Origin of the sequence: Chitinimonas sp. BJB300 (assembly GCF_002735695.1) — a bacterium.
In the GTDB taxonomy this organism is placed as follows: Bacteria; Pseudomonadota; Gammaproteobacteria; order Burkholderiales; family Chitinimonadaceae; genus Chitinimonas.
In genome coordinates this window covers 57,266-99,105 of record NZ_PDZH01000001.1, presented here as the reverse complement: position 1 = coordinate 99,105, position 41,840 = coordinate 57,266, and the positions used below count along the sequence as shown (strand labels likewise).

Genomic DNA, 41,840 nt, shown 5'->3' with positions numbered 1-41,840 from the left:
GCCTGGGTTAAGGCGCTCTTGGCGAGGTCGGGGATCACCTCGTCAGGCAGCGCCAGATCCAGATGCGCTACCACCTGGGGGATAGATTCATGCCGGTACATTGCCAGTGCGATGACCAGCCAGACGACCTGTTCGGCGGGCAGCTTACGCCGCCGTACGCTAGCTTTACCAGTCACCGCCAAGGCGTGGGTGATCCATTGCGGGTCAATGTGTTGAGAAAGGGCACCGAAATCGGGGTGTTTGTGAGCCTTGCCGAGCATCCAGATATCCACTTGAAACGTTCGTGGACAACATGACAGCAGGACTCACGACTGGCAAGAGAAATGCCGTTCACTGGCTAAAGTGAACGGCATTACCGACTTCCGGGGCCTTTTGGATTTGGTGGTACAGATTCGGTTGAGCGCTATTTCTTTATCGCCACGAAGACCTCAGCAGACGGCAGTTGTGCGATCAGTTCAGGTGCCTGCGTACAGTCGTTGACCTCACCACCGGCAATGTCGAAAGCCACCGGCAAACCATGTGCATCGACAGCCAGATGAATCTTGCTTGTATTGCCAGCCCGACTTTTGCCGATGGCTTCAGCCTGATCGCTGACAGCACCGGCACTGTGCTGATGGGCCTTCACATAAGTGCCGTCGATGAATACCCATTCGAAGTCGGGTTCCTCTACTAGGACTTTGAAAGCTTTGAGCCACTTGCCAGCAAGCGACCAAGCATTGAAGCGTTTGTAGATGGTGTTCCAGCCGCCAAAAGCACTGGGCAGATCTCGCCATGGGCAGCCCACGCGCATCCGGTAGAGCATTCCCTCAACGGTCATTCGCAGGTCTGGCTTGTGGTAAATGGTTTGCTGAAGCAGAATTTTCTCCAGCTTCGACCAAAGCTCGTCACTGAGCATCAATCGGGGCATAGCAAACCCGCAGGGTGATTGGTAAAGGAACCGTAATTCTGCGGGTTTGCTGCTCTTCTTCAATGCACCGAAGTCAAAACGTCAACAGAGCCTAGGCGCTGGCTTACCTCGCAGCTGCGGTGCCATTGCTTGATCTGAACTTCAAGTTCCCCCACTTGCTGATCTAATTCAACCAAATATACGTATAAGCGCCGCAACAAGCTCTGGAACACACTGGGCAGCTTATCGCCAGCATTTTCGATGAGTCCATGTAGTTGATTTCGCAATGTGCAGATTCCCTTTGGAAGAATCATCCCAAATTCAGCAAGTAGTCCCCGGATCTGGTTCGCCTGCGCCGTGCGGGCCGCGACAAAGTCCTGCCGAGCACGATGCAACGATAATACGGCTTGCTGCTCAACACTTTTGATTGGCACGAATCTCATATTCGGCCGCGTAACTGCTTCGCAGATGGCCTCGGCATCTGCCGCATCATTTTTGTTGGTCTTTACGTACGGTTTGACGAATTGCGGCGGCATGAGCCTGACGGTATGCCCAAAACTTTGCAGCACGCGCGCCCAGCGATGCGCACCACCGCAAGCCTCCATGCCAACCAAGCATGCGGGCAAGTTGGCCATAAAAGCGACAAGCTGATCGCGCCTTATCTGCTTTCGAAGGATGGCTTTAGCGTGTTCGTCGACAAAGTGCACCTGGAACACGCTCTTGGCCAGATCGATTCCAATTGTCGTAATCTTCATGGTGGACGCCCCTTTGTGTTGAGTGGTTGATCAGCGCTTCCACTCTGGCACATTGATGCCTATTTAGGAGGGGGGCGTCCATCCCATTGGTTCAGTATTAGCTATGGCAGTGGAATGGGTGATGGGGACGTAACCATAGTGGACCACGCGAGGGGGTGGGAGCGATACAGAGTAAGCCTAGGTGCACGACACACCCGAGGTAATCAATAAAACGGGTTAGGAATCAAGGTTTCTTCGTCGTGCCTGCTTGGTAGGTGAATACCCACTCGGCCAGGGTCTGCTTCTCGTTGAAGTTTGCATCTGCCTCGCTGAAATCGGCGAGTTTGTGAGGTTTACGGGTTGAGATGGAATGTACACCCATTATGCCTCCTCCTGGTGCCCCTACCACAGCCCAATCGCGTTGGCCGGTTTCCGGGTCTGGATATATTTGGCGCAGATGGCGTACTGGCTGGAGAAAGCGTGGGTCCATCAGCAAATCCTCTAATCGAGAGGGATATTGACCATTGGCACCAGGCATCTCCACATAATGTCGAATGGCTTGCCGATAGACATTGCCGACGTAGAGAAGATCGGCTTCACGTTGGCGTTCGGCTTGGGTAGCGCTGATTTCGACTGCTCGGCCCGTCATCACGCTCATGACAACCAAGATGCCCATTAGCCAGAAGTAAGCCAACCCAGCCTGATGCCGTGAGGCTTTACCAGTCCGCATAGCTGGTACCGTCGGCGGCTTTACCGGGCGCACCACTTTTGACATCGGCCACATTACCTTTGGATTCGGCACCGGGCGCGACTATTCGCCAGCTATCACGTCGTTCGGTAATCGGATCGATTGGAATTTCACGAAGATAGCGGAGTTCGACGAGTTCTTGCAGGCTCTGCGGATAGCGTCCTCGGTCCCCCTGGAACTGGTCGATAACTCGCCGCATGCTGGCCAAGTCATCGCGTAGTACAGTTTCACGGGCACGGTCGACACTACCGTAGTAACGTGGCGTAACCAGCGTGAGCAGCGTAGCGATAATAGCCATCGCCACAAGCAGTTCAATGAGCGTAAAGCCAGCCTGTTTCTGCCGAAGATTATCCGTCACGTTGGTCACCACTCGCGGTAAGGTCGGCCGTTCAGGCCTGATTCGGGGCTAAGTGGGTAAACATCGTAAACATCCTCTCCTTCACGTGGAGCGTCGGGCGGGCTTTGGTAGCTGCGATATCCCCATGTAGCCGAGGCAGCTGCGGTCTCATCCGGGAAAAATGGGTCACGCGGAATACGGCGCAGAAAATACAAACGCCGTTTTTCGGCTGATTTGCGGTCTTCTATACCGTCCACCAACATTTGCAGATCTCGAGGGTAACCGCTGCCATTGGCAGGCTTATCGATCCGACCGTCTTCTGTTGCCCGCTTGTAGTCGTCGATGGCCGTACGTATTTCGCGCAATGCCAGTTTCAGTTCCTGCTCTTTGGCGCGCCGTGCGTTCAGTTGGGTTAATGGCATGGCTGCGGTAGCCATGATAGCCAGCAGCGTTAAGGTGACCAACAGCTCAATCAGGGTAAAGCCTTTAGAGCGGGGTGGTGCAATGGACTTGTTCACAGCTTGCTGCGCGTGGCCCTTATCAGGACAACATGCAGCGCAGAAATCCTTATGTACCGGGGTACATAAGGATTTCGAGTTGCACATAGTCTCTGATAAAGGCCGCACAGCTAGTGCATGAAAAAGCCCAGGGTGCCTCATGGGCGTGTGCCACCATTGCTGGGCACGTTAGCCGGCGGTGGAGGAGGGGGGGGCGGTGGTGCAGGTGGTGGTAGCCCACTCGATGTCGGTGCACCTGTCGAAGAGCCGGTTGGTACGGTGATTTTGGATTTGCGGCTGGGTAAATGAAGCGGGTCAGCGCCTATGCTATTTTCGGTGCCGCTTGCAAACTGGGTCTGGTCGGCATCGGGCGCTTCCAGATTGCGGATGATATGTGGCGTGATCAGCAAAACGAGTTCAGAGCGGTTATTTTTATCTGTTTCCGAAGCAAATAGCCGGCCTAATATAGGTAGTTGGGCCAGACCCGGTATGCGATTCGCTGCTTCACTTTCATCACGCTTGATTAATCCTGCCAGTACCTGAGTCTCACCATCTTTGAGTCGAAGCACGGTAGTCGCTTTGCGGCTACCAATTTGGTAAACCGTTCCCCCTGTGCTGGTTTTAACTTCTTTAGCGATATTGCTGGATTCCAGATTCAATTTGATACCTACTTCGTCGTTGGGATAGACCTGGGGTTCAACCTCAAGTGTCAAGCCAACATCCATATAATTAACTGACTCTGATACTGAGCCAGAGTTTGGAGTGGACGTTGTAGTAACGACCGGCACCCGATCCCCAATGACAATCTTGGCTTTTTCGCGATTTTTGACACGGATGCGTGGGTTAGCAAGTGTATTGGTAGCACCGTCGGTGTTCTTGAGATTAAGGGTCAGTAGAGGATCTGGGATTTTAACTAGCAGGTCTTCTCCATTGATGCCCCGTAACTGTTTAAAGTTAAGGTTGCTGGCGACTCCCCCCACAGCGTTGGTGGGCACTGATACGGATAGGGAGTCTGCTGCCTGAAGGCCAAGATTATTTTCCTTGAATTTAGCAATCTCTAGCACCTCGACTTCAAGTAAGACTTCGGGATCAATGAGGTCCTGTGAAGCCAATAGCTTTTCTGCTACCGCAATGGCTTCCGGCGTATCCCGCATCACCAGGGTATTCAGCTTTTCATCGATATAGATATCGCGTGTCTTGATGATGGTCTTGAGCAAGGAGAGCGCTGATTTGGCTTCCATATTGCCCAGGTAGAAGGTTTTGACATGTAAAGGGTCGATGTCCTTTTGCCGATTGGCATTGGCGGGGTAAATCATCACAGTCTGATCGTTCAACAACCGCTTTGCCAGTTGGTTGCCGGCCAGCAATACATTGAGTGCATCGTTGAGTGGGGTATCGCGGACGATGATGGTAGTGCGGCCGTCTACTAAAGCCTGCGCCTCTTTGTCGAATACAAAGTTGATGCCGGTGCTTTGGCTCAATACATCGAAGATGGACGAGAGTGGGGCATTGCGGAACTCCAGCGTGACGGGCGTATTTAGCGGTGAGCTGGCACTTGAGGGCGAATTTTCGCTACGCAGGCGGTTGGCTTCCAGTTCGGACCATAACTTCTTGGCTTGCTGCTGGCGTGGGTTGTCGGCCAGCACCTGCTTTAGGATGTCACCAGCGCGATTGGTATCTTTGTCGGCAATGGCTTGCACCGCTTCCTTGACTCGACCTGCCTGTTGTTCTTCCTTCGCTAAGCGATTTAAACCATCACGGGCACGTGGGTAGTTGGGAAGTACGCGCAATGCAGCTTGGTAGCGTGTTTGCGCCTCCTCAAATTTTTGACCTAGTCGTAATGCATCGGCTTCTCGGGTTAGCCGATCTGCCTGCTGCTCATGGGTACGAGCCCATGTTGTGCGGATAGCGTGGTTCTCCGGGTATTTTTGCGTCAGTCTATCAAGCTCGGCGATACCTTCTTCGTTGCGACCCTCGTTTAACAGTTGTTTGGCACGGCCCAGGGCGGCTTGCTCTGTGGCGCAACCGCTAAGCAAAGCCAGCATGATGAGCAGTGAGCCGGAAGTTAGATGTTTCATGGAATGGCTCCAAGGGGCAACACTTGGGTGCGTTGCGTGGCCAAGTGGGTGAAATTGAGGCCGGCGTTATCAAGCCGTTCAAGGCGCCAGCCGTCGGGCAGGGTATCGCCAAGGTGGGCAACCAGCGGGTTTCCATTCAGGTCGAGATAGATATCAAGCTTGCCATCTCGCTCCATTTTGCCCAGGTATTGAAAAGGCAGATTTGCTTCAATGGGTGGAGTGATAGTAGGCGGTGCTATTGTAGGGGGAGGCGGTGGTGGTGGCGCAGGGGGCGTGCTGCTGGCGGGTTTGGCGGAACGGAATGGATCGCTAGCGGGCTCTGTTGCCGTATCGCGTATAAGCGAATCAAACCACTCTGTTTGTTCGGTATGGTTGGGCGTGGCTACCTTGGTTGCCGGCGTGCTATTTGACGTGTTAGCTGGTGTACTTTGTTCTGCCGTGGGCTGTTTCAACTCGATTGCGGTATCAGACTGTCCAAGCTGGTTCGACCACCAGGCTAGGCCTCCTATGCCAAGCAAAGCTGCCCACCAGATTGGCTTGATACCTTTACTCATGGCTTGGCTCCGGCTGACGTAGCTGGGGAACGGTCATCACGGTAGTAAAAGCTGAAGCGAAGACGTGCGGTGACAACGTCACTGGCTTCGTCTCGGTCAAAGCGTACTTCATCAAGTATCGCATTGGAGGAACGGTCCAAAACCGCCTTCAAGAACGTACGCAGCGATGGGTAGTCGCCATCAATAGGTAGATTCACCTGATATCGCAATAGTGGTAGACCGGTAACTGATTGAAGGCGATATTCCGATTCGCGTACCACCATATCTGCTGCGGTGGCGGCGGTATCGATAGCGGCCAGTTGATCGGGGAGGGTAGAGAATGCCGGGAAATGACTATAGAAAATACTGAGTGCGTCTTTCTTTACCGGCTGTGTACTCTGGGCTTGTTGAGCCGCCTGCATCTCGTTGGTCAGTTCCTGCAGCTTGGCATCACGTGGACGTAGTTGAATAAGCCACACTGCGATTGCACCGAGTAATAACCAGAAGCCCAGCCGGCCCGCGGTGCCAAGTTGCTGCCAAAACCAACGAAGCCATACGGGTAGGTTGGTGTTCATTGGGCGCCCCCGGCCGGCACTTGAGGATCAGTCCATTGCGCTGCAATTTGAAAACGGACTACGTTGCCTTGTTCGTCCCAGCGTTGCTGCAAAAGATGCACTTGTTGTAATTCAGACTGGTCGCGCAGGCGGCGCAGGTATTCATATAGCGGGGCGGTGTCTTCGGCTTCGCCACCCAATAACACCCTGCGCTGCCCGGACTCTGTACTCTCAACGGCTTGGGGTAGCACCTGTGAGAGCTGAACACCCTTTACATCGGTCTTTTCCAATTGTGAAAAAAGGGCTTCCCAAGGCCGACGGAATTGTGTGGACAGCTCGCGGGCGCGTGTCTCAGCTTGTGGGTCGACGCGGGCGGGCCCGACCTGGGCATTGTTTTGCCGCAAACGCTGGCCATCAATGCGGGCAAGTTTGGCTTCCAGATCGGTTTGTCGCCAGCTGGCTGTCAGAATCGCGATCAAACCCAACGCCGCTACCACACCACCTAAAATGGGGTGTCCGCTGGGTTTACGGGCAAAATCTAGTTCAACCTTACGCATTTCAGCACCCGAGGCAGAATGCCCACTCTTTATCGTCGCGTGGATGGAAGCCGGCTCGTGCAGGTAGTCGTAGCCAAGTCGCGGATAGACGGCCCAGGTCTGGGCGTTCGCGGCTTGGGGCGACAATGAATACGGGGGTGTCGAGCGCATTAAGGCTGGCGCTGGCCTGGGCTACAAGGCCGGGCAACCGGCGCTCCCAGGGTTCGCTCAGCATGCGGTTATAAAGATTTATCCAATCCCCCCCACCTACTTGCAGCAGACAAAGTCGTTGTGGTTCCACTACCGCAAGCAATGCCTCATTGGGTAGCTTGCTCTCTAGTTGGTTATATACGCTTGCCAGCAGAGGCCGCACGCTGCTGAGCTTCAAGCGATGTGCACTGGCCAGTTCTGTCAAGGCTGCAAGCAAGCGCGCATCGATAGCGCTGACTATTCGGTTTCGGTTTGGTATGAGTGGTGAGATGGTTAATGACCAGCCGTTTGATGCTTCGCCGTATTGTTCGGTCATCAGGGTACGTGCGTAGTCCTGGCATAAAGTGTCATCTGCCAAGCTGGCCTGCCAGTGCAGTACTGCGTAGCGCACCCAGGTGTTGGAGATGACGACCTCTAGCTTACGCGCACCTGCACCATCCACTTGAAGCCAGCTACCAACTTCTTCGAGTTGCAATGCACCTTCGCTCAAACGAATGTTGAGCCGACGACTGGCCAATACACTATGGCCGGACAACCTTACTAATTGCAAACTATCGGCCATGATGGCCAGCACGACTCGTTCAGCGGACAAAGGAAACACGGTTGATTTCCTGTAGAGTGGTTTCACCCCGCGCAACAGCAGCCAAGGCTACTTCGCGTAATGGGCGGGTGCCATATTGACGTGCTGCTTGCTTGAGTTCGCTCATCGGTGCACGCCGTAAAATCAGTTCACGTAGTTGGTCGTTCAACCGTAGCACTTCTGCAATGGCAATGCGCCCCAGATAGCCACTATTGCGACAACGCGCACAGCCGGTGCCTGCTTGGAAGTTAAAGTGTTTCAGCATGTCTGGCCGGATATGGGACGCTGCCAATAGTTCGGCACTGGGTTGGCTGGGTGCTGTGCAATGCGGGCAATTACGCCGAACCAGTCGCTGCCCTAGCACGCCATTTAAGGCGGATACGAGACTGTAAGGGTCAACTTCCATGTGCAAGAAGCGGCTGATGACATCGAATACCGAGTTGGCATGGACGGTGGATAACACCAAGTGGCCCGTCAGAGCAGCCTGTACGGCAATCTGAGCCGTATCGGGGTCACGGATTTCGCCCACCATGATCTTGTCCGGGTCGTGGCGTAGTACCGAACGTAAACCACGCGAGAAAGTCAGCCCTTTTTTCTCGTTGACCGGTATCTGCAGAATACCCTGCAACTGGTATTCGACCGGGTCTTCAATCGTTATGATTTTGTCGGTGCCATCATTGATTTCGCTGAGGGCGGCGTAAAGCGTCGTGGTCTTGCCCGAGCCAGTCGGCCCTGTTACCAGCAACATGCCATAGGGTTCTGCTGCCAACTCTCTGACTATCGCCCGGGTTGCCGGGTCCAGCCCCAAACTTTCCAGGCTCAGGCCCGCCATTTGGCTGGTGATGGCTTGCTTGTCTAACACCCGTAAGACAGCATCTTCACCATGTATGCTGGGCATGATAGAGACGCGGAAGTCGACTTCCCGATCCAATATCAGTGCTTTGAAGCGACCATCTTGTGGTACCCGTCGTTCGGCGATATCGAGTTCACTCATCACCTTGAGGCGGGAAATCGTCTGTTCGGCCAGCTCTACACCGTTTACCCGGTTACCAGGGCCGAGAATACCGTCGATACGGTATTTGATAACAAGGCCTTCGTTGTCGCTTTCGATATGGATATCACTGGCGCCACTCTTCAGTGCGTCATATAACGTGGAGTTGACCAGTTTGACAGCCTGGCTGTTCTCCTCGGCAATTTTAGCCAGTGTGATGATTTCTACAGGTTCACCACGCCGACTGCCTTGCGCCTGAGGCACCAACCCATCTATGGCGCGGCGGCCCTCCTCAAGCTCACTGAACCGGGCTGTCAGCTCACGGTCGTCACAGAGTGCGAGTTGATAAGCGCCATCCAACTTATGTTCAAGCCAATGCAGCAGACCAGGTTGCAGTGGATCAGCCACGATAGCAACCATGCGATCCTTATGTTTGATGGGCAAGCATAACCGGGCTTGGCATTCTGCAAACGGTATACGGCTGAAGTCTGCATTCAGGTCCGCTAGCTTGGCAGAGGGGACCAAAGGTATCCGTAGTGTTGAAGACAGGGCGGACAGCATCGCTTCGCGAGTAGTCCTTGACTCAGTCGCCAATGCTTCAAGCAAGGGAATGCCATCGGTTTCGGAAGTTTCGCGCGCCCGGGCAAGCGTGGTTTGGCTTAGCCGGGGGTGCGACTCCGATGAATGGACGCGTGCGTTCATTTCAGGCCTCCCGCTAGGTCAAAGATGGGCAGATACATCAATACTACGATCAGGCCGATAAAACCACCCATCAATAGCATCAACAGTGGTTCGATTAGTTTGGTGGCGGCATCAACAAATCGGCTCAGTTCATCATCATGGAAGCTGGCGATTCTCTCCATCATCTCCCCGAGTTTCCCGCTCTTTTCTCCAACGCGCAGCAGGCGCAACGCAACGGGGGTTGTCAGCCCGGCCCGGTGCATTGTTTCGGCTAATGGTTGCCCTTGCCGCAAAGCACCAACTACCTGTAAGAGCGGGCCTCGCAGCACAGGGTGCAAAAGCCCTGCGACACGTTCATAAGCCGTCACCACCGGGATGCCACTACATTGCAACATGCCGGCAGCCCGATAAAAGCGGGCAAGTTGAAACAAGCGTAAGCGCTCACCCAACCACGGGCTACGCCAGGCACGCGCCATCATGGCGGCACGCACGGCAGGCATGGAACTGAGCCACCCTATAGCGACCAGACTGACCAGTAGTAACAATATGGCTGCCAGTCGATGTTGTTCAATCGCGCCGCCAAAAGCCAGCAGCAGGCGTGACATCAACGGCAGCTCGGTGTGCATACCTTCATAGATACGGCTGAACTTGGGTACCAGATAGCCTAATAGAAACAGACACACGCCCCCCCCAACCATCAGCAACATGGCGGGATAAATTGCCGCACCAATCAAACGCTTCTTTAGTGCGTCGATTTGTTGCTGGTAGGCGATAAAACGACCCAAGGCACGATCCATATCACCTGTGGTTTCACTGGCGCGAACATTGGCAACCAGTAGTTCTGGAAAGATGGCCGGCCTCGCTGTCATCGCTTCTGATAACGGCTTGCCCTGGCGCAGCGCCAACATCAACTCGTCAAGCACTATTCTGATTCCTGGGCGTAACTCCTTCTCTGCCAGCGTTTCAATGCATTCTGTTAGTGACAGCCCCGCTTCGAGTAACGCCACCAACTCCTGTGTAAACAAGAGCAGGTCGAATTTCGGTTTACGCTGCATGGACATGCTTGCGCCAACAGCAGTCACGCCGACGACTTTCAATCCTCGGGCCTGCACCTGGGCACGGGCTTGCTCCGGAGACTCAGCACTGATACTCAGGCTGACTAGTCGGCGCTCAGGGTCAATAGCGTTAACGCGAAACGATTGGGACATATTGGCTTAGTTGGTAATAGCTGCGTTTTCACCGCTACCGCCAGGTTTACCAGTGGGACCATTGGACGATAAGTCGAAATCACGACCACCACTGCCTGGGCTACGGTACAGATAAGGTTGTCCCCAAGGATCGGGTGGGACTGCTTTTTTCAGATAGGGTCCACGCCAACGTGGCTCGTCAGCGGGTTGCTGTGCTAGTGCGACCAAGCCTTGTTCCGTACGAGGGAAATGCCCTGTATCAAGCCTGTATTGCTCAAGCGCCTTCGACAAGGCGTCGATTTGTTGTTGCGCTGTCGTTATCTCGGACTTACCAAGATTTTTGAATAGATTAGGGCCGACTACCCCTACTAACAGGCCAATGATGACCAGTGCAATCAGCAGTTCCAATAAGGTAAAACCGGTTTGGCGTAAGCGCAAAGAGGACATGATAGGCTCGTTGATAGCAAGGGGGGCGGGAGTATGCCATCCGTATAATACCTCAGCATAGCTTGATGTAATTTATAGGCCGTAAATCAGCAGCTTAGAAATAATTACGTCTCTATTGAACGGGCCAAGCCAAGTTCAGGTCTAGCGTTAGCGGTGTATTGATCGTGGTTTCGCGTCGGCAGACGCCCTGCATATCGTCGGTACGGCAGGTTGCATCGTTCGAATTGCCGTCGGACTGTAAACGGTGCCGCTTTACCAGCAGTTGAGCGTGTAGTCGGCCGGCAGGTGAAGGTAGGAAATGTAGCTGGGCTTCGGCTTTGGCATCAGGAGCAGCATGAATCGCCAATACCCGGCCATCAGACTGGGGCATGTAGATATCTGCATATTTGAAGTGTTGATTGAGCTTGGCTGGTTCGCGATCGTTTGCTGATAAGTTACCGGAAAACGAGAGAAAGACTTCTGCACCGCCCGACTGCCATATCAAAGCGCGGTAGTCTGGGTTGTTATCGCAGGCTTGCCCTGCGGGACAACGAACTTGGGGTGTCGCCTCCAGTGTGAGCTGAGCCGAAGCTGGCATGGCTGTTGGTGAGGAGGAATTAGATTGCGAAGGCGCTTGTATTGGACTCTGTGCCATTCCCTGGCAACCAAGCAAGAGGCTGGACAAAGACAGCGGCAACAGGCGGTAATAGATCATGGCGGGCTCGCTATGTGAAACCCCGACCCGCAAAGTCATTTCCTGACGAGCGGGTCGGTAGTTGCGCCTAAACGCGGCTATTGGAGTTTAGTTTGGCAATTTCTTTTGAGGCGCCTGATTAGGATCCGCTGCTGGTGCTTGTTTGATTACCCAAACTTCAGCTTGTTGCAACGTTTCTTGTATGACCGCGCTGCCATCAATGTTGCCAGTTGTATTGGTACCAATGCCCAGGCCACTATGCCGAGCAGCTATTTGGTGGCCTCCATAAGCCGGTTGTGGGCACCACTGCTGGTTTTCACCGCCGGTGGCTTGCCACATGATGGTTTCACCGCCGACAGTTTTGACCGAGTTTGCTAGATCGAGGACCAAACCGGTTTGCTTGCTGGCAATTTGATAATAGCCATCGGCATTGCGTTGCAGGCGCCAACGGGTGGCACCTCCGTCTTGCCACAGTATCACCGGTGAGGCCACGGCGTCGCCTGCAGGGGTCAAAGACTTATTGCTACCCGCCTGTATTATCTGATAGTCGCGGGTAACATCAAGCACCGTGGCGCACTTCTGGCCTGTTGTAGGCGGAACTGGTGGCACCGGTTTGCTGCCACTATCTGCTGCCCAGTAAGTGTGTAGCCAGCCACCGTAGGTAAAGGGCTTATCCTTAACGCAGCTGGTTGGATCACAGTACGCGCCCCATATCCAGTAGGTACCGCCTGGTTGGTTGTTCACCAACAGTGTCAGTGTATAGCGTATGCCATTTACTTCGACAACGTCGCCATGCTTGTATTTGCCACTGCGGTCATACTTGGTTGCAGTGCCAGTGCCAGTGCCAGTGCCAGTGCCAGTGCCAGTGCCAGTGCCAGTGCCAGTGCCAGTGCCAGTGCCAGTGCCAGTGCCAGTGCCAGTGCCAGTGCCAGTGCCAGTGCCAGTGCCGCCACCGTTTTTAACTTCCAATACCGTCAGCTTGAAGGAGGCTGTTGCTTCTTTGCCGTTGGTAGCAATCACGCGTAGTGAAACATTCGCCGTACCATAGGCATCTTTGACCGGTTTGATTTGAACTGCACGTTGATTAGTGCCTTGACCAGCTTGGACGCTAACGCCAGTGGAGGCGATGACGCGTTCGTTATCTGAGCGAGCCTCAAAACGCAGGCCATTTAGGTCGGAGCCAGCTAAATCTAAGACCAGGCGACCGTTACCATTTTCATCGATCGTCAACTGTTGGGCGTTCAACGTGGCTTTCAATGCCACTTGACCTGTATCGCCTGGGTAGAATTTTTTCACTGAAGCCACATCGCCAGGGCTTAGATCAACTCGTTGCCCCATCCGCTTTGGATCAATGTTTTTTTCTCTCTTAGGGACGATCGTATCCTGGCCATTCTTGGTGAAGGCTCTACTTGGGTAGTGCATGATTGAATCGAAATCATAGTCCCCGACGGGGTCAGCCGCACTGGGGCGCAGCTTTGTGAAGTTCCCCAAGGCCCATTCTTGGACATTTTCATCATGGACATCAACATACGAATCACGATCCGGTCGCATCTGCTCGTGCATCCAACCCAGAGCATGCAGCATTTCATGTGCAGCGATACCTGGATACTCACAGCCTGAACCAATCGAAATGTCCTGGCCATTCGGCTTCATGCCTACATCTGAGAAACAACCGTCATCAGCGTAGAAACGCACAAAATTAGTTTGGTTAGTCCGCGGCACAAAGCGTATGGCTGTCTTGTCCGAAATCAGCTTCATACCAGCTTGAATAGCATTGCGCGCAACCTGAGATAATTTGGCGTCGTAGGTGTAATAAACCGTGTTATTGGGCCAACGGCTTGCGCTGGCGTAGTGGTTGTCAGCCGCAATCTGACTGGATTGAATGAGGCTTGGCTTGCTCCACTCATCAACTTCGCCAAGTGGTTTGCAGCCATTACGCTGAATGTCCTTATGAAGTCCCAGGACCATATCGGCAACAATAGCTTTCCCATTCACGACGGTGTAGGTAATTGTCTCATCAGTACCTTGGACCTTGCATGTGGCCACTTGAGGCTTACGGGAGATATTCAGTTCCGGATTGCCCACTGTATTGGTTTCGGCCATAGCGCTTAAGGCAGTTACCACCAACAGTGTGAGAGCAGAAAATTTAAGTTTCATGATGTGTTCTCAATATTTAACGATAAGTGATCAGCGCGTAACCGCGAGCAGTGACAAGCCCTGGACTGCCGTATAGGCATGTACCAGTACGTAGTAACGGCCTGCTTGGGGTTGTTTGATCAGTACGACTTCACTGTTGGCTTCTTTGCCCGAATAGACCGTGCCAGCATCAGAGGTGGTGGGTTGTGGGGCGTTACCATATTTCACATATAGATCGGCATCTCCACTGCCACCGCCAGTACGAACGCTTAGGAACTGGGCGCCGGCAGGTACATCGATGGTGTAACGCAACATGCCATTGGTTTGACCGGTCAGGTTCAGTTTCGCAACACCATTTGGCAAGGCGCTGTCGGTATTACCGCCACCGGTACCGCCGCCGCCAGTACCACCACCACCTGGTGCAGGCGGTACATTGGCGCAACGTACGCCAACTTGGTTGAATACATCGATCACATCTGCGCGTGGCATGCTGCGGTCATCTGCTGCACGTATCACACCACAGGCACCTTCATTGAAGTCTGATTGCGGTTTCCAATACAACATATTGGCTGTTGCAAAGGTGGTGAACGCCTTCCTCACATCCCAGCCCGGCTTGTTGGCAAGCAAAGCAAAAGCCTTGTTATAAACACCGCTGGAGAGGTGGACATCCATGCCGCTTCGATATTTGCTGGCATGGCCGATTGACATGCCATCGCGTTCAGGATCAAGCATGTAGCGCATCGCTGTATTGCTATCCCCACGTGTGATGTCATCGCCGATCATGAAGTTGGTCTTACCGCGTGCATATACTTCAGCAGCGGCAGAGGCCATGTCAGAGAAGGCTTCGTTCATACCACCCGATTGGCCTTCGTAAACCAAACCAGCATTTTGTTGGGTAAAGCCATGGCTGACTTCATGGGCAATCACACCTAGCGAAACCAAGGGGAACAGGCGTCGGTCACCATCACCGAAGTTCATTGCACGACCATCCCAGGTAGCGTTGTTCCAGTTCTGACCGGTATGAACGCGCAGTGTCAGTTTTTGTTGGATAGGCCGTTTACTCAGCCAATCGTTGTACATCTTGAATACGGTGTTACCGAAAGCTTGTGCATCATTCAGCGGTGAAAAAGCGCCGTTGACTGCGCGACTGGAATTGCGTGCGCTGCCGCTGCTTGAGCAGCCGGGCATGGTATAGGCTACATCGCTACCATTCCATTGATTGCGCATATCAACAGTGAGGACATTGGCGCTGTCAAAACGGCAATCTTGGCTTACCTCGAAAGCGGGATAATTACGGCCGTATTCGTACTGACCAATCTTTTCATTACCACCAGGGCCTGTCATATCGCGATGAGTAAGACCCTCCCACTGCTTGATAATGCGGCCGCTTTGCGCGTCAATAATGAAGTGTGGCCGGGTGGCATTCGGACCAGGTTTGTAAAAAGAAGTCAGATAGACCAATTGAGCAATATTCTGTTCGGTCATACGAATTACTAGTTCGACTTCTTGATTTTGTAGCTTGTCAGCCCCTGCGTCTTGGCTTTGCAGAGAGGTACTGTCTTGGCTTTGGCCGCCTAATTTAGCTACCCGCTTGGCGATGTTGAGCGCATCGGTTTCGCTTAGGCGAGGTTTGATATTGGGGAGGTCAGCACTAATACCACTTACTAAGGTACCGCTTGAAAAGCTGGGTGCATCCGAAAGCATGCCCGCGGCGTCGCGCGAGCGACCGGCAACCGGTGCAGCTTCACCCCAAACACGAATACCTTGATGGTATTGGTTGTATTTGGTTTTTTCGCTGCCGTCGGCGGTGGTTACCTTCGTGCTGGGACGTAGGTCAACGCCCTGGCCGACTGCATCTGAGGCCAGCATGCTTTGGCCCAGATCAATACGTCCGGCTGCAAATGCGGATGTAGCGCTGGCAATTGCAACTGTCAGTAGGGTCATCCGCCAAATTGAAACTTGTTTAGTCCTCATGATCGTCCTCAGGTAATGATTCGTATGACAGCTGCGAATTAGACGGTAGAATTGGGCTATTGTAAATATGCATAAATCATATTTATCTATCCCCACTCTTTTGGGGCAGCGGCGAATGTCTCGCAAAGCTCATGTAAGTACTACATAAGTAATATGCGTATGGAATATTTCCCATGTGGCCAGCCTAGTTATTAATTGGGTTTGCCGGGGTGGAATTGTGGGGTTTTTGGTCTTTTTTGGTGCAATACAACGTCATTTCTTCCTAAATTGGGGATGTGGCGATTTACCTGAAAATTAATACGTCAGGTGGCCAAAAAATTGCCTAGATTGTGTTGTGGTAATCATACGGTTTAGCTTCTTTGTCAGTAGCTTGCCAGCATTGCCACTCGTCTACCCACAGTATTCACTATGGAAAAATAAAGAATGGACTATCGCCTCAATGCCCGTAGTTTGCTGGTTACAGCGCTTGCGCTGGCTTTTGGGGGCGCGCAGGCCGCCCTTCCGCCCAGCGCATCAGTATTAGATCAGGTCTACCCAGAAAAACGTCATTCAGTAGTAGGGACGGTAACGAAGCCACTCCCATCCCCTATCTCGGCCGAAGTGGCAAACCCTGAAATGGCGCGGAAGCGCGTGATACATCAAGCAATAGACGAGACCTGCCGCATAGAGGACTTCGCCGCTGCGCGAGGTGATGCGCTGGTCACATTGGTCAAATCAAAATCGGTAGCGTGTGTCAATCAACTGTATACGGCTACAGGCCGTACGGCGCATGATGCGTTGGCCGAGACTCAGATGGTGAATATTGCCGCGGAGCTTAAAAAGCAGGCACAGAGTTACGATGGCACCAATAGCAGTCAAATTCAGCAAATCGTTGCCTTCATGCGCGCGGGTTACTACGTCCAGTGGTACAACCGTGATGATGTGGGGGAATATGGTCCAGCATTGAAGGCTGCTACTCGCGCCGCGCTAGATACTTTGTTTGCTAACCCTGCAACGCGCCAGGTAACGGAAGAAAATGGGGGGTTGCTTAGCGAGGCGATTACGCTGATTGACAGTGCTGCTGAAAATGCCCGCTACCTGCCGATTGCGTTGGATTTACTCAAGCGGTCGGACGACAGTTATTACAAGCTATGGTCGATGCGCAATGCAGTAAATAATGTGTTTACTGTGCTTTTTCGCGGCCACCAGAACGATGATTTTGTCGAAGCGGTGCGAAACGACCCGACGATTATCGAAGCGCTGAGTAATTTTTACCGCCAACGTTTTTACCTGCGCGGTACAGATTCCCAATTCATGCTGGTCAATGCGGTCAATGAAGCTGGCCGCTTTATGAAGTACACCGAGCGTAAATCGCAAGCCCAGACTTTTTTACGGACGGTACTGTCGGAAAACGAGATGGTGGGCCTTGGCGCACCGATGTGGCTAGGCGCGGCGACAATGGTTGATGCCTATGACTCAGCAAACTGTAGCTATTATGGCACTTGTAACTTCAGGGAAACGTTGAAGACGAAAGTGTTATCAAACCGTTATGAGTGCAGTCCATCGTTGAAAATTTTGGCGCAAGACATGACGGTTGATCAATTCAAGCAGTCATGCGCGTTGATTGGTGCTGAAGAAAAGCTGTTCCATTACGGCATGTTTGCGAGCGCCGACCCACAGAGCAGCAAGCCCGTACCAAACGATAAAAATACCGCGCTAGAAGTAGTGGTATTCGATGATTACAGCAACTATTCAAACTATGCCGGAGTATTGTTTGGTATTGCTACCAATAATGGCGGCATGTATTTAGAAGGTAATCCTGCCGATCCCAACAACCAGGCGCGCTTTATTGCCCATGAGGCTTCGTGGAATCGTCCAAAATTCCAAGTGTGGAATCTGGAGCATGAGTACATCCATTACCTGGATGGTCGTTACAATATGGAAGGTGATTTCACTAAGACCATTAGTGCCAATACTGTATGGTGGGTTGAAGGCGTTGGCGAGTACTACTCGCACCAGAACGAGTACCCGGAAGCCATCGTAGAGGCCCGTAAGAAAACCTATCTACTCAGCGTTATTCTCAGCAATGTCTACGGCATGGGCGATTACGCAAATCGGGCCTACCGCTGGGGCTACTTGGCAGTGCGCTTTATGTTTGAACGTCATCGTGATGATGTTGAAAAAGCGCTGGCTTTTACCCGTACCGGGGATTACGCCGGCTACACCAAGCTGATGAACGCCATAGGTACACGATATGATGCCGAGTTTACGCAATGGCTCGACATGGTAAATCCGGGTGGCGAATTCGCAGGTGGTAAGCCCAGCGGTGGCGGTGGCTCGGGAAATTGCCCAACACGGCTTGATGCCTTGGGCGATGGCTGTACACGTGTGGTGAATGGCCCTAACAATGCCTATTACTATGTCAATGTACCAGCCGGTACCAAGCAGTTAAACATCAATACACGTGGCGGCACAGGCAATGCTGACCTGTACGTACAGGATAGTAAGAAAGGCTGGCCCACCGAGAGCAGCTATCTTGCTAAATCCACTCAGGCGGGTAATGAAGAAAACGTGGTGATCAATGCCCCTGTCCCCGGTTACTACCATTTGTTGATCCGACCCAATTCAACCTACGCCGGCCTGAGCCTGACAGCCACCTTTAATAATAGCGATGATATTTACAGTGAAAGCAACTGCCCCGCCAATTCCCAGGCACTGGCTGACCGCTGCCTGCGCCCGAAGTTGTCTGGTAGTAACGCTTACTTCTGGGTATTTGCGCCCAAGGGTGCCAAGCGTATTACGCTACGTACTGAAGGAGGGATGGATAGCGATGTCGCCTTGTATGTAAAGACGTCCAGCTGGCCTACCCAAACTGACTACCAGTTCAAATCGCAAGCCGGTACTTTGGTGCTGGATAACATGCAAGGCGGGGACCGTTATTTCCATATTTTGCTGCAAGGTAAAGCCCCGTATAAGGACGTAAACCTCAAGGCCCGTGTGGAATAAAAGCAAGTGTAGGGCGAAAGAAAACCGGTGGTTAAAGGCCACCGGTTTTTATTTTTGGCTGAGTGATGGATGCATGCATGTATAACCATGCTGGTAGCACCTGCAGAAAGTGGTTAAACAAATTGGTACCATTGTATTTGTTAAGTCAGTAGGGGGTGGAGCGGCTCCTACAAGCACGGCAAGGCCATATAAGTACCAAGATTTAGGCTATGCCTTGCTAGGCAAGCCTTTGCTGCAAGGCAATCTGGTAGTCACCATGGCTGAACGCCCTGATAATGCGGGCCTCCGCATTTAGGCTGGCCTGTACATGATTGACGATATCCATAAAACCCCTGGGCTGCCCGAGCAAGTTACCCGCGCGAGGGATGCGGCGCCAAGCAAAAATGATAAGAACGAGGTCTCGCCATTGGCGGGGGGATTTTCGTCATCAATTGCGGAATTTGCTAATGCAAATGAATTGGCGCAATGGGCAGAACCTTCACGCAGGCCCGTCAACATACCGCCGAATCTTGAGCGCCTTCGCAACCGGCTCTTGGACTTGAGTGCCCGTAATCGCTTGCTTAATTTCTCCTACTCGCGTGGCAAGCGCTTTGTACGGGTGGTGGATGAGTTACCCGACCAGCTGTTTGAAGTGTTGATCAGTGGCAAGCCTATGCGGTTTGAGCCGGTGCCTGAACCTACTGAACAGCAATTGCTCGATGCCGGTTATCTGGTGCATCAGTCGGCATCGGGTGTGGTTACCGAAGCCAAGCGCTTGCCGAATGCAGAAGAGTGGGCACGCACACTCGGCATCAAAACCGACTATGAACTACCTGCACCCGATGGTTTCACTGCTGGGCGACATGAGGATTTGTCGATTCAGGCGCTTTACTTTGCGCCAGAACTGGAATCACGTCTGCAAGTGCTCTACACCGAGTCGTGCAGCGCTATTGAAGAAACCGGCGCAAACGTGTTGTACCTAGCGCTGGGGTTTTTAGCGTGGGATGAATCGATCGCTGGTAAGAACAGTACGCGGCTGGCACCCTTAATGTTGGTGCCGGTGCGGCTGGAGCGTGGTGAACTCAATGCCAAGACGGCGACCTATGAATATAAGTTGGTATGTATTGATGACGAGATACTGACTAATTTGTCGCTGCAGGAAAAGCTCAAGTCCGATTTCTCGATTGCCCTGCCACCCATCCAGCCCGAGATGCTGCCGGAGGCTTATTTCAAGGCAGTGGCCGATAAGGTGTTGGCCATCAAGCCTGCTTGGCAGTTACATCGTTTTGCCTCGTTGGGCTTGTTTGAGTTTGGCAAGTTGATGATGTATCTCGACTTGGACCCGAATCGCTGGTCAGGTGAATCCATTGCCGATCACCCCCTGGTCAAGCAGCTGACAGGGGCGGTGGTAACGACGGCTGATGATGACGCAGCACGTGGTTTTACCTCGGAATACAAGATCGACGCTTTGCTGGAAGTAGAGAAACGCTATCCCTTGATTGATGATGCCGATAGCTCGCAGCACAGCGCCATCATCGATGTACTGAATGGGGACAATCTGGTCATCGAAGGACCACCCGGTACTGGCAAGTCCCAAACCATCACCAATGTGATCGCGGCTGCGATTGCGGCAGGTAAGAAAGTACTGTTCGTCGCCGAAAAAAGCGCGGCGTTGGAAGTAGTGAAGCGCCGATTGACACGGGCTGGGCTGGGTGATTTCTGCTTGGAAATGCATAGCCATAAGAGCCAGAAGCAAGCAGTGATTGAACGGATCGGCCAGCGCATTCGCCGACGCGGCACATTTAGCGCACCGGCGTTGCTGGATGGAAAAATTGCTCAGCTGTTGCAGCACAAAGCCAAGCTAAACCGGTATGTGGAACAGCTGCATGCGCCATACCAGGAAACTGGGCTGTCAGCGCATCAGGTACTAAACCGTGCACGCCGCTTTCGTGAAGCCTTGGCCATGCCGGCCGAGCCGTTTCATCCTCGTGGCGAGGTTTTGCTCAATGAGGCGAGAGTGCAGGACGAAGCCGAGTTTTACGCCAAGCTTTTTGCCAAGACGGCGGCGTTTAGTGGCGAAGGCAACAGTCTGGAGAGCCACCCTTGGTTTGGTTTACAGGGCGAACGCCTCGATAACGAAGCGCGTGTAGGCGTTCAGCAGCGGTTGGTGGTAGCGCAGTCGGCTATGTTTTCCTTGCAAACCACTGCTATGGCGTTGGCAGACCAAACTCAGTATATCGCTTTGGCGCAGGCTAGCTTGAGGCAGATCGGCACGCTGGCTGACAAGCTCATGGCTTTGCAGCGGGTAAAGGGCGATGAAGATTGGTCCTTGTTGGCCAAACTTGATGCGGAAGGCTGTGAGGTTTTGGTTGGCTGGTTGAACAGGATGGATGCCCTGAGGACCGAGCACGAGCAGCTAGGCCAGCATGTGCAACAAGGGGTACTCGAAAGCGCTGCGCTCCGGCAAGAAGTTGAGCAGGCAATTGGCGCTGTCCGCCGGCATTCCGATAACGAACACCTGTTGCTTGAAGACTTACAAAGTGCGCTGGAGAAGACCCAGACGTGCTTGGCCAATAGTGCGGCGATTCAACGCTTGTTCGACCCGATAAAAGCTAGCTTGCCGATCGAGCGTACAGGTTTATGGCTTGCAAATGCCGAAGGGTTGAGTCAGTTGGCCCTGTTGTTACAACTGGCCAATGGGTTGCCGCAGGAACATTACGCGCTACGGCATATGCGGTTCGATGATGCGTTACTGGACCCGCTGTTGGTTGAGCTAAACCAGAAAATCGAACGCTTGGCGAACGAACGTAGCCAGGTGGGCAGGCTACTGAGTGTCGACCGCCTGCCGAGTGCTGAGCAGCTGGAAGACATGGCGCGAGTTTTGGCCGATACCTCGTTTTTCTGCTGGTTTAAGGGGGCATGGCGTAAAGCGCGGAAAGATTTGCTGCAGCTTGCCCGCCCTGGTGTCGCGTTTCATGAGGCATTGGCTGCATTGACCGCAGCCGAACAATGGCAGCGTGATTACCAGGGTTTTTTAAGTAATGGTCGGTACCTGGCAGCGTTGGGAGACTTGTTTCAAGGTTTGGATACGCCGGTTGACCACTTCATGGCCGTGCGTGATTGGTATCGTACCTTGCGCGAGCAATGTGGCCGGGGTTTTGGTCCAGCCGTGTGGATTGCAGACTGGTTGTTGGGCGCCCCGGCTGAACGATTAAACGAGGTGCGCGAAGCTGCTACCACCATCGTGCCGCTCGTTCAGCATGTCGAATCAGTGCGGTTGCTGTTGGAACAACAGTTCCGCTTTGACCAGCATGAGTTACGCAGTGGTGATCTGCTGGCTCAGGACGGTATTTTTGCTCGTCTCCTGGCCGATTTAAAGCCAGCGTTAGCCGTGTTGTCACTACAGACGCGCTTTGTTAAGCCCACGGTTGGTGATTGCACCAAGATTTGCCGGGCGGTAGCGGGCTGGCAGGATAAACGCCGGCATCTGGAAGATGACGAGAAGCTACGCGCCAGCCTCGGTGGTGTCACCTTGCCGGCTATTTTTGCGTCCAGTGGCGAGTCGGTTTTGGCGTCATGGCGGCATACCGCCAGTTTGCTACAGCCTTTGCTGGCATTGCCGGATGCGCCGTTTTGGCTGGGACAATTGCTAATCGCGGGGCCGCGAGCCGCCGATTCAAGCATTGCCCGCTGGTTGGAATGTGGACAACGCTTGAGTGCGCAATTGGCACGATGGAGTGGAGCGTGGGCCAGCTTCGTCCAACAAGGCGGGATTGATGAAGCCGCCTGGGTGCGGGTATTGCCCGCTTCTCGTCCACAAGACTACTTGGTACGCCTGAAACATGCCGCCGACCGTGCTGACTTGCTGGAGCACTGGCTGGAGTATCGGCGTCTGCGGGGCCGCTTGGTAAGGCTGGGGTTTGCGGCGGTGGTCGATGCCATCGAACAAGGCAAGCTTGATTCCTCGCAATGCCGTACAGCCTGCATGGCAGGATTGCTGGATAGTTGGGCCAGGCAGTTGCTGGAACAGCAGCCTGAGCTCTCACAGTTTTCGGGTAAGGAACAAGATGCTGTCCGCAGCCGGTTCGCCGAGATCGACCATGAACTGAAGCGTCTGCAATGCGAACAAATCGCTTGGACGATAGACCAGCACAAGGTACCGGAAGGGGTGAACTCCGGCAGAGTAAAAGAGCGGACGGAACTCGCCCTGTTGGAGCATGAAATCACCAAGCAACGGCGGCATGAGCCTATCCGTGTTTTGATCAGCCGGGCGCAGGGTGCGCTACAAGCGTTGATGCCCTGCTTCATGATGAGCCCTATGGCGGTGGCGCAATATCTGCCGGCAGGCAAGGTGAAGTTCGACCTTGTCATCATGGATGAAGCATCGCAAGTGCGGGCCGAGGAAGCATTGGGCAGCTTTGCGCGTGGTAAGCAGGTTGTGGTGGTGGGCGACCCCAAGCAGTTGCCGCCCACCAACTTCTTTGCACGCCAAGGCAGTGACGAAATAGAGGAAGATCAAGATCTCTCAATGGCCCAGTCTGCCGAGAGCATTCTCGACGCCGCCATGCCGCTCTTCAAACTACGCCGTTTGCGTTGGCACTATCGGTCGCGCCATGAAAGCCTGATTGCCTTCTCAAACCATGCTTTCTATGACGACAACCTCGTGATCTATCCTTCGCCACATCAGGAGTCCGTCGAGTTTGGCGTTAAGTTTGTTCGCGTGCCTTCAGGCCGATTTATCGAGCAGCGCAATATCGAGGAAGCCCAGACGGTGGCGCGTGCCGTCGAGCATCACATCCTGCATTCGCCCAACGAGTCGCTGGGTGTGGTGACGATGAACATCAAGCAAAAAGAACAGATCGAGCGGATGCTGGAAGAGCGCTCAAAAGAGAACTTCACCCTGCGCGAAGCCCTGGAGCGAAACAGGGCCACGGGTGAGCCGCTGTTTATCAAGAACTTGGAAAATGTGCAGGGTGATGAGCGCGATGTTATTTATATCTCGTTCACCTATGGCCCGATGGAAGTCGGGGGGCGTGTGCCTCAGCGCTTCGGGCCTATCAATGGCGCTGATGGCTGGCGGCGCTTGAACGTGCTGTTTACCCGCGCCAAGAAACGCATGCATGCCTTTGCTTCGTTTGATGCTACCGATTTGTTGTTGACCGGTACTGCTACCAAGGGAGTGCGCGCCCTACGAGACTTCCTCGACTTTGCCGAAACCGGGCGTATGCCACGGCAAGCGGAGACAGCCCGCGCACCCGATAGCGACTTTGAAGTTGCCGTGATAGACATGTTGGCGTTGCATGGTTATGAGTGCGAGCCTCAGGTCGGTGTTGCAGGCTTCTTCATCGACTTGGCGGTCCGCGATCCACTCAAACCTGGACGTTATCTAATGGGTATTGAGTGCGATGGTGCCAGTTACCACTCCGCCAAATCCGCGCGAGACCGAGATAGATTGCGCCAGAGTATTCTGGAACAGTTGGGTTGGAAAATTCGCCGCATTTGGTCGGTAGACTGGTACCGCAATGCACGCTCGCAGATTGAACCGATACTGGCTGAGTTGAATCAACTGAAAAGCCAAGCCCCGAGCGAATTGAACGTACAAACCTTGATGGTTGATACGGTTGTAGCGGAGCAGACTGATTGTTCGGACCATCTTGTCGAATGTTCGCGGAACGTAGGGCAGGGGAGCTTGCGGGAACAGCTTGAAGTATTCAACCGAACGATTATTCATCCTCGCTATCCCACCACCAAAGTGGAGGCGTGTCTGCTTCGCCCGGCCATGCTTGAAGCGTTGGTTGAACTCAAGCCGGCCACCAAATGGGAATTCGTCGAACGTATCCCAGGTTATTTACGTGCAGGTACCGAATTGGCTGAAGAACAATTTCTGGATGAAGTACTGGCTTTGATTAGCCAGTCACAATGTCAGCTGGTCGAAGAATGATAAGGATATAGGGTGTATCTGCTATCCCCGATGTTTTAGGCTGTTTATTGTATAAACATCGGGGATATCGAGTACCTACTTATCGCAATACCACCTTAAGCCTAAACGTGTTATTTAGGTTAATGAACATGTGTTCATTAGACAATTCTAAATTGTTTACATATGTAAAATATTTCATTAAAGTTACCAACACGACCAGTTCGGTTTGTCTGGATATTAATTTGTCCGTTGTCTACCCATGTGAGGTACTTATGAAATTATCTTTTAAATATAGTGCCGTCCTTTTAATGGCGCTTTTCGGATCAAATTTGTATGCGATGGATGATCTTGATCTGGAGCCAAGTAATCTCACCGTTGGTAAAGTAAAAAGAAGCGCTTCTGACGACCAGATTGTAAGTGTTGTGGGTAAGTTTGTAAGACGTATCTATGGCGATCATTATAAGTTTACCGGCAATGACGGCGTGAGTATTTGTGTCGAGGTAGATAATGACGATGGTGGTGTGTTAATTAATAATCGCCATATGTACTTTGATTTGGGAAGGTATGCGAATCGCACCGTGAGAATTACTGGTCAAGTCGATAGAGAATATCTCACCCTCGAAAAAGGTTGTGAGAAGATCAAGATCGACGTTGAGCACATCGATTTTGCAGATAATCGCCCAGTCCAAGGGGGGCGTCCAACTCAAGGCCAACCCGACGCGGCAGCAAATAATGGTGGTAATGATTTAAATCAAGCGGATGCGGATTTTTAAGTAAAATACCCAGACGAGACTTCCGCTTGATTAACGGTATTGTTGTCCTTTATGGTCTGTATTTAATAAAGAATTCAAGGAGCACATATAATTACCTAGCTGCAAGTGCAGTGGGTATTTCTATGTAACTAAAGACAGAAGCTGTGATTTTATAAGATGCGGAAACGCATCTTTTTTTTACTATTTGAAATAGCAATCTATTCCAGTCTTTCTGGTCGGCATGAAGCGAGAGGCGTAATGCCCCCTCGCGATAGATCGTATACAGGTTCTAAGAACCTGTCTAAAGTCTGCTGTGCATCGGCAATATGGCGTTGAAAACAGCCGCGGAATGCTCATTTACCATTCGTAAACTCCGCTTCCTCGGCTGTTTTCGCCTTATCTTGCCCTAGCTCGCGAGACTTTAGACGGGTTCTAAGTGTTTAGTCCCAGCAATCAATATCTGCGGATTCGGCTTATTTAATCGCTCAACCTGTTGTGTTGTTGTCTGTTGAAGCCGTGACCGGCTTGTTCGGGTTATTGAGCCAGTCTAAGGTGGTCTGGGAGAATTGGTCGGCATTGGTAACAAAATTAGCAGGGCTACCGTTGCATGACATGCTGAAAGGTCCGTTACCTGAGGTGTCGCCAGTGCAGTCGCTGCGAACCGATTGAATGCCGATTGAGCCATCGCGCTGCAATTCAGTCAGCTTGGTTTTCATTTTTTCCTGATTATCCAGATCATCGAAATCCGTGGCGGCAGGCAGGGTGAATTCCACTACCTGGTTTTCTTTTACTTCCAGCCCAGGTTTCACCAGCATCACGCTCCAACCGTATGGGGTGTAGACGATTGCCACACTGCTGCCCGGTACATTAGGCAGATTGTTTTCCTTGATCAGCTCTGCCGCCTCGGGTTCACTAGCCGGTAATACGGTTAGCACGGTGCTGATTAAACGCGGTTTGACTTTGCCTTCTTCCTTGTCCTTGATCTTCTTGTACACCTCGGCCATCGACTTGGTATCAACAGTGTAAGGGCGCAATTCGGGTATCTGCGCCTGTAAATCCTCGAACTCTGACTTATCAGCAGTACTCATGCCTGGGCAGGCGGTGAGCAAGGGGAGGGTGAGCAGGGCTAAAAGCAACCGGACAACCACTTTCATAAGGCAACGCTTTCTATAGATGTTGACTACCCTGCACGTAGGGTGGTGGTGTTCTGTGTCATGCCAAAGCCCTCGATGGCGCTGTCGGCGGTATGGGGTTGGACGGATGGAGCACCCTTGGCAGGGTGGGGTGACGGCGTAGTCAGTAACCGCGCCAAATCCAGTGTGGGGGTAGAGCGGGCTGTGGATGCCTGCACGACTTTAGTGACGTAACCGTTACGAAAACCCCCTTGGAAATTACCGGTGTTGTAAGCGGAAATGGCTTGTAGCAGCGCCTTGGTGCCGGTGCCATGGGTTTGGGCGGCCCGGCCGTATTGCGCTGTCAGAATGGCGGCCCCGGCACGCAGGTTCTGGCAGGCATCGAATGCCCCAGCCGTTGTCAGCTTCAGCCGGGGCAGATTGCGGGAGTTGATTTGCATCAGCCCCATATCCACCGAATAGCCCTGCTTGATCAACCAACTGGCCCAGGCCGCTGCCTCTGATGCTGTTTTGGGTGCACGCTGTAGGCGAACATTGCCGTTCACGTGCAAAGCCAGTGGATTGAACCCACTTTCTGTACGGATAATGGCGTGCATCGTACTTGCCGCTACGTTAGGGGCGCATTGCTGCAAAAGGATAGGGAGGTCAATCATATAAAGCTTGTGCTGTGGCGTATTGGCAAGGCGACTTCGGCAGCATCATTTCTGCTGATCGATGACATCGCTTTTTTCGGGTGCAGCCACTTTGGCGCGTGCTGAAAAGGTGGGGTCAAGAAAATACAAAATCTGCTTGCCGTAAATGGGTGTCTGCCCAGCCATGAAGATCAACATGTCGCCAGGTTCGCTGACATTGCCATTGGCGTCTTTTTTCGCGGCGGGCAAGCGCATTACCTCATCCGCGGTCAGCAGCGGTCGTTGCGTTTCCTGGGTGGAAGTAGAGATGCTGGATTGGGAGCCATACAGACTGCCGGAATAGGAATGCGACTGTTTGACGATGGTGGCGGTGCCGCTCATCTTCGATAACAGCTCAGCTGTCTCGATCTTGTTGGGCGCATAGGCCACCCGCACATGGCAGTTGGAGAAGATGCTTTCATCCTTGCCGTAGGCTGTCCAAAGCTGCGAGATATCCTGAATGATCAGGTAGGCCTTCATACCATAGCCGGCGATGAACGCCATCGACTCCTCAAACACATCCAGCTTGCCCAGGCTGGGAAATTCGTCCAGCAATAGCAGCAGCCTGTGCTTGTAGCCAGCAATGCTACGGCCATCCTTGAATTCCATTTTCTCGGTCAGACCACGGACGATCTGAGTGACGATCAAACGGATCAATGGCCGCAGGCGATCTTTATCGGATGGCGGCACCACCAGGTACAGCGATACCGGCCTCTCGTCGTTCATCAAGTCGCTGACCCGGAAATCGCTGGCGGCGGTGTTGCGCGCTACGATGGGATCGCGATACAGCGTCAGGAAGGAAATAGCGGTGGAGATGACGCCTGATTGCTCTTCGTCTGCCTTGTTCAGCATGTCGCGGGCGGCAGCGGCTACTACCGGGTGGCAGTAACTTTGGGTGCCATTGGGCAGCGGCCAACCATTGCCTATGAGGTCATGATCGGTATCCAGCATGAACTGCATCGATTGCGCTACGGTACGTGTTGGGTCGCTCAGGAAGGCGATCACCCCATTCAGCGTCTTGTTCTTTTCGGCATACAACACATGCAAGGCCACCCCCACCAATAAGGCTTGGCTGGACTTCTGCCAATGGTCTGCCAGCCCTTTGCCATCCGGGTCGACGATCATGGTCATAATGTTTTGCACATCGGCCACTTCGCGGTCGGTGCCTACCCGTACTTCGGCCAATGGGTTGTAACGTGCGCTGGAACCATCCAAAGCCGAGGGTTCGAACTTGATGACGCGGTTACCTGCTTCTTGTTTGCGCCAGCCAGCGGTTAGCGCCCAGTTTTCACCCTTGATGTCATAGATCAGCGCGCTGTGCGGCCACGATAGCAGGGTTGGTAGCACCAGCCCCACCCCCTTGCCGGATCGGGTCGGCGCGAAGGCCATGATATGTTCAGGCCCATCGTGGCGTAGATAACGGATCTGATGGGTGCTGGTGTCTTTCCAGGCGCCCACATACACCCCATTGCCATTGCCCAGCAAGCCGGTCTGCGCGACTTCCTTGGCGGAAGCCCAGTGGGCAGATCCATGCAGATGTTCCGACTCACTATCCATTTGCGCCTTATCCCGCTTTGCCCGGTAGGCGATGAAGACAGCGATGGCGATTGCACCAAACAACGTTAGCCACAACGCAACTCGAAATGCACCCTGGACAATCGGGTTGGCCACCGTATGCCAACGGCTGTACCACCCCCACCAATCCACCGGTGTGTACAACTTCCAGCTGCCAATAGACAGTATCGGTTCGCCCAGGGCGGTTTGGTACGCCAGTTGGTGGCCGACGTATTGGGTACATAGCCAGCACAGGATCAGTGTCAGGAAAACACCGGTGCCGATGTTGCGCATCAGCAGGGTGCCAGGGTTGCTGCGCTTGGTGGGCACGGTGTACAGCGGGGTTACGAGCGAGTCTCGATCAGACATGTTTTATTTTCAAAGGATGACGGCGGGTGTGTCGCCGAAGCTCAATATGGGGTAGCTGTCAGGCGTTCAATTCGTGCAGCAAAAAAGGTTTACCGCTTTAATCCCGAATTCTTGGTTTTTGATGATCCTTCAATAGATGAAGGTTGGTTTAGGCGGGGGTAGTCCGGGCGACGTTGCGGAGACAGAGGGGCACCTCGAAAAACCTCACTCTGCAAAAATCCCTACTCAACGATTCAATAAGTTACGAGCAGTGGATGAGTAAAAATCCTGGTTTTTCGAGGTGCCCAGAGGAGGTGGGGTCACATCGTCTCGCTCGCTGCTGGCACGGCGCTGTGGCAGCACGGGCGAAGAGGATGGAATTTCAAAGTTCATCTAAGTCTCCTTTGGGCTATTCTGTGCAAGCGGTGTTGAGTTAGCTTTAACGCCGTCGTCTCTGTTTGATGCTTATTCAGAAACGAAGTCCTTCATCTCTTTTGGCCGGGATTAACAGATCTTTTCTTTTCCGCCATATTGTGCTTACTTTGCATGGCTATTTGATTACCTATTGATGGCAGTTTACTTAGATCAGACAGTGGAACATAGCACCGCGACTTATTAGGGTCTCGTTGCTGTGCGTTGAGACTCAAAATAGCAAACTGCTTATCGTACTGAATATCACTCACTTTGAATCGGCTTGCGTCATCTTCACGATTGAATTTGTTTAATGCTACACCATCTATATTCGGTGTAGGAGGTTCAATCAAATTTTTATTCAATTGAAGCTTGTCATCAATTCCTTTGATGGTGGCATTCCAAAGCTCTGTGCTTTTTGTCATTTGATATAACGTGCGCTGATAAAGCTCAGTATTGCTCTTCTTGTCAGTGCCGATATTATTATCGCGGCATTCATCAAATGTTTTCAGTAGTTCCTTTCCCATATCTCCAGTGTCATAACGGGCCACTGGGTAAAGTGCCTCAAACATAGAGTGGTATTGGTTCTTCACCATAAATGCGGCATTTAGCAAGAACAAATCGTTTTTTTCTTCAGATGGCAAATTGGGTGCTATTGTCGGTAATGCCTTGCAAATATCCCGCGTTGTCCCAGAAATACCACCTTTAAATGGAGTGTCGAGTTCATTCATGTAGGTTGTTGCAGCTTTTTTTGGATTAGTCACATAGTTAACCGTACTGCGATGAATATCAAAAGGTAGGCCAGAGGCTTGTGGTGTTTGATTTAACAAAGCGGAGTAATCGATTTTTTGTAATCGATTGTTGACGGGCACGTCGGATTCATTGCCGTCTTCACCAGCGATCATTTTGTGTGGTATTGGATCGGGGCGTACAACGCCAGGTGTCTGGTTAATTTCTTGAGCAACAATACGTAAGCTGTGAAAGAAGAGATTGGCCCCAAGATGCCTAGATTTAGGATCTTCTCCTGTCGCAAATTTTCGAAGTTCATTAATGAATAGTTCTGCTGAAGGTTTTTCGCCTGTATTTCGGCATATTGCCATCAAGTCATTCTGTACCAGCTGGTTTTTTAAAACCTTTTGAATCAGTGGCGATGTTTGAAATAGGCGATTCCGCTCACTTTCTACTTGGCTGAGTATCGCCTTATTTTCTTTGATATCGCTGATTACATATTCATTATCCGGGCTTTTGGAGTTAATTTGCTTAATCAATTGCTCACTGGCATTTGTAGTATTTTCATCAAGTTTGGTAATGCTTTCGGAGCGGCTTTTTTCCAAATAGTCGATTAGGCCCTCAACTGTCGTATTGAGCTTTCTTGATCTGTCCTTGAGTAACTGTGTGGCGATTTCATCTTCAATGATTACTTTTATAAGGTTATCGCCACGTGTATCACGTTGATTTTGAGAGATATCTTTTGCTGGCGGGACGAGTGCACCTGGCGTCAGATGATTGATTGTCAGGAACTCGCCGAAGTTTTTTATTGTTGCCTGGTTTTCATCTGAACCCAGATCCACTATTAAAGGAAGTGTTGGCCCGTGGTCTTCAATATCCGCATCGCTACTGTAAAAAAGGTCGAGTGCAACGGGATGGCGATCATCTTCATCGCCAGAACTCGCGGTGAAGAAGCGATCTTCCGATTCGTTAGTGCTGAAATAGGGTTCTTCGCTGGCGCGGCTCTCCAAATCTTGGGCGGAGATGTCGCTTCTGGTACCAAGATCGCTTTGGGCGTCGGATTGGCTCGATGAAATGCTGCTCCGATCACTACCGCTGAGGCTGCCTGTATCAGCAAGATAGCCGCTGTCGGTATCATCTGACATACGCGATGATGTTGGGCTTATTGGCGCAACGGCCGGAGCTTGACGGTACTCAGGTGCCGGGGTTTCAAATCCATCGGAAGCAAGCGAGAGCGAGGATGTCTTGCTATGCATCTGCTCTAATTGAGTCAGCATGCCTTGTAGAGATCTGACTTTTTTTATCTGGTCTTCTGTGGTGCTGAATGACCAAGTATCGCCTTTATACGTGTGGAACATCGTATTGTTACGATCAAACAAATAAACAGAAGGCCCTTCGCCACCAACGGAAATGCCGAGGTCCTTCATAAAGTTTTGGACATCGACCCGTTTTCCGTCGATTCCCTCGGGTCTGGAGCGAAGGTTATGTTTGAATGATATGGTTTCGAGCGTTTCCGGGTGGGCATTTTCTAGAAACGATCGCAACAGTGCGCTCTGCTGGGTATTGGATTGTGTGGTTGTATCAAGCCCAAGCTGGTTGAAGCTCTTTACGTCGACATACATCAGTCTTGGTTCGTTGATACCCTCAACGGTGCCGTATCGCACACCGCCTTCTGGTGTTGCCTCTGGTAGGTGCCTATCGAAGAATGTCCGGTTGACTTCTACCGACCGTATCATGGGTTGACCGGGTAGAACTTCTGGTGAACTTTTTTTCTTCCTGTCCAGGGTGTCCTTGTTATTGTCCAACTGATATTTCTGTAGCCATCCCAATGCTTTATAGGGTGTGCCGGCACCTATCCACAGTTGGTTCGACTTGGCGTCAAGTTGACCTTTGTCATCAAGTATCAAATCTCTATATGGGCTACCAGGTGTATATGGGGCGAAGACGGCCATATAGACACGTACCCGATCAGGGTTTTGACCGGTTCCAATATCATGGAATCTATGGTTGGGTAGTGTGAGTGTTTGCTGGGTTTGTTCTTTGGAGCGTTCAAAGCTTTCACTAACAGTCTCAAGTTTCTGCAGCTCATCCTGAAGATCAGCCAGCCGCTTTTCTTTTGCGGCATGGGCTGGGTCACCAGCTGGGGTATTCGCTAAAGATTGGTTTTGCTTGTCGATAAGGTGATTAAGAATCCCTTGTCTGGCTTCAATGCTTAGGTCTTCCGTTTCCTTGGATTCCAATGCAATTGCATGTGCAATGGTGAGTGATGAATCCTGCACTCTTTCTAAATGTGTAATGACCTTTTTAGTGTATTCATTCAGTGCCTCATCACTCAAGCTGTACCACGGGCTTCTGGTGTCGGTATTGTGGGGGTTCTGGTCTGCAATCGTTGCTTTAAGAATCTCACGTACTACTTCATGCTCAAATTTGTAAGCCATGTTTTGTTCCTATCCAGAAAACCTGTGTAATCAAATGGGTATTTTTCTTGCGTTGTACTGAGGCCAATTCTTTTTCGGGTCTCGCTTCTATCCGTTCTTGAAAGCGAGACCAAAAAAGTTGACCTTAAAAGTCGTAAGCCCCGGGGAAAGTAATGTCCTTGTTCACCATGACATTCATCTGATAACCCTTACGAATTTCGATGGTGGGTTGCACCCGCATATTGCGCTTGGCCATTTCCACGCCCAGTTGCGTCATCTGCTGTCCGACGGCTGCGCCAACAACCTGCCTGTTGGTCAGTACGCGGTCGTCGCGACGGTCTTGTTCCGGTTGGGACAACTGGTAGCTGGCGGATAGCAAGGAGGTGAGCAGGCCCCAGCCGAAGATGCGGCCGTAGTGGTTGTTCACCCGGTCGGCAAGGCCGGCCTTGCCTTCCCGGTCGTGGCCGGACATGCCGCCCAGCTCCAGCGTGTAGGCATTGGGGTAGATCAGCCGTTGCCAATTGATCAGCAACCGTTCTTGGCCGAATGAAACCTGCGAGTCGTACCGGCCAAACAGCTTGGTGCCTTGTGGAATCAGCAAATGGTTGCCGCTGGCGGTGTCGTAGACGTTTTGCGAGACCTGGGCAATGATTTCGCCGGGCAGGTCGGAATTCAATTCACTGACCAGAATGGAAGGAATCACCGTGCCCGCCTTCAAGTCGAATGGGCTAGCGGGTGGCGTAAGCTGGCTGTTCAGATAGCCGGTTTTATGGGTTTTCTGTTGGAACGCCAGCTTTTGTGCCTGCCGGTTCAGGTCTGGCTCATCGGCAGGTTCGCCACTTGCCGCGCCGGCCAAGTTGCTGGCAGCACGCGCCAAGCTATTGCCTTGGTCGATACCCGGCATACCAGCGGTTGTGCGCTGGCTTGCTGTTTCACCAACCGAGAACCGAGGCAATGCCGTGTCTGCCAACCGGGCGTCGTCTTCCGTCGTCTTGACGGGTGCCGCCGGCACGCTGGTGCTGGCGTTGGTGGGGCCTGGTTGGGCAGGCAGGGTTGGGGGTGCCAGTACTGGTGGTTCGCTTTGCTTGGGCTCGGCGACGATGTCCGGAATATCCTTGGTCAGGGTCTTGGCTGCATTCAGTGCCGGTTCCAGGTTTTTGGGTGGTGCGCTTTCCTCGGCTGACTTCTTGGGCTTTTCGCTGGAAACATTGGTGACGATCACGCCCAGGATGGCGGCCACCACCGCAGTGGCGGCGATGGCGGCTTTCTTGTTCAGGCGGGCGCTGGCCAAGGGGGTACCGCGTATTTCCAGGCTGTCGGGCGATTTGGGTGCGTTATCGGCCATGGCTTACTCCTTTGCATCCCAGCAGATACCCAACCAGCCACGCTTCTGGCATTCGTCACGGGCGACTTCGATACGCTGCTGATCGCTGCCTACACCTGAAATCAGCGCCAGCTTGAAGATGGTGCCGTCAACCACATACATATTCCCCTTGAGGCGGTAGTTGATCATCTGCTCTTCACCGCTGGGTGAAATGCCGATCAGGGCAGGGGCTTGCTGCTGCGGCAATTCTTCATTCATGGCGATATAGGTGTGGTAACCGTCGTCCATGGCGCGTAGCGGCTTGAAGTAAGGGTGGCCTTTGACCACTTTGATCTTGTAGTTGAAGTTGAGGCGGTTGACGGCGACAGCGGGCATATCGCCCTTGCTGTTCTTACTGGCGGTACTGCTGCCGTTGCTCTTTGCCAGGGCTTCCCAGGCTTGTGGTTGATCTTCGTCCGGGTATTCGAATGCGATGCGGGACACATAGCGTTCGGCGCTGGATACGAGTCGGATGTGATAGGTGCGGCGATCGGTTGTAATGATCAGATTGGTGTCCAGCCCGGGCTCGGTGGGCTTGATGATCAGATGGGTCACCTTCTGGTCGTCGCTACCGGAAACCGCGGGGGCTACCTTCCAGCGTATCCCATCGCCAATGTGCGGTGCGCCTTGCACTGTTTCGCCAGCTTGCAGTTCGATGTCGCAGACACGTAGTGGTGCGCAGACGATGGTGGGGGCGGATTCGCCGAACGGAAACACCACCCGGCCGCCAGCATCGCGCACCGGCATGGCTAGGCGGTTTTCTGCCCAGTTGTGCGATTCAATCACGGCGCGTTGTGCAGGCTCGCCGATGCTGACTGAGGGAGAGAGCGCCAGTTCGAGTTTCCGCTTCCGGGCTTTGGCCGATGGCTTATTGGGTGTGGATTGGCATGCGTTGGCGCTGCAACCATCGTCGCTCAAGGCCGGTACTTGAAGCGGTTGGCTGTCCGCCTTGCTATTGGCTGGGGGTGCAACGGGCGCAATCAAGGCGGCACCGGGCACCGGTGCTGGCGCTGGTGCCAATACCGGTACGACAGCAGGTGGCATCGCCAGCTCTGGTGGAATGTTCGGTACTTTGATTTCGGCTGCTGCGGGGGCTGCCGGTTTGCTGCTGTCGGTATTGGCGGTTGCGGTGCCGGCAGCCAATAGGCAGATCGCCAGCGATAAATGCTTGTAATTCATTTTGCTATGTATCCCTTGAAAGCACGTACTACTACAGTTGTTGTGACCAATTCAGGTCTGTGATGTAAACCCCAAGCGGGTTGATCAGAATCAAGCGCTCGTCAGTCGGTGGGGTGATACCGACGATGATGGAGACTTTCATCCGGACATTGCTTTGCAGCTCACCACGCAAATCGCGGGTGACCTCTTGCCATTCCACCTGCCAGGTCTGGTCCGAAATCGGCAGCAGGTTGGTGACGGCCACGGCGACCGTCTTGTTGGTGGCAACAGCGAATGGGTTGTGGGCCTTGAAGTGGTCGTTCAGCTTGCTCAGTGCTATCGAGCTGCTGGGCAGCATGGCGTAGACACGATCAATCGCGCCCTTTTGCGCTTGCCGGTCGATCGTGACGGTGCGCCAGTCGGAGACGAACCGGGCGAGGTATGCCTTGACGACGCGTGGGTCGACTGTGGTGGGTTGATCTGCGCGGGCGACAGCGGTGGCTTGGCCGAGTTTGTCGACATGGACCACGTAGGGCACGATTTTGTTCTGTGCGCCGATATACGTGATACCGATTACGGAAATCAGCGCCACCAAACCCGAGATGATGGCCATGGTGCGCCAGTGGTGCGCCTGCTGGATGTAGTCTCCATAACGCTCATTCCATTCGCGACGGGCTTGGACATACGGGTTCAGTTCGCTGTGTGCTGCGACGTTGGCTGTGACTTTGGTGGTTTTATTGGTTTCTATTGGCAGTGAGCGACTGCCGCCCATGCGGTCGCGTAGCGCAAATAGTGGGTTGAGTAAGCGTTTCAAAATGACATGTCCTAGCTGTTTTTAGGTGGCCTGGGTGGCTGTGGGCGTGTTGTGGTTGCCTTGTTCAACGATGGCCTTGCACCTGCCGGTTTGAACGCTGTTGCGCTACCCCCCGTGGGCTTGTTTGGTGTAGTTCCCTTCGTTGTGTTGGCCGGGCTGGAATTGAGTGCTTTGACGCCCGCCGAGATGCAGCCACGTGTGTTGCTGCCGATATTGCCTGTGCTGGTTGCGCTGGCTGTATGGGCAGTGGCACTGCTCGACTCGCTGGAAGTCATGCTCGATGAAGTGTTGAAAGACGAAGCGCTGTTCTGTAACCCCAGTTCGCTACTGGCGCTTGAACTGCTCCCTCCGCTATGTGGGGCCGAGCCGTCGGTAGCGGCGGAGAGCGCTGTTGAATTGCTCGTGGATGATCCTGAACTGCCTCCACCCGCTTTTTCAGCAGCCCCTTCGGCGAGGCGGCTTTGCAGGTTTTGTTTGGTACGGTCGAACAAGCCGGGGTTGGTCCCGTGTTCACTCTTGCCTTTGACGGCATCGAGCAATTTGCCGGGTAGTGCCTTGGCGGATTCGGCAATTTTCTGCCCACCATCCCGTCCGGCTTGCCCCGCTGCTTTGCCCAGCCCACTCAGCGTGGCGGCAGTTCCGCTTTTTCCTTCTTGCTTGGCTAATTCTCGGCCCGCGCTGACAGCCTTGCCCATATTGTTCATCCCTTGCACGGCCGATGTTCCGGCACCCGCTGCGGATTGCAACACACCGGCGACCTTTCCTGCGCCACCCGAGGCCATGCTGGTTGCCATCTTCATGGTGTTGAATGAGGTGGTACCCGCGCCCATGGCCGAACCTGCCGACAAGCCTGCGCCGCCATTCAGAAGGGCGCCGGCCATTTCCGGCGCCCGAATACCGAGGATGGCTTGCAATACCGCGACCGCCAGCAGCTCGAACAAATCGGTGTATTCAAAAGCGAAGCCATCGCCCTTCTGGGTGATGGTGCTGAGCGTCAGGCTTAGAATCAGAATAAGCACCAGCAGGCGGACACCCACGTTGATGGCGTAGTTGAGGTATTTGGAGACGTAGTCCTTGATCCAGCTGGAACTACCCAAGCCCAGGAAAATCGCCCCTGCCGCGAACAGGATGTAGGACTCGATCTTGAGCGTAAGGTATTGGGCGGCGACCACCACAAAGGCGATCACGATGCCGATGGTGACAAAGCACGCCACGATGATCTTGCCCAGACCCGCCAGTATGGTGAATATGTTGGAGGGTGATTTGGACCATATCAATTTAATGGTCGCCATACCCAATGCAATGATGCCATCGGTGGTGACAGTGCCGCTCTGGGCCGCTTTCTCGCCTACGTCCTGGAATGTGCCGGTGATAGTTGGAATCCATTCCGGCGCATATTGCAGCAGGGCAAAGAAGAAACCGATGAACATGATCTTCTTGATGATCTCGACGGCCAGGCTGTTCAGGTTGTCCTTCTCGAACGCCCAAATGGCGGCAGCCCAGCAGATTTCGATCGTGCCCAGCAGCATGAAAGTAGGGCGGACCAGATCCAGGATGATGTTGAACCAAGTGGTGCTCTTGGTGTGTGCGTCTTTTTCCAAGGTGTCGAATAAAGAAAAGCTGGCAGTGTGGCCGCCTACAGGCGGCGATGTGGCGGCCCAGGCTACGTTGCCGAACAGGACATACAGCACGACCACCGCCAGCGATGCCCATAAGAACCAGCGCAAGCGGCGCGCCAGTTCTGGGTCTAGGGGGCGGCTCGGTGGTGCGGCAGCGCGGTCCGCCTGCAATTGTGCGAATACCGACAGGGTTTGGGCGAGGGCGTTCATGCGGGTAATTCCTCTGCTTGCCACAAATCCGCCCACTCGTTGAGGCCACGTTGCCGCAACCAATAGGCTGGCCAGTTTTCGTTATGGGTTTCCATCAGCTGCTTGGCGGCGCGGATATCGTCCTGGCTGCTCGCACCGACAAAAGACAGCGCCACCGGCCCGAAGCCGAACGAGAAAATGCGGCGGCCAAGTGGGGACTTGTAGTAGTAATGCCGCTTGACGGTGGCGTTGGCGAGTATCTGTATTTCCCGATCATTCAGGCCGATCAGCTCGTACATCGGACGTGATGAGTTCTCGTTGGCTTCCGGGTTGGGCAGCAGTATCTTGGTTGGGCAACTGGCCAGGATCACGTCGCGGATCGGGCTGTTCATCACATCCGCCAATTCCTGCGTAGCCAGGAACACCAGCGCATTTTTCTTCCGCCAGGTCTTCAGCCATTCGCGTACCTTCTCGCGAAATAGCGGGTGGGCCAGCATCAACCAGCACTCGTCCAGCGCCACCAGCGTGGGCCGGCCATCCATGCGTTTTTCCACCTGCCGGAACAGATACAGCAACACAGGCACCACGTTCTTTTCACCCATGTTCATCAGGTGTTCCATCTCGAACGACTGGAATGACCCCTCCACCAGGCTGTCTTCTTCTGCATCCAACAACGAACCCATAGGCCCAGCCAGCGTGTAATGCGACAGCGCTTGGCGCAACTCGTCGTCCTGCAGTTCGGCAACGAATTCGGTTAGGGTGCGGCGCGGCGAACGTGTCAGCCGCATGATGGCCTGGTACACCATTTGCCGCAGGGCCGGTGTGACGTTGACGCCCTGTAGGGTCAACATGATTTCAATCCATTCGGCAGCCCAGGCTTGGTCGGCTGAGTTGTCGATATGCTTGAGCGGGCAAAACGCCAGATCGCTGTTCTCGCCGCCGATGTCGTAGTAGGTACCGCCACAGGCGTTCACCAGCAGATAGGACGAATAGCCCTTGTCGAAGATGAACACCTGCGCATTTGGATAGCGGAAATGTTGCGCCAGCAGGAAATTGAGCGCGGTCGACTTACCGCCACCGGTTTTACCAATCATCAAGGTATGGCCGACATCGCCGACATGCAGGCTGATGCGGAACGGTGTGGAGCCTGTGGTGGCGGCGTAGGTGAGCGGTGGACTATTTTCGGGGTAGAACGGGCTGGGGTTGTGCACCTCACCGGCCCATACCGCGGTGATTGGCAACAGATCGGCCAGATTCAGGGTATGTAGGATAGGCCGCCGCACATTCGGGTAGGCATGGCCAGGAATCGAGCCCAAATAGGCTTCGACGGCGTTGATGTCCTCGATGCGAGCGCCAAAGCCAAGGTTTAGCAGGGCTTTGCGCACTTCACGCGCTTGTTCTAGCAAGAGTTCGCGATCTGCATGCATCAATACAACGCAAGAGGTGTAATAACCGAACCTGACCACGTTGCTTTCCGCTTCACCGATGGCGCTTTGCGCGTCTTCAGCCATTTCCAGCGCATCCAGGTCGATTGCGCCGCTGCTGGTGTTGAACATCTGGTCTTTGAGCCCACGCTGCTTCTGCTGCCAACGCCGGCGTACGCCGTTCATTACCGACCGGGCCTGCTGCGGGTCGAGGAAGATAAAGCGGGTGGCCCAACGGTACTCGTAGCCCAACGCGTCCAGTTCGTGCAATACGCCCGGATAGCTTTCCTGCGGGAAGCCATCGATGGCGACGACTTTGATATGGAAATCACCCACTCGCGGTGAAATGCCGCCATAGAACGAATGGCCACCAATGACGGCATCCAGATACATCGGAACGCTTGGCAAGCGCACAGGCCGAAGCACGCCGCTGACGCAGAAGTCCATGTACTGCAGCAGTTCGTCCTCGACATACTCCTGGCCAAAAGCGTCGGTGCGGTGAACACCACGCATGCGGCGCAGCGGCAAGGTTGCAGACAATGCGGATTCGAAATCATCGATCTGGCGCTTGAATTGGTCGAGGATGCGCGCAGCGAAACCTGCTTTCGAATCATCACGGCCCTCGTCCTCGTAGATCATCTCGATAATCTTGTTGGACGTACGTAGTGGCGGGAGATAAGTCAGCGACAACGCATAGGTGGTCTCGAAATGCGCGCCTTCCAACTCATGCTGGTGGCGGCGTTCTTCGTCGATCAACCAACTGGTGAGGTCTGGGAAATAGCCATGGTCCGGGTAGGTGGTAGCAGGCCGGCGAATGGCGTCGCAGTTCAACATCCAGCCATTGCCCAGGCCCACCAGAATGCCATTCAGGCGGGCGGAGATGCCCGACAGTTCGGCATGGGTGGCGCTGTCCATATCCTCGCCGCGGAAATACCAGCTGACAGTAAGACTGCCATCCTTGTTCTGCAGAATGCCATCTTCCGGCATCAGTGCGAAATTCAGCAGGTCGGGCAGGCCTTGCGTGCGGTCGCGGAATTGTTTCAGTTTCAACATGATCAAGCCTTTGGCGAGCCGCCGCCGGGCAGCGGGGCCTCGATGCAGCTATGGGCGCTGTAATACGCGCGATAGCGGATGTGGCGTTGATAAACCTGGCTCATTTGCGAGTCGGCTTTGGCCATGCGAACCAACGCCCAGAACGAACCGCTCCAGAACACAATCGCCAGCGTGATTGACCATACGGAGATGTTGCCGGAGAAGATCAACAGCGCCGTGATCAAGCCGGCCATCAGGACCAAGCTACGTTCTGCGCCAAGCAACAGGTGCGCACGATTGAGCGAACGGTGGATAGCGATGCGGCGTGGTTCGTCCATGGCCTGTCCCACCCGATCAGGCGAACATCGACATGAAGTTGTTGGCCAGTAGCATCACTGACAACGCCAACACCACCATCATCATGCGCTTGGTGAAATCACTGAGTTCGCCGCCAAACGCCAACATGCCGCCAGATGCAGCCAGTGCGATCACACCGATGGACTTGGCGACAGGGCCGGTTAACGACGTTTGCAGCTGTTGCAGCGGGCCTTCCCATGGCAGAGCTGCATGGGCAATACCACAGGAGAGTGCTGCCAGTGTCAGTACAAGACGACGCCAGATTAAAGACAGGGATTGCATGAGTAGAGCTCCTTGGTTGGTGGTTAGTGAAGGTCGACCGACCGCATGACAAAGCGGCCTTGAATGAAATCGCTGATTTGCATCAGCTCGCTGACTGAACGCCCGGCGGGCGTGGCCGAACGCTCGATGAAAACCACCAGGTTCACGGCCTCCTTGATCATGGTGGCGATAGAGGTTTCCGACAGATTGCGGGCTTCGGGGGCTTCGTAGATCAACTGTGACAGGCGAATCAGCCCGCCTTCAGCCGAGTTGGCGTGGATGGTGGCGATGCCGCCGGGGTGGCCAGTATTCCAACTCTTCAGCAAGGTGAGGGCCTCACCGCCACGCACCTCCCCCACCACGATGCGATCAGGCCGTAAACGCATGGTGGCGCGCAGTAGGCGCTGCATGGTGGCTTGTTCGCTGGTGCGCAGCAGCACGCTGTTGGGCATGGCGATTTGTAGTTCCATCGTGTCTTCGATGGCGACCAATCGGTCTTCTCCGCATTGCATAGCGATTTCCGCCAGGATGGCGTTGGCGAGGGTGGTCTTGCCGCTACCGGTACCACCCACGATCAAGATGTTGTGGCGCTGGCGTACCGCATGACGTATGGCTTCAATGGGATGGGCGTGAACCGGCTGGGCATCGGGTTTGGCGGATGCCGCCTGGCTACCCAGGAGGGAGGCGCCAATGATGCCTTTGGTGCGATAGTCATCCAGCGTGAATACTTTCAACGCCTTTTTCCGGATGGTGAAGGTCGGCGCGCGGACAATGGGGGGGATGATGCCTTCGAGGCGCGAACCATCAAGTGGGAATTCGCCCTCCAGTATCGGGCTGTCGCGGGTGACTACCGTATTCAGCATGCTGGCGCAGGTCGTCAGCACGCTTTCCGCAGCGCCGGGAGACATGCTATGCCCAGTACATTCCATGCCCTTACCGGCA

30 protein-coding genes and 2 pseudogenes (1 of these 32 cut by a window edge) are annotated in these 41,840 nt (G+C 53.6%); 3 read left to right on the top strand and 29 right to left on the bottom strand.

All coding sequences use genetic code 11. The features are described 5' to 3' along the window. From CSQ89_RS00440 to CSQ89_RS00360, 17 genes and pseudogenes are all read right to left on the bottom strand, one after another. On the bottom strand, nucleotides 1-272 hold a 272-nt coding region (locus tag CSQ89_RS00440), incomplete at its 3' end, for a transposase domain-containing protein (protein WP_308418097.1). A 137-nt stretch (nucleotides 273-409) separates the two neighbouring features. Beyond that, nucleotides 410-907 (bottom strand): annotated as a pseudogene (locus CSQ89_RS00435) (IS5 family transposase); the annotation flags it as partial. 83 nt (nucleotides 908-990) lie between these two features. After that, nucleotides 991-1,641 (bottom strand): annotated as a pseudogene (locus CSQ89_RS00430) (IS110 family transposase); the annotation flags it as partial. Nucleotides 1,642-1,864: 223 nt separating this feature from the next. Next, on the bottom strand, nucleotides 1,865-2,395 hold the full coding sequence (locus CSQ89_RS00425) for a type II secretion system protein (protein WP_186293343.1): 531 nt from the start codon (nucleotides 2,393-2,395) through the stop codon (nucleotides 1,865-1,867). Then, nucleotides 2,337-2,726, bottom strand: coding sequence for a type II secretion system protein (locus tag CSQ89_RS00420; protein WP_199065089.1), 390 nt, complete (start codon nucleotides 2,724-2,726; stop codon nucleotides 2,337-2,339). Before CSQ89_RS00420 ends, CSQ89_RS00425 begins: the two co-directional genes overlap by 59 nt. 5 nt (nucleotides 2,727-2,731) lie before the next feature. Beyond that, nucleotides 2,732-3,223 (bottom strand): type II secretion system protein, encoded by a 492-nt coding sequence (locus CSQ89_RS00415; protein ID WP_233202918.1) that lies wholly within the window; start codon nucleotides 3,221-3,223, stop codon nucleotides 2,732-2,734. Between the two features lie 137 nt (nucleotides 3,224-3,360). Continuing rightward, nucleotides 3,361-5,280, bottom strand: coding sequence for a hypothetical protein (locus tag CSQ89_RS00410; RefSeq protein ID WP_099404221.1), 1,920 nt, complete (start codon nucleotides 5,278-5,280; stop codon nucleotides 3,361-3,363). Next, nucleotides 5,277-5,834, bottom strand: a complete 558-nt coding sequence (locus tag CSQ89_RS00405; RefSeq protein WP_099404220.1) for a hypothetical protein — start codon at nucleotides 5,832-5,834, stop codon at nucleotides 5,277-5,279. The genes CSQ89_RS00410 and CSQ89_RS00405 overlap by 4 nt, the downstream gene beginning before the upstream one ends. Then, nucleotides 5,831-6,388: a hypothetical protein gene (locus CSQ89_RS00400; RefSeq protein WP_099404219.1), complete on the bottom strand. Its 558-nt coding sequence runs from the start codon at nucleotides 6,386-6,388 to the stop codon at nucleotides 5,831-5,833. The genes CSQ89_RS00405 and CSQ89_RS00400 overlap by 4 nt, the downstream gene beginning before the upstream one ends. Continuing rightward, nucleotides 6,385-6,924 (bottom strand): hypothetical protein, encoded by a 540-nt coding sequence (locus tag CSQ89_RS00395; protein ID WP_099404218.1) that lies wholly within the window; start codon nucleotides 6,922-6,924, stop codon nucleotides 6,385-6,387. The genes CSQ89_RS00400 and CSQ89_RS00395 overlap by 4 nt, the downstream gene beginning before the upstream one ends. A gap of 1 nt (nucleotide 6,925) precedes the next feature. After that, on the bottom strand, nucleotides 6,926-7,714 hold the full coding sequence (locus CSQ89_RS00390) for a hypothetical protein (protein ID WP_099404217.1): 789 nt from the start codon (nucleotides 7,712-7,714) through the stop codon (nucleotides 6,926-6,928). Continuing rightward, a complete protein-coding gene (locus tag CSQ89_RS00385) occupies nucleotides 7,695-9,386 on the bottom strand; it encodes a GspE/PulE family protein (RefSeq protein ID WP_099404216.1) in 1,692 nt (563 codons plus the stop codon). The genes CSQ89_RS00390 and CSQ89_RS00385 overlap by 20 nt, the downstream gene beginning before the upstream one ends. Continuing rightward, nucleotides 9,383-10,573, bottom strand: coding sequence for a type II secretion system F family protein (locus CSQ89_RS00380; protein WP_099404215.1), 1,191 nt, complete (start codon nucleotides 10,571-10,573; stop codon nucleotides 9,383-9,385). The genes CSQ89_RS00385 and CSQ89_RS00380 overlap by 4 nt, the downstream gene beginning before the upstream one ends. 6 nt (nucleotides 10,574-10,579) lie before the next feature. Beyond that, nucleotides 10,580-10,999 carry a type II secretion system major pseudopilin GspG gene (gene gspG, locus CSQ89_RS00375; protein ID WP_099404214.1) on the bottom strand — a complete coding sequence of 140 codons (420 nt, stop codon included), beginning with the start codon at nucleotides 10,997-10,999 and terminating at the stop codon, nucleotides 10,580-10,582. Nucleotides 11,000-11,111: 112 nt separating this feature from the next. Continuing rightward, nucleotides 11,112-11,693: a hypothetical protein gene (locus CSQ89_RS00370; RefSeq protein WP_139022779.1), complete on the bottom strand. Its 582-nt coding sequence runs from the start codon at nucleotides 11,691-11,693 to the stop codon at nucleotides 11,112-11,114. 87 nt (nucleotides 11,694-11,780) lie between these two features. Next, nucleotides 11,781-13,829: a M12 family metallopeptidase gene (locus tag CSQ89_RS00365; RefSeq protein ID WP_099404212.1), complete on the bottom strand. Its 2,049-nt coding sequence runs from the start codon at nucleotides 13,827-13,829 to the stop codon at nucleotides 11,781-11,783. Nucleotides 13,830-13,859: 30 nt separating this feature from the next. Beyond that, the gene (locus tag CSQ89_RS00360; protein ID WP_099404211.1) at nucleotides 13,860-15,782 is read right to left on the bottom strand and encodes a M4 family metallopeptidase; all 1,923 of its coding nucleotides are present in this window, start codon (nucleotides 15,780-15,782) and stop codon (nucleotides 13,860-13,862) included. A 423-nt stretch (nucleotides 15,783-16,205) separates the two neighbouring features. On the opposite strand from CSQ89_RS00360, the gene CSQ89_RS00355 reads away from it, so the two are divergent. From CSQ89_RS00355 to CSQ89_RS00340, 3 genes are all read left to right on the top strand, one after another. Beyond that, the gene (locus CSQ89_RS00355; RefSeq protein WP_099404210.1) at nucleotides 16,206-18,767 is read left to right on the top strand and encodes a M9 family metallopeptidase; all 2,562 of its coding nucleotides are present in this window, start codon (nucleotides 16,206-16,208) and stop codon (nucleotides 18,765-18,767) included. Between the two features lie 307 nt (nucleotides 18,768-19,074). Next, on the top strand, nucleotides 19,075-24,687 hold the full coding sequence (gene hhe / locus CSQ89_RS00345) for a DUF4011 domain-containing anti-phage protein Hhe (protein ID WP_099404208.1): 5,613 nt from the start codon (nucleotides 19,075-19,077) through the stop codon (nucleotides 24,685-24,687). 251 nt (nucleotides 24,688-24,938) lie between these two features. Continuing rightward, nucleotides 24,939-25,439: a NirD/YgiW/YdeI family stress tolerance protein gene (locus CSQ89_RS00340; protein WP_158228840.1), complete on the top strand. Its 501-nt coding sequence runs from the start codon at nucleotides 24,939-24,941 to the stop codon at nucleotides 25,437-25,439. 464 nt (nucleotides 25,440-25,903) lie between these two features. Here the strand turns inward: CSQ89_RS00340 and CSQ89_RS00335 are convergent, their stop codons facing one another. The 12 genes from CSQ89_RS00335 to trbB form a co-directional block, all read right to left on the bottom strand. Beyond that, complete coding sequence (locus tag CSQ89_RS00335) at nucleotides 25,904-26,572, bottom strand: hypothetical protein (RefSeq protein ID WP_099404206.1); 669 nt, start codon at nucleotides 26,570-26,572, stop codon at nucleotides 25,904-25,906. A gap of 26 nt (nucleotides 26,573-26,598) precedes the next feature. Further along, nucleotides 26,599-27,204, bottom strand: a complete 606-nt coding sequence (locus CSQ89_RS00330) for a lytic transglycosylase domain-containing protein (protein ID WP_099404205.1) — start codon at nucleotides 27,202-27,204, stop codon at nucleotides 26,599-26,601. 45 nt (nucleotides 27,205-27,249) lie between these two features. Further along, on the bottom strand, nucleotides 27,250-29,145 hold the full coding sequence (locus CSQ89_RS00325) for a type IV secretory system conjugative DNA transfer family protein (RefSeq protein ID WP_099404204.1): 1,896 nt from the start codon (nucleotides 29,143-29,145) through the stop codon (nucleotides 27,250-27,252). Between the two features lie 464 nt (nucleotides 29,146-29,609). After that, nucleotides 29,610-32,702, bottom strand: coding sequence for a hypothetical protein (locus CSQ89_RS00320; protein ID WP_099404203.1), 3,093 nt, complete (start codon nucleotides 32,700-32,702; stop codon nucleotides 29,610-29,612). A 124-nt stretch (nucleotides 32,703-32,826) separates the two neighbouring features. Further along, on the bottom strand, nucleotides 32,827-34,026 hold the full coding sequence (locus tag CSQ89_RS00315) for a TrbI/VirB10 family protein (protein WP_099404202.1): 1,200 nt from the start codon (nucleotides 34,024-34,026) through the stop codon (nucleotides 32,827-32,829). 3 nt (nucleotides 34,027-34,029) lie between these two features. Beyond that, a complete protein-coding gene (gene trbG, locus CSQ89_RS00310; RefSeq protein WP_099404201.1) occupies nucleotides 34,030-35,223 on the bottom strand; it encodes a P-type conjugative transfer protein TrbG in 1,194 nt (397 codons plus the stop codon). A 31-nt stretch (nucleotides 35,224-35,254) separates the two neighbouring features. After that, entirely contained in the window at nucleotides 35,255-36,016 is a 762-nt protein-coding gene (locus CSQ89_RS00305) for a VirB8/TrbF family protein (protein ID WP_099404200.1), read from the bottom strand. An 11-nt stretch (nucleotides 36,017-36,027) separates the two neighbouring features. After that, nucleotides 36,028-37,845 carry a P-type conjugative transfer protein TrbL gene (gene trbL, locus CSQ89_RS00300; RefSeq protein ID WP_099404199.1) on the bottom strand — a complete coding sequence of 606 codons (1,818 nt, stop codon included), beginning with the start codon at nucleotides 37,843-37,845 and terminating at the stop codon, nucleotides 36,028-36,030. Beyond that, nucleotides 37,842-40,301 (bottom strand): TraG/VirB4 family ATPase, encoded by a 2,460-nt coding sequence (locus CSQ89_RS00295; RefSeq protein ID WP_099404198.1) that lies wholly within the window; start codon nucleotides 40,299-40,301, stop codon nucleotides 37,842-37,844. The genes trbL and CSQ89_RS00295 overlap by 4 nt, the downstream gene beginning before the upstream one ends. Nucleotides 40,302-40,303: 2 nt before the next feature. Continuing rightward, the gene (gene trbD / locus CSQ89_RS00290) at nucleotides 40,304-40,618 is read right to left on the bottom strand and encodes a conjugal transfer protein TrbD (RefSeq protein ID WP_099404197.1); all 315 of its coding nucleotides are present in this window, start codon (nucleotides 40,616-40,618) and stop codon (nucleotides 40,304-40,306) included. A 16-nt stretch (nucleotides 40,619-40,634) separates the two neighbouring features. Further along, the gene (locus CSQ89_RS00285) at nucleotides 40,635-40,919 is read right to left on the bottom strand and encodes a TrbC/VirB2 family protein (RefSeq protein ID WP_099404196.1); all 285 of its coding nucleotides are present in this window, start codon (nucleotides 40,917-40,919) and stop codon (nucleotides 40,635-40,637) included. 23 nt (nucleotides 40,920-40,942) lie between these two features. Continuing rightward, nucleotides 40,943-41,840, bottom strand: partial view of a P-type conjugative transfer ATPase TrbB gene (gene trbB, locus CSQ89_RS00280; RefSeq protein ID WP_099404195.1) — the 3' portion only. The gene runs 143 nt beyond the window's last position; 898 of the gene's 1,041 nt are visible here — the last part of the coding sequence; its start codon lies off the right edge, out of view; its stop codon occupies nucleotides 40,943-40,945.

Excerpts from the sequence above, each read along its gene's own strand:
- CSQ89_RS00425 (WP_186293343.1), bottom strand. The coding sequence starts at position 2,395 with ATGTCAAAAGTGGTGCGCCCGGTAAAGCCGCCGACGGTACCAGCTATG.
- CSQ89_RS00410 (WP_099404221.1), bottom strand. The coding sequence starts at position 5,280 with ATGAAACATCTAACTTCCGGCTCACTGCTCATCATGCTGGCTTTGCTT.
- CSQ89_RS00405 (WP_099404220.1), bottom strand. The coding sequence starts at position 5,834 with ATGAGTAAAGGTATCAAGCCAATCTGGTGGGCAGCTTTGCTTGGCATA.
- CSQ89_RS00400 (WP_099404219.1), bottom strand. The coding sequence starts at position 6,388 with ATGAACACCAACCTACCCGTATGGCTTCGTTGGTTTTGGCAGCAACTT.
- CSQ89_RS00395 (WP_099404218.1), bottom strand. The coding sequence starts at position 6,924 with ATGCGTAAGGTTGAACTAGATTTTGCCCGTAAACCCAGCGGACACCCC.
- CSQ89_RS00385 (WP_099404216.1), bottom strand. The coding sequence starts at position 9,386 with ATGAACGCACGCGTCCATTCATCGGAGTCGCACCCCCGGCTAAGCCAA.
- CSQ89_RS00380 (WP_099404215.1), bottom strand. The coding sequence starts at position 10,573 with ATGTCCCAATCGTTTCGCGTTAACGCTATTGACCCTGAGCGCCGACTA.
- gspG (WP_099404214.1), bottom strand. The coding sequence starts at position 10,999 with ATGTCCTCTTTGCGCTTACGCCAAACCGGTTTTACCTTATTGGAACTG.
- CSQ89_RS00370 (WP_139022779.1), bottom strand. The coding sequence starts at position 11,693 with ATGATCTATTACCGCCTGTTGCCGCTGTCTTTGTCCAGCCTCTTGCTT.
- CSQ89_RS00365 (WP_099404212.1), bottom strand. The coding sequence starts at position 13,829 with ATGAAACTTAAATTTTCTGCTCTCACACTGTTGGTGGTAACTGCCTTA.
- CSQ89_RS00360 (WP_099404211.1), bottom strand. The coding sequence starts at position 15,782 with ATGAGGACTAAACAAGTTTCAATTTGGCGGATGACCCTACTGACAGTT.
- CSQ89_RS00355 (WP_099404210.1), top strand. The coding sequence starts at position 16,206 with ATGGACTATCGCCTCAATGCCCGTAGTTTGCTGGTTACAGCGCTTGCG.
- hhe (WP_099404208.1), top strand. The coding sequence starts at position 19,075 with ATGATTGACGATATCCATAAAACCCCTGGGCTGCCCGAGCAAGTTACC.
- CSQ89_RS00340 (WP_158228840.1), top strand. The coding sequence starts at position 24,939 with ATGAAATTATCTTTTAAATATAGTGCCGTCCTTTTAATGGCGCTTTTC.
- CSQ89_RS00335 (WP_099404206.1), bottom strand. The coding sequence starts at position 26,572 with ATGAAAGTGGTTGTCCGGTTGCTTTTAGCCCTGCTCACCCTCCCCTTG.
- CSQ89_RS00330 (WP_099404205.1), bottom strand. The coding sequence starts at position 27,204 with ATGATTGACCTCCCTATCCTTTTGCAGCAATGCGCCCCTAACGTAGCG.
- CSQ89_RS00325 (WP_099404204.1), bottom strand. The coding sequence starts at position 29,145 with ATGTCTGATCGAGACTCGCTCGTAACCCCGCTGTACACCGTGCCCACC.
- CSQ89_RS00320 (WP_099404203.1), bottom strand. The coding sequence starts at position 32,702 with ATGGCTTACAAATTTGAGCATGAAGTAGTACGTGAGATTCTTAAAGCA.
- CSQ89_RS00315 (WP_099404202.1), bottom strand. The coding sequence starts at position 34,026 with ATGGCCGATAACGCACCCAAATCGCCCGACAGCCTGGAAATACGCGGT.
- trbG (WP_099404201.1), bottom strand. The coding sequence starts at position 35,223 with ATGAATTACAAGCATTTATCGCTGGCGATCTGCCTATTGGCTGCCGGC.
- trbL (WP_099404199.1), bottom strand. The coding sequence starts at position 37,845 with ATGAACGCCCTCGCCCAAACCCTGTCGGTATTCGCACAATTGCAGGCG.
- CSQ89_RS00295 (WP_099404198.1), bottom strand. The coding sequence starts at position 40,301 with ATGTTGAAACTGAAACAATTCCGCGACCGCACGCAAGGCCTGCCCGAC.
- trbD (WP_099404197.1), bottom strand. The coding sequence starts at position 40,618 with ATGGACGAACCACGCCGCATCGCTATCCACCGTTCGCTCAATCGTGCG.
- CSQ89_RS00285 (WP_099404196.1), bottom strand. The coding sequence starts at position 40,919 with ATGCAATCCCTGTCTTTAATCTGGCGTCGTCTTGTACTGACACTGGCA.